General features: G+C 66.4%; 49 protein-coding genes, 1 tRNA gene and 2 riboswitches (1 of these 52 only partly in view). Of the genes, 21 read left to right on the forward strand and 29 right to left on the reverse strand.

Going from position 1 to position 57229, the window contains the following annotated elements:
* Positions 1-566 precede the first annotated feature (566 nt).
* The 7 genes from QOL57_RS10330 to dtd form a co-directional block, all read right to left on the reverse strand.
* Positions 567-854 (reverse strand): hypothetical protein, encoded by a 288-nt coding sequence (locus QOL57_RS10330; protein ID WP_141134224.1) that lies wholly within the window; start codon positions 852-854, stop codon positions 567-569.
* A gap of 1377 nt (positions 855-2231) precedes the next feature.
* Complete coding sequence (locus tag QOL57_RS10335) at positions 2232-2942, reverse strand: hypothetical protein (RefSeq protein WP_100309795.1); 711 nt, start codon at positions 2940-2942, stop codon at positions 2232-2234.
* Positions 2943-3786: 844 nt separating this feature from the next.
* Complete coding sequence (locus QOL57_RS10340) at positions 3787-5001, reverse strand: integrase arm-type DNA-binding domain-containing protein (RefSeq protein ID WP_089238134.1); 1215 nt, start codon at positions 4999-5001, stop codon at positions 3787-3789.
* A 177-nt stretch (positions 5002-5178) separates the two neighbouring features.
* Positions 5179-5254, reverse strand: a tRNA-Ile gene (locus tag QOL57_RS10345).
* A 44-nt stretch (positions 5255-5298) separates the two neighbouring features.
* On the reverse strand, positions 5299-5610 hold the full coding sequence (locus QOL57_RS10350) for a hypothetical protein (protein ID WP_089237151.1): 312 nt from the start codon (positions 5608-5610) through the stop codon (positions 5299-5301).
* A gap of 295 nt (positions 5611-5905) precedes the next feature.
* Positions 5906-7756, reverse strand: coding sequence for an RNA polymerase sigma factor RpoD (gene rpoD, locus QOL57_RS10355; RefSeq protein WP_089237153.1), 1851 nt, complete (start codon positions 7754-7756; stop codon positions 5906-5908).
* Between the two features lie 90 nt (positions 7757-7846).
* A complete protein-coding gene (dtd, locus tag QOL57_RS10360) occupies positions 7847-8287 on the reverse strand; it encodes a D-aminoacyl-tRNA deacylase (RefSeq protein WP_089237155.1) in 441 nt (146 codons plus the stop codon).
* A 60-nt stretch (positions 8288-8347) separates the two neighbouring features.
* Here dtd and QOL57_RS10365 point away from each other — a divergent pair, with 60 nt between their 5' ends.
* The 4 genes from QOL57_RS10365 (at position 8348) to QOL57_RS10380 (ending at position 12604) form a co-directional block, all read left to right on the forward strand.
* The gene (locus QOL57_RS10365; RefSeq protein WP_089237157.1) at positions 8348-9268 is read left to right on the forward strand and encodes a lauroyl acyltransferase; all 921 of its coding nucleotides are present in this window, start codon (positions 8348-8350) and stop codon (positions 9266-9268) included.
* 75 nt (positions 9269-9343) lie between these two features.
* Positions 9344-10477 (forward strand): GTP cyclohydrolase II RibA, encoded by a 1134-nt coding sequence (gene ribA / locus QOL57_RS10370; protein ID WP_089237159.1) that lies wholly within the window; start codon positions 9344-9346, stop codon positions 10475-10477.
* Positions 10478-10589: 112 nt separating this feature from the next.
* Positions 10590-11066 carry a PH domain-containing protein gene (locus QOL57_RS10375; RefSeq protein WP_089237161.1) on the forward strand — a complete coding sequence of 159 codons (477 nt, stop codon included), beginning with the start codon at positions 10590-10592 and terminating at the stop codon, positions 11064-11066.
* Positions 11063-12604 (forward strand): PH domain-containing protein, encoded by a 1542-nt coding sequence (locus QOL57_RS10380; protein ID WP_089237163.1) that lies wholly within the window; start codon positions 11063-11065, stop codon positions 12602-12604. Before QOL57_RS10375 ends, QOL57_RS10380 begins: the two co-directional genes overlap by 4 nt.
* Before the next feature lie 101 nt (positions 12605-12705).
* Here the strand turns inward: QOL57_RS10380 and QOL57_RS10385 are convergent, their stop codons facing one another.
* Positions 12706-13764, reverse strand: a complete 1059-nt coding sequence (locus tag QOL57_RS10385) for a CDP-glycerol glycerophosphotransferase family protein (RefSeq protein ID WP_089237165.1) — start codon at positions 13762-13764, stop codon at positions 12706-12708.
* On the opposite strand from QOL57_RS10385, the gene QOL57_RS10390 reads away from it, so the two are divergent.
* Complete coding sequence (locus QOL57_RS10390) at positions 13763-14569, forward strand: glycosyltransferase family 2 protein (protein ID WP_089237167.1); 807 nt, start codon at positions 13763-13765, stop codon at positions 14567-14569. The two genes, QOL57_RS10385 and QOL57_RS10390, sit on opposite strands and share 2 nt — an antisense overlap.
* 25 nt (positions 14570-14594) lie before the next feature.
* On the opposite strand, the gene QOL57_RS10395 is transcribed toward QOL57_RS10390, so the two are convergent.
* The 5 genes from QOL57_RS10395 to def all read right to left on the reverse strand — a co-directional run bounded on the left by QOL57_RS10395 (position 14595) and on the right by def (position 20632).
* Positions 14595-15770, reverse strand: coding sequence for an O-antigen ligase (locus QOL57_RS10395; RefSeq protein ID WP_176429850.1), 1176 nt, complete (start codon positions 15768-15770; stop codon positions 14595-14597).
* A 233-nt stretch (positions 15771-16003) separates the two neighbouring features.
* Positions 16004-17716: a glycosyltransferase family 39 protein gene (locus QOL57_RS10400; protein WP_089237169.1), complete on the reverse strand. Its 1713-nt coding sequence runs from the start codon at positions 17714-17716 to the stop codon at positions 16004-16006.
* A gap of 22 nt (positions 17717-17738) precedes the next feature.
* The gene (rsmB, locus tag QOL57_RS10405) at positions 17739-19070 is read right to left on the reverse strand and encodes a 16S rRNA (cytosine(967)-C(5))-methyltransferase RsmB (RefSeq protein ID WP_089237171.1); all 1332 of its coding nucleotides are present in this window, start codon (positions 19068-19070) and stop codon (positions 17739-17741) included.
* 3 nt (positions 19071-19073) lie between these two features.
* Positions 19074-19997 carry a methionyl-tRNA formyltransferase gene (fmt, locus tag QOL57_RS10410; protein ID WP_089237173.1) on the reverse strand — a complete coding sequence of 308 codons (924 nt, stop codon included), beginning with the start codon at positions 19995-19997 and terminating at the stop codon, positions 19074-19076.
* Between the two features lie 122 nt (positions 19998-20119).
* Positions 20120-20632 (reverse strand): peptide deformylase, encoded by a 513-nt coding sequence (gene def, locus QOL57_RS10415; protein ID WP_089237175.1) that lies wholly within the window; start codon positions 20630-20632, stop codon positions 20120-20122.
* A gap of 128 nt (positions 20633-20760) precedes the next feature.
* Here def and QOL57_RS10420 point away from each other — a divergent pair, with 128 nt between their 5' ends.
* The 9 genes from QOL57_RS10420 to QOL57_RS10460 all read left to right on the forward strand — a co-directional run bounded on the left by QOL57_RS10420 (position 20761) and on the right by QOL57_RS10460 (position 30487).
* A complete protein-coding gene (locus QOL57_RS10420; protein ID WP_089237177.1) occupies positions 20761-21888 on the forward strand; it encodes a LysM peptidoglycan-binding domain-containing protein in 1128 nt (375 codons plus the stop codon).
* 132 nt (positions 21889-22020) lie between these two features.
* Entirely contained in the window at positions 22021-23148 is a 1128-nt protein-coding gene (gene dprA, locus QOL57_RS10425) for a DNA-processing protein DprA (protein WP_089237178.1), read from the forward strand.
* 43 nt (positions 23149-23191) lie between these two features.
* A complete protein-coding gene (locus QOL57_RS10430) occupies positions 23192-23665 on the forward strand; it encodes a DUF494 family protein (protein WP_025879062.1) in 474 nt (157 codons plus the stop codon).
* Between the two features lie 40 nt (positions 23666-23705).
* Positions 23706-24446: a GYF domain-containing protein gene (locus QOL57_RS10435; protein ID WP_089237180.1), complete on the forward strand. Its 741-nt coding sequence runs from the start codon at positions 23706-23708 to the stop codon at positions 24444-24446.
* Between the two features lie 49 nt (positions 24447-24495).
* The gene (locus tag QOL57_RS10440) at positions 24496-25425 is read left to right on the forward strand and encodes an RDD family protein (RefSeq protein ID WP_089237182.1); all 930 of its coding nucleotides are present in this window, start codon (positions 24496-24498) and stop codon (positions 25423-25425) included.
* Between the two features lie 222 nt (positions 25426-25647).
* On the forward strand, positions 25648-28128 hold the full coding sequence (locus QOL57_RS10445; protein ID WP_089237184.1) for a DNA topoisomerase I: 2481 nt from the start codon (positions 25648-25650) through the stop codon (positions 28126-28128).
* Positions 28129-28272: 144 nt separating this feature from the next.
* Entirely contained in the window at positions 28273-28833 is a 561-nt protein-coding gene (locus QOL57_RS10450) for a Sua5/YciO/YrdC/YwlC family protein (RefSeq protein ID WP_089237186.1), read from the forward strand.
* 43 nt (positions 28834-28876) lie between these two features.
* Positions 28877-29584, forward strand: coding sequence for a hypothetical protein (locus QOL57_RS10455; RefSeq protein WP_089238138.1), 708 nt, complete (start codon positions 28877-28879; stop codon positions 29582-29584).
* Between the two features lie 180 nt (positions 29585-29764).
* Entirely contained in the window at positions 29765-30487 is a 723-nt protein-coding gene (locus QOL57_RS10460) for a hypothetical protein (protein WP_089237188.1), read from the forward strand.
* Positions 30488-30497: 10 nt separating this feature from the next.
* Here the strand turns inward: QOL57_RS10460 and QOL57_RS10465 are convergent, their stop codons facing one another.
* Positions 30498-31274, reverse strand: coding sequence for an SDR family oxidoreductase (locus QOL57_RS10465; protein ID WP_025879399.1), 777 nt, complete (start codon positions 31272-31274; stop codon positions 30498-30500).
* 112 nt (positions 31275-31386) lie between these two features.
* Between QOL57_RS10465 and QOL57_RS10470 the strand changes: the two genes are divergently transcribed.
* Positions 31387-31590: a hypothetical protein gene (locus QOL57_RS10470; RefSeq protein WP_089237190.1), complete on the forward strand. Its 204-nt coding sequence runs from the start codon at positions 31387-31389 to the stop codon at positions 31588-31590.
* A gap of 86 nt (positions 31591-31676) precedes the next feature.
* Here QOL57_RS10470 and sppA read toward each other — a convergent pair whose 3' ends face one another.
* From sppA to QOL57_RS10490, 4 genes are all read right to left on the reverse strand, one after another.
* On the reverse strand, positions 31677-33599 hold the full coding sequence (gene sppA, locus QOL57_RS10475; RefSeq protein WP_089237192.1) for a signal peptide peptidase SppA: 1923 nt from the start codon (positions 33597-33599) through the stop codon (positions 31677-31679).
* Positions 33600-33711: 112 nt separating this feature from the next.
* Complete coding sequence (locus QOL57_RS10480; RefSeq protein WP_089237194.1) at positions 33712-35076, reverse strand: MATE family efflux transporter; 1365 nt, start codon at positions 35074-35076, stop codon at positions 33712-33714.
* Positions 35077-35257: 181 nt separating this feature from the next.
* Entirely contained in the window at positions 35258-35824 is a 567-nt protein-coding gene (locus QOL57_RS10485) for a DUF3106 domain-containing protein (protein ID WP_089237196.1), read from the reverse strand.
* The gene (locus tag QOL57_RS10490) at positions 35817-36818 is read right to left on the reverse strand and encodes a hypothetical protein (protein WP_089237198.1); all 1002 of its coding nucleotides are present in this window, start codon (positions 36816-36818) and stop codon (positions 35817-35819) included. The genes QOL57_RS10485 and QOL57_RS10490 overlap by 8 nt, the downstream gene beginning before the upstream one ends.
* Positions 36819-37231: 413 nt before the next feature.
* Here QOL57_RS10490 and QOL57_RS10495 point away from each other — a divergent pair, with 413 nt between their 5' ends.
* Entirely contained in the window at positions 37232-39421 is a 2190-nt protein-coding gene (locus tag QOL57_RS10495) for a primosomal protein N' (RefSeq protein ID WP_089237200.1), read from the forward strand.
* A gap of 114 nt (positions 39422-39535) precedes the next feature.
* Here QOL57_RS10495 and QOL57_RS10500 read toward each other — a convergent pair whose 3' ends face one another.
* Both QOL57_RS10500 and QOL57_RS10505 read right to left on the reverse strand, forming a co-directional pair.
* Entirely contained in the window at positions 39536-40156 is a 621-nt protein-coding gene (locus QOL57_RS10500) for a glutathione S-transferase (RefSeq protein WP_089238140.1), read from the reverse strand.
* 123 nt (positions 40157-40279) lie between these two features.
* Positions 40280-41074, reverse strand: coding sequence for an NYN domain-containing protein (locus QOL57_RS10505; RefSeq protein ID WP_089237202.1), 795 nt, complete (start codon positions 41072-41074; stop codon positions 40280-40282).
* Between the two features lie 121 nt (positions 41075-41195).
* Between QOL57_RS10505 and QOL57_RS10510 the strand changes: the two genes are divergently transcribed.
* Positions 41196-42476: an NAD(P)/FAD-dependent oxidoreductase gene (locus QOL57_RS10510; protein WP_089237204.1), complete on the forward strand. Its 1281-nt coding sequence runs from the start codon at positions 41196-41198 to the stop codon at positions 42474-42476.
* Between the two features lie 262 nt (positions 42477-42738).
* Here the strand turns inward: QOL57_RS10510 and QOL57_RS10515 are convergent, their stop codons facing one another.
* Together QOL57_RS10515 and QOL57_RS10520 are read right to left on the reverse strand one after the other, a co-directional pair.
* Complete coding sequence (locus QOL57_RS10515) at positions 42739-43164, reverse strand: nuclear transport factor 2 family protein (protein WP_089237206.1); 426 nt, start codon at positions 43162-43164, stop codon at positions 42739-42741.
* A 152-nt stretch (positions 43165-43316) separates the two neighbouring features.
* Positions 43317-43592 carry a GIY-YIG nuclease family protein gene (locus QOL57_RS10520; protein WP_089237208.1) on the reverse strand — a complete coding sequence of 92 codons (276 nt, stop codon included), beginning with the start codon at positions 43590-43592 and terminating at the stop codon, positions 43317-43319.
* A 40-nt stretch (positions 43593-43632) separates the two neighbouring features.
* A riboswitch (glycine riboswitch) is annotated at positions 43633-43722 on the forward strand.
* A 13-nt stretch (positions 43723-43735) separates the two neighbouring features.
* A riboswitch (glycine riboswitch) is annotated at positions 43736-43839 on the forward strand.
* An 83-nt stretch (positions 43840-43922) separates the two neighbouring features.
* Here QOL57_RS10520 and QOL57_RS10525 point away from each other — a divergent pair.
* From QOL57_RS10525 to QOL57_RS10540, 4 genes are all read left to right on the forward strand, one after another.
* Complete coding sequence (locus tag QOL57_RS10525; protein ID WP_032952083.1) at positions 43923-44540, forward strand: trimeric intracellular cation channel family protein; 618 nt, start codon at positions 43923-43925, stop codon at positions 44538-44540.
* Positions 44541-44778: 238 nt separating this feature from the next.
* Positions 44779-45948 (forward strand): MdtA/MuxA family multidrug efflux RND transporter periplasmic adaptor subunit, encoded by a 1170-nt coding sequence (locus QOL57_RS10530; protein WP_089237210.1) that lies wholly within the window; start codon positions 44779-44781, stop codon positions 45946-45948.
* Positions 45945-49076: a multidrug efflux RND transporter permease subunit gene (locus QOL57_RS10535; protein WP_089237212.1), complete on the forward strand. Its 3132-nt coding sequence runs from the start codon at positions 45945-45947 to the stop codon at positions 49074-49076. Before QOL57_RS10530 ends, QOL57_RS10535 begins: the two co-directional genes overlap by 4 nt.
* Positions 49073-52132: an efflux RND transporter permease subunit gene (locus QOL57_RS10540; protein ID WP_089237214.1), complete on the forward strand. Its 3060-nt coding sequence runs from the start codon at positions 49073-49075 to the stop codon at positions 52130-52132. The genes QOL57_RS10535 and QOL57_RS10540 overlap by 4 nt, the downstream gene beginning before the upstream one ends.
* A gap of 203 nt (positions 52133-52335) precedes the next feature.
* Here the strand turns inward: QOL57_RS10540 and QOL57_RS10545 are convergent, their stop codons facing one another.
* The 7 genes from QOL57_RS10545 to QOL57_RS10575 all read right to left on the reverse strand — a co-directional run.
* A complete protein-coding gene (locus QOL57_RS10545) occupies positions 52336-53409 on the reverse strand; it encodes a 3-deoxy-7-phosphoheptulonate synthase (RefSeq protein ID WP_049467209.1) in 1074 nt (357 codons plus the stop codon).
* A 252-nt stretch (positions 53410-53661) separates the two neighbouring features.
* On the reverse strand, positions 53662-53922 hold the full coding sequence (locus QOL57_RS10550; protein ID WP_089237217.1) for a hypothetical protein: 261 nt from the start codon (positions 53920-53922) through the stop codon (positions 53662-53664).
* An 84-nt stretch (positions 53923-54006) separates the two neighbouring features.
* Positions 54007-54345, reverse strand: a complete 339-nt coding sequence (locus QOL57_RS10555; RefSeq protein ID WP_089237219.1) for a DUF6616 family protein — start codon at positions 54343-54345, stop codon at positions 54007-54009.
* A 74-nt stretch (positions 54346-54419) separates the two neighbouring features.
* Positions 54420-55157 (reverse strand): HEAT repeat domain-containing protein, encoded by a 738-nt coding sequence (locus tag QOL57_RS10560; RefSeq protein WP_089237221.1) that lies wholly within the window; start codon positions 55155-55157, stop codon positions 54420-54422.
* Positions 55154-55654 (reverse strand): MarR family transcriptional regulator, encoded by a 501-nt coding sequence (locus tag QOL57_RS10565; protein ID WP_089237223.1) that lies wholly within the window; start codon positions 55652-55654, stop codon positions 55154-55156. The genes QOL57_RS10560 and QOL57_RS10565 overlap by 4 nt, the downstream gene beginning before the upstream one ends.
* Before the next feature lie 110 nt (positions 55655-55764).
* On the reverse strand, positions 55765-56793 hold the full coding sequence (locus tag QOL57_RS10570; RefSeq protein ID WP_089237225.1) for an LLM class oxidoreductase: 1029 nt from the start codon (positions 56791-56793) through the stop codon (positions 55765-55767).
* A 13-nt stretch (positions 56794-56806) separates the two neighbouring features.
* On the reverse strand, positions 56807-57229 hold the 3' portion of the coding sequence (locus QOL57_RS10575) for a glutathione S-transferase family protein (protein ID WP_089237227.1). Its footprint extends 213 nt past the window's final position; the window shows 423 of its 636 coding nt (coding positions 214-636); its start codon lies beyond the right edge, outside the window; the stop codon is at positions 56807-56809.

The following is a 57229-nucleotide window of genomic DNA, read 5'->3' on the forward strand; positions in this document are numbered from 1 at the left end:
TTGCGATCAAAGTCCTCCGCCAACGAACGGGCGTCCGCACGGATGCCGCGCAGTGCGATAGCCCTGGAGGCTGCATGTGAGGGGAGATATCTCCTAGCGTCCTGCACCACTCTTCCTCGCGAGTGAATAGCGAGCCCATCGGGATCAAAGGCCCCATCCTCATCTGGCAAGGACTCCACCCACGACGCCTGCCACGACACCGCCATGCAGGGCCCACAACCGAATGCAGCAGCCAATGCCCTAGAAGCTCGATCCACGTTGATCGAACCCTCTGTCCAAGGCTTGGCAAGACCGGGAGCTTCCGGGGCTTGCACCTGCTTGGACCGGGCTCGGTACTGTGCCGGCTGGTTCAAGGGGCGCCCCCCTCAAGCCAAGGCTTCAAGAAGATCTGAAGCTGTGAAGAGCGCGCTCCGCTTGGTAGATATCTATAAGGGAGTACACATAGCGACCTCGGACGGGTGTGGATAACCCCCTGACTGGCCCACATAGCGAACTCACAGGTCTGTATGTGGGCCAACTGTTTCGAGAGTTGGCCTACATAGCGACCTAGTTGGCCCACATAGCGACTAGCCATTGTGATTTCGCCTCCAGTGATTGGGCGCTGTCACGGTCGATGGCTCAAGGTGCTTCTCTGATTCGTCAATCGCGTAGTAGGTGAGCGCGAACAGGCTGCACATGTTCTTGCCGCCCTTGCGAGTCTCGAGGATCCACCGAGCATCCAACAGTTCTCTTTTGGCCGCCTGGACCGTTGCCTTGCTCCTCCAACCTCGTTTGGAAAGCATGGACCAAGGAATACTGAGATCCCCGTTCCTTCCCGGACGGTACTGACGAGCAAGCTCAAGCAGCAGCTTCACCGCATTTCCCGAAAGAAGGCCAAACTCTTCGGAGTCCGATATCTGGTGCTGGATTGAAAGAAAGGGCGGCCCCTTACCCCGCCCCTTCAATCTCTGGTGGCGCTGCTTGTTTTGTTGCCGGCCGGAAAGAGCCACTCCGTGCCCAGCCGGCCTGCTGGCTGGGCCCTGGCTGAAATTGTGCATACACCCCCCCAAGGGCATAGGTGGGAAGCCAGTCAGGTCTTCTTGGGCCGCACCTTCGCGGCTCGCGCGCCAGGAAGATGCGCCCAAGTTCGGCCCGTGCGGATCTGGTTCACTGTGCGAGGGGCTACCCCGAGTCGCTTGGCCCACACCTTCGAGGGAATGGTGTCCACGCTGTCGCGTATCGCTACCGCTTGCTCTGGGGTCAGCTTGCAGTAATGGGACCTACAGCCGTAGCGAGCCATGTTTCTCTCAGCTTGCCTAGCTCGGTTCTCCTGAGGGGTTACCAAATCAAGATTGGAAAGCGCGTTGTTGCCTGCATCGCAATCAAGGTGATCGATCTGCATGCCCTCTGGAATAGGACCGTTTGCAGCTTCCCATACCAATCGATGCGCATACCAAGTGACTCGCGAACATGCCGCTGTCGCCCTCCGGATTACCCTGACATAGGTATCCGAGGTCTGGATTCCGACCTCAAAACCATCTGTGTCAAAGATGCGGCCGGTGGAAAGGCAGACCTTGAGACCTGAGGAAGGGTGGGGAACGAGTTGGGCAGGATCGTGTGGCTTCACAGCTCCACCTCCACCGACTCACCCTGCTGTTCCCGTCTCGCTTGGAGATCTCGCCAGGCGCTCTGAACTTCCTGGGGTGCGTGGTACTCGGTCACCCGGTACGAACCGTGCTCGTCTTCATGGGTAGCTGTGTACGTCTCCAGAAGTCCCCGGCTCACCAGTTCAGCCGCCGCGCGCCGAGACGGCGCAGCCCGACCGCAATCAGAGGTCCAACCGCCCACGTCCAGGAGCCCCATTTGATCTCGATTGAGATTTGAGAAATCGAAATGGTTCACGCTGCGACCTCCATAGAGGCCGCAGCAAGGCGTGCGGGAAGTGTGTAAAGACTATCGAGGTAGACGAATCGACGCGTGCCGATACTGACCGTCTCAAGCAGACCGGCCTTCGCCAGTTCATAAGCCTTAGACCGGCCAATTCCTACCTTCGCGCATTCCGGAATGAAGGGCCGGAAATCCCGATGTCCATATGTATCCATTGACTGCACCGTGTGGCCGCTATGCGCGGCGGGTGAGTCGAAATTTATGGATGCGCGACCCCGAGGGACATGCCATCAAATCCCCAAGTTATGGATCTGGCTCAGCTGAATCAGAATCAGGATTTACGATTCTGATTCAGTGTCACCGGACTACGCCCTCTTCGGGACAGGAGCAAGCTTGGAGATTGCAGCCTCGTCAAGGTCGTCAGTGCTAAAGAACACCGATGTCAGTGCGAGTACCAGCGCCCGGTGTGGCGTGCCGAACTCCCTCACGAAGTTGCTAGTCACTCGCCGGATAAAGCGCAACCTCCTTACGTTAGAGTCGTTCGGCTTCTTGACCTCACTCTCCAACTCGGCAAGGCGAAGCGCACCATTGTGGATTGCGTCAAAGACGAGCCCTAGGTCATTCTTGAACCCGTGATAGATAGAGAACCGAATTCGGTTGAACAATTCCTCTCTTTCGTCTTCGTCAAGAGCCTCGAAATCATTTGGATGTGCATCCTGATAGTTGATCGCGCTGTTGAGCGCAGCGAGATCGAGATCGGGCTGAAAGGGCCAATCTAGGCCGCTTTTCTCGTCATAGAACGGTATGAGCAGTTCCCGCAGAGCCTCGCAGTGGGCGACCATCCTCTTTGAGGCTTCTTGCCGCTGCTTGGATGTCATCTTTTCGAATGGCTCGAGTTCTGCAAGGCCATGCATCACTGCGCGGCTGATCCAGTCCTCCAGCGTCCCTGCCAACATCCCAGGCTTTCGATCTTTGCCCTTCAGGGACTCCAGGCACAGCGCATACTCTGCAGATGCCGTCAGCTTCCGCCAAGCGGCTTCCGCCTCCTGATGCATGAAATGACGAGGCGAACTCATACGTGGCTCCCTATGTGGTCTCCAGCCTGGGGATTCCCGAGCTCCATGCATCCTACCTAGCGCCCTTCAAGTGGGCGATAGTCTCGTCTACTAGCTCGCGGGCCGCCCGCCTAGCCTGGACCATTGATCGAAGGTCAGGGCCACCAGCAGGTGGATTGCACAGCAAGTCCTCCGCAAGCCTCTCGAGACTCTGCCTTGCCTTCTCCCGCGCCCGCTTGGCAGTCTCCTGCTGTGCGCGTTTGGAGCGTCCATCTGCGGCCGCATCGCGTCGGCGCTGCCGCTTTAGGCTTGCTCTCAGCGCAACTTGAGGAAAGCCAAGGGGAAGCATCTCGTCAGTAGCATCGTGAGCGCTCGCATACCAGTGAACGCCTCGCCGGAGATTGTACGAAGCCTCTTCGAAAAGGTGGCAGCCCGCGCCAGACTCCATAGGGTCTTCCACAGGCTGCCAACCGATTTCTAGTGCCCGGGAGAGGAGTTGATCGGCGCCCATTGTTTCCGTCACAACTGCGCCTGTGCTGTCGTAGTAGCACAGACAGAACCTGTCTAGGCGGTGCGCTGCCAACCAGTCCATGCAGACGAGTTGATGGGAGACAAGCAAGCGAGGAGCTATCCCCATCGCCAAGAGTTCGTCAATCGGGTCGGGGGCCTGAATGGTCAATACACCACCGCTGGGATCTTTACGCTCGCTCTCGAAGGCAGCACTTATACTCAGGTTATCCATGGTCGACTCTCCAGTAGTCGGTTGTGGTAGGCCGAGCTAGGGGTTGCCGCCCCTTCCTCGGCCGCTTTGTTTATGCGGCTGTGCTTCTTTGTCCGGCCCTCCTTAGAGGCCTATCTCCAGTGTTTAGGCGCGCTTGGCTTTGAAGGCCAGCACGTTCGGTTCTGCAACGCGCAGCTGGTCGAGATAGTCAGACCAGGCCTGCATCATCTTCCGGCGTTCCGGCAGATGAGTTGCCCTGTTGTAGGCCCGTCCGAGCGGATCCTTCACGGCGTGAGCCAGCTGATGCTCGATGTAGTCCGGGCGATAGCCAAGCACTTCGTCCAGCACCGTTCTTGCCATCGCTCGGAAGCCATGGCCGACCATCGTGTCCGAGTCGAAACCAAGGTTACGCAACGCTGCATTGAGCGTGTTCTCGCTCATTGGCTTCAGGGCACTACGGACACCGGGGAAGACGAACTCGCTACGCTTGGTGTAGGGGTACAGGTCCTGAAGCACTTCCACAGCTTGGCTAGAGAGCGGAACGATGTGCGGCGTCCTCGTCTTGCTGGTCACGTAGCGCCACTCTGCAGCATCCAGATCGATGTCGGCCCACTTTGCCTGCCTCAGTTCCCCAGGGCGAACAAACAGCATTGGGGCCAGCTTTAGCGCGGCCTGAGTGACCAATGCCCCCTGGTAGCCCCACAGCGCGCGAAGGAGGCCAGCAATGACAGCGGGGTCAGTCACGCTAGCGAAGTGCTTGGTCTGAGGCTGCTCAAGCGCTCCTGTGAGGTCTTGAGCGGGATTTCGGTCAGCACGGCCCGTAGCGATGGCATAGCGGAAGATGCGGCCGGCGTGGGCCCTCGCCCGATGGGCAGTCTCGACTACGCCTCGCTGTTCCAGCTTCCTAAGCGCAGCCAGCAGAACCGGAGCAGTGATGTCCCGAACAGGCAGATCCGCCAACCCAGCCAGATCCTTCTCGATCAGCCGACGCTCGCGGACAACGGACCCAGGGGAAAGGCCTTCCTTTGTCCGCTTGGCGAGCAACTCCAAGCCAATGGCACCGAAGGTGTTTGCGGCGCGCTCTCCTTGCACTGCCTTCTCGACCCTTGCCACCTGAGCGGGATTGGCTCCACCGCGCAGCAGCGAACGCAGACGGTCACGCTCGACGCGGGCGGCCTGCAGGGACATAGACGGGTACTCGTCGAGGGTGACGATGCTGGCCCTGCCGGCGTACCTATAGCGGTACCGCCAAGCCTTCGACCCCGTTGGACGCACCTCAATGCATAGCCCATTCGAGTCGGCGATCCGGTAGGCCGCCGCCTTGGGCTTCAGTGTGCGAACTTTGGTGTCGGTGAGCATGTGAGTCATCCGCCAGTGAGTCAGGGTCAGGAATTACCTACCCTCGACTCACAGCCTGACTCACTTTTTTTGCGGATGCAAGTGGATGCCAAAGGATGCCGATGGACGGTCAACTGCCGTAAAAACCGTACACCGCCTGCACTCTTGGACATCCCCGGACTTCGCTGGACGTCAATGTGGTGGGCCCACCAGGATTCGAACCTGGAACCAAGGGATTATGAGTCCCCTGCTCTAACCGTTGAGCTATAGGCCCTGCGCAGCGTCACAGTGTAGTGGAGCACGGCCGGAGTCGGCTACTCAGTCGGCAGCAGCAAGCGTCTCGCCAATCCGCTGCAACCGTCTCTCCGCCATCCCAGCCAACTGCTCCATCTCCTGCAGATGCACCTGGAACAGCGCCACTGCTTTCATGGCACCTTCCAGCGCTCTGCGGTTGCTGCCGGCAAACCCAGCGACCAGCTGCTCTCCCGACTGCGTCAGCAGCGCCAGCGTGGCCCGTCGGGCGAAGCCCAGCCGGTCTTCCAGTTCGTCCTGTATGACGTCCTCCCACGTCATCAACGGCGGGAAATCCAGGGCTGCGGCAACAGGCACATCATGTTCAACAGCGTTCATGGCCAAGCTCCAATGCTCAACAGGGTTGATACCGCAGATACACGCATTGCGCGTGTCCTTGCAGCGCGTCCGCATCGGTGCCGGTGATCCCATCCCGCCCACGAGGTGTGTTGAGCACCTGCGACGCCAGAGTGCGTTTGTCGCCCTGGAACGTCAAAGGGCGGATGCGTCACTGCCAACGGAAGCCGAACACCGGCTCGGCCCTGCAGCAGATCCCCCCAAAGAAAAACCCCGCCGAAGCGGGGTTTTTCTCGACAGAAGCCGTTGCCGAGCATGGCTCGGCACTACCTGGAAATCAATCGATATCCAGGAAGCTGCGCAGCTGCTCCGAACGGCTCGGGTGACGCAGCTTGCGCAGGGCCTTCGCTTCGATCTGGCGGATGCGCTCGCGGGTCACGTCGAACTGCTTGCCGACTTCCTCGAGGGTGTGGTCGGTGTTCATGTCGATGCCGAAGCGCATGCGCAGCACCTTGGCTTCCCTCGGGGTGAGGCCGGCCAGCACGTCGCGCACGGTTTCAGACAGGTTGATGTTGGTGGTGTTCTCGATCGGGGACTCCACATTGGTGTCCTCGATGAAGTCGCCCAGATGGGAATCCTCGTCGTCGCCGATCGGGGTTTCCATCGAGATCGGCTCCTTGGCGATCTTCATCACCTTGCGGATCTTGTCTTCCGGCATGTCCATTTCCTTGGCCAGCTCCTCCGGCGTAGCCTCGCGGCCGTACTGCTGGAGCATCTGGCGGGAAATGCGGTTCAACTTGTTGATCGTTTCGATCATGTGCACCGGAATACGGATGGTGCGCGCCTGGTCGGCGATCGAACGGGTGATGGCCTGGCGGATCCACCAGGTCGCATACGTGGAGAACTTGTAGCCGCGACGGTACTCGAACTTGTCCACGGCCTTCATCAGGCCGATGTTGCCTTCCTGGATCAGATCGAGGAACTGCAGGCCGCGGTTGGTGTACTTCTTGGCAATCGAGATCACCAGACGCAGGTTGGCCTCGACCATTTCCTTCTTGGCCTTGCGCGCCTTGGCTTCGCCGTAGGCCATGGCACGGCTGAGTTCCTTCAGCTCGTCCAGGTCCAGCAGGGTGACCTTCTCGATGTCGATGGTGGCCTGCTGCTCGGACACGATCTGGTCCTTCACTTCACGCAGCGCCGAAGACCACTTCTGCTTGCGCTTCAGTGCGTCTTCCACCCATTCCAGGTTGGTCTGGTTGCCTTCCCAGGAACGGATGAAGTCCTTGCGCGGCATGCGGGCAGTGACGGTGGCCAGGTTCAGCACGCGGCGCTCGTGGGCCTTGACGCTGCCCATGGTGTCGCGCAGCTGCTTGGTCAGCACGTCGGTAAGCGGCAGCGGCAGCTTCAGGGTGACGAACACCGCCGACATCTCCTCGCGGAGCTTCAGCAGGTTCTTCTTGTCGCCCTTGGCAGCCGCCTTCTTGAAGGCGTTGAGGGCATCAGCCAGCGCCTGCATGCGCGCGGCGACTTCCTCCGGATCCGGACCGGTCGGCGCGGCTTCTTCATCGGCGCCATCGACATCGTCCTCTTCCTCGTCGTCAGCGTCATCGCTGTCATCCGAGTCGTCGGCCACGGCAGCAGCCGGGGCCGGCACTTCGTCGGACAGGTCATTGAAGCCGACGATCACTTCGGCGAGGCGCTTGCGGCCTTCCTTGTGCGCTTCGTAATCGGTCAGCAGCGATTCGACCGACACCGGGAACTGGCCGAGTGCGGCCTGGACCTGGGACAGGCCTTCTTCGATGCGCTTTGCAATGGCGATTTCGCCTTCGCGGGTCAGCAGCTCGACGGTACCCATTTCGCGCATGTACATGCGCACCGGGTCGGTGGTACGGCCACCTTCGGTGTCGAGCGCGCTCAGCGCGGCGGCAGCTTCTTCGGCTGCGGTGTCGTCGACCTCACGGTTGCCCGTGTTGCCGTCGTTGAGAAGCAGGGTTTCCACATCCGGAGCAACTTCATGGACATCAATGCCCATGCCGTTGATCATGCCGATGATGTCTTCGATCTGTTCCGGATCGACCATGTCGTCCGGCAGATGGTCATTGACTTCGGCATAGGTCAGGTAGCCCTGTTCCAGGCCCTTGCTGATCAGTTGCTTGATTTCGGATTGGGCAGGACGTTCGTTGGCCATGTAGTGCTCGCGCCACCGGCTAGGGGGAAATAGGGAACGTAGCATTATACCAGCCCGGGGCCCGGCCTGCCGGGCGGTGGTCCCGGTGGCCTAGGGCCTGAGGAGGAAGGTCACGGGACCGTCATTGACCAGGCTGACGACCATATGGGCACCAAACCGGCCCGTTTCCACCCCTGGCGCGTGATTTTCACGACAGATCCCGACAAATCGATTGAACCCGCGTTCAGCCTCCTCCGGCGGTGCCGCGCTGGTGAAGCTGGGCCGCATGCCGGAACGGGTGTCCGCGGCCAGGGTGAACTGGCTGACCAGCAGCAGGCCGCCGCCGGTATCACGCAGCGAGCGGTTCATTTTGCCGGCCTCATCTGCAAAGACACGGTAGCCGAGCACGCGTTCGGCCATCCGCTGCAGCTGGGCCTCGGTATCACCCGGCTCCATGCCGACCAGGGCCAGCAGGCCGGGGCCGATCTGCCCTACCGCCTCACCTTCCACATGCACGGCGGCCTGGCTGACACGTTGAATCAGGACGAGCATCGGCGGGCTTCCAGGCAAGGGCCGGCCACGATAGCAGCGCCCTTGGCTAAACTGGGGGAGATGAATCCACACCGCAAAGCCCGGCTGGTCTACCGCGCCACCACCCTGTTCGCCCGCCTGCCCTGGCCACTGCTGCGCGGGTTCGCGCACGCCCTGGCCTGGACGTGGGTGCGCCTCGATGCCCGCGAAAGCCGCGTCACCCGCCGCAATCTGGAGCTGGCCTACCCCGAGCTGGATGGCGCGGCACGCGAACGCCTGCAGCGCGAGCTGCTGCGCTCCACCGCCCTGCAGGCCATCGAGACCCTGCGCCTGTGGAGCCGGAAGCCCGAAGACAACCTGCGCCTGCACCTGAAGGAGCGCCACGGCCAGGCGCTGTACGACGCGGCGCTGGCCAGCGGCAAGGGCGTGATCGTGGCGGCCCCGCACTACGGCAACTGGGAGCTGCTGAACCAGTGGCTGGCTTCGCGCGGGCAGATCGCCATCGTCTACAAGCCGCCGGAGGACGAGGCCAGCGATGCCTTCCTGCAGATCGTGCGCGGGGGCCACAACGTGCAGCAGGTGCGCGCCGAGGGCCCGGCCGTGCGCCAGCTGTTCAAGGTGCTCAAGGACGGCGGTGCCACCGGCATCCTGCCCGACCAGCAGCCCAAGGCCGGCGACGGGGTGTTCGTGCCGTTCTTCGGCGTGCAGGCGTTGACCATGACGCTGGTCAACCGCTTGGCCGAGCGCACCGGCGCGACGGTGCTGTATGGCTGGTGCGAGCGCATCGGCCCGGACATGGAATTCGCCCTGCACATCGAGCCGACCGACCCGGCCGTGGCCGACCCGGACCCAGAGGTCGCCGCCACCGCGCTCAACGCAGGCATCGAACGTATCGCCCGCCGCGACCCGGCGCAGTACCAGTGGACCTACAAGCGCTATACGCTGCGGCCACCGGGCAGCGGCGAGGAAGACCCGTACGCGACCGACGAGCATCCGCACTGAAAGCCGCTCCACCCGGCCTGCGACACACCGCCGCAGCACGTTGAATACGACGCTGGCGCCCCCATAGAGACACCGATGTCCGCCTCCCCCGGTCCTGCCATGTCTGCTTCCTCCCTGTTCGGTGATCCGGCAGCGATCCGCTGCGAGCGCGCGGTCGCCGAACTGCGCGCCGGTCGTCCGGTCCTGCTCCACGATGGCCAGGGCCAGCGCCTGGCGGTGATCGCGCTGGACAGCGCCACTGCCAGCAGCTTTGCCGCCTTCGCCAGCGCCGCGCGCGAGCGCCATTACCTTTATCTGACCGCCACGCGTGCCCGCGTGCTCGGCGTCGAGGCACCCGAGGGTGCGCGCCTGCCGCTGGCCGGCGTCGCCTTCGATGCCCTGCCCTCGCTGGGCTACCTGCGTGAACCAGGGCCGATGCCCGCGGCCTGGAGCGCAGGCGATGCGTTCGATGCCGGCGCGGTGGAACTGGCCCGGCTGGGCCTGCTGCTGCCGGCGATGGTGGCCGTGCGCCTTGAGACGACTGACAGCACCTTCGATGGCGCCGCCGACGTTGGCCTGTGCGATCTGGCCGAAGGCGCTGCGCATGCCGCACATGATTACGAACTGGTGGCGCGTTCTCCGGTGCCGCTGCGCGATGTCGGCATGACCACGTTCGCGGTGTTCCGCGGCGGCGTCGCCCAGCGCGACCAGGTGGCGATCATCATCGGCGAACCGGACCTGTCCGCCGTGGTGCCTGTGCGCGTGCATTCGTCCTGCCTCACCGGCGACCTGTTCGGTTCGCTCAAGTGCGACTGCGGCGACCAGCTGCGCCGTGGCCTGCGCAAGTTGAAGGAGCTGGGCGGCGGCGTGCTGCTGTACCTGGACCAGGAAGGCCGCGGTACCGGCATCGCCGCGAAGATGCGCGCCTACGGCTACCAGCATGACGGGCTGGATACCATCGACGCCGATGCGCAGCTGGGCTTCGGCGCCGACGAGCGCCGCTATGGCAGCGCCGTGGCGATGCTGCGCGGGCTGGGTGTGTCCCGTGTTGCCCTGCTCAGCAACAACCCGACCAAGGCACAACGCCTGCGCAATGCCGGCATCGAAGTGCTGGACTGCATTCCGGTCACCGGCGAGATCACCGCCGAGAACGAGCACTACCTGCGCACCAAGGCCGACCGCGCCGGCCACCTGCTGGATGTCGACGCGCTGATCCAGGCCGCCCAGTAACGCGGGCGACCTGCTAACGTCTGCGCGGTGCGGCCATCGCCGCGCCTGCCTGCCCTGCTGCCCGACGGACGCCCGCGTGACTGAACTTCCCTTGCCTGTTGCTGCCGCCGAAATGCCCCTCGACCACTGGCAACCCCTGCCGCGGCGCGCTGCCCGGTTGGCGGCACTGGAGGGCGCCTTCGGCGGACTCTTCATCCCCGGCGCACCGCTGGCGGCCGTCTGGTGGTTCTTCGATCTTCCCGGTGGACTGTGGGCTGCATCGCTGGGCCTGCTGGTCGGCCTCGCCTTCGGCGCCTGGATCGGCCATCGGCGCCTGACCCGCACCCGCTGGCGGCTGGATGCACAGGGTCTGGGCCTGCGCCGCGACCTGATGTGGCAGCTGGAAACCCGCATTCCCATTTCGCGCGTGCAGCACCTGGACCTGCGTCGCGGGCCGCTGGAGCGGCGTGCAGGCCTGGCCACGCTGATCGTGCACACCGCCGGCACCCGCCTGAGTGCGGTCACCGTCAACGGCCTGGACGAAGCCGATGCCGAGCGCCTGCGTGACACCCTGGCCCATCAGCTCGACCAGGACGCCGACGCCCTGTGAGCCAGCCCCCGCCCCTGCCACCGTCGCTGCCCAGCGGTGGCGAAGAGCATCGCCTGCACCCGTGGTCGTGGCTGTTCGTGCTGCTGATGCAGCTGCGCCACTATCTCCTGCCGCTGGTCGCGTTGCTGGTGTTCGGCCAGCGCGGCGACCGCGATCCGATGTGGGCACAGTTGATCCCGCTGACCGCCATCGCCGCGCTGGTGCTGGTCTCGGTACTGCAGTACCTCAGTTACCGCTATCGCATCGGCAACGATGCGATCACCGTGCGCAGCGGCCTGCTGGCGCGCAACCGGCGCGAGATCCCCTTTGCCCGCATCCACAACGTGGAAGTGCGGCAGAACCCGTTGCATCGGTTGTTCGGGGTTGCCGAACTGCGCCTGGAATCGGCCGGTGGTGTGCGTCCGGAAGCGGAGATGCGCGTGCTGCGGCTGGATCAGGCGTTGGCCCTGGAACAGCTGGTGCGCCAGCGTGGACAGGCGCCCGAGCCTACGCCGGGCGACGCGCTGGCTGCCAGTGTCGTGCCCTCCGACGACGAACAGGTACTGCTGCGCCTGTCGAGCTGGGACGTGCTGCGCATGGGCCTGCTGTCCAACCGCGGCTGGGCGCTGGCGATCGCCGCCTTCGGTGTGCTGTTCCAGACCGTACCGCGCCCGGTGATGGACGATGCCATCCAGCGCGGCGGGCGCGAGGCCTTCGGCTACGCCAGCCATCTGCATGCCGGGGTAACCGGTGGCCTGGTGCTGCTGGCCGCGGCGTTGCTGCTGGGCTGGCTGTTGTTGCGGGTGCTGTCGGTGGTGTTGACGCTGCTGCGTTACCACGGCTTCACCCTCAGCGAGCGCGAACGGCGCCTGACCGTCTCCACCGGCCTGCTCAGCCGCACCCGCAGCAGCGTCGCTCGCCGCCGCATCCAGGCATGGACGCTGGGCGAGAGCACCCTGCAACGCTGGTTCGGATTGCGCCAGCTGCGCATCGACAGCGCCGCCGGTGGCCCCTCGCGCGACGACGACCGCGCGCTGCGCGAACTGGCCCCGCTGGCTGGTGCGGGCACCTGCGACGACCTGGTGCGCCACCTGCTGCCACAGCTGCAATGGCCACCACAGCAGTGGCAGCCGATACCGCAACGCGGATGGTGGCGGCTTTCGTTGTCCACCTTGCTGATGGTGCCGTTGCTGACCGCCGCGCTGTACTGGCGCTGTGGCCTGCCGGCCTTGGCACTGCTGGCCTGGCTGCCGGTCAGCCTGTTGATCGCGCACCGGCAGATGGCCCGGATGGGCTGGCACCTGGATGGCCAGTTCGTGGCGGTGCGGGGCGGCTGGTGGAAGCGCTGGTGGCGCTGGGCCGAGCTGGACAAGGTGCAGGGCCTGCGCCTGCAGCGCTCACCGCTGGACAAGCTGCTGGGTACGGCCAGCCTGCAGCTGGACACCGCCGGTGCGCATGGCGACGTGGCGCTGGCGCTGCGCTACCTGCCGCAGGCGCGTGCACATGCGTTGATGGAAGAACTGGCGACCGCGCTGGCGCGGCGCAAGCTGCGCTGGTGAGCGGCCGAGCGCTGAATTGACCATCCACGCATGGCGTGGATCTACTGGTGCAGGGGTCGGATCCCATTCCGCAGGAATGGGCTCTGACCCCTGCGCATCCATCACCGTTGCGACGGCCCCCAGTAGCCCAGGTCCTTGCGAATCTGCAGGTCACGCACCCAGCTGCCAAACGGCTTGCGACGCAGCGCGCCCATCTCGCCGGACAGGAAATCCTCGGTCGCGGCGATCACCCGCTCACTGGACAGGCCATCGCGGTAAGGGTGGATGGCGTCGGCGTAGCGCACGATCTCCGCCTGCAACGCCGCATCCGGATGCAGCGCGCGCGCCAGCATTGCCGGCAGCTGCTGCGGATCGTCGAAATCGATCATGTGCGGCTTCGGCACGCGGTTGCGGAAGGTCACCACCGGCTTGTGCTGGACGATGAACTCGGAAACGATCGATGAGGTGTCCGATACCAGCACGTCGGCGGCGCGCTGGGCAGCCATCACCTGTTCCGGTTCGATGAACCGCGCATTGGCGCCGGCCAGCGCGCGGTAGCGCTCGAACAGTTCCGGCGGGCACTTCGGGTGCAGGGTCAGCAGCCAGTAGTGCTGCCCGGCGGCGATGTCGGCCGCGATCTGCGCATGCAGGTGCGGGGCCGCACTCAAGCGCTCGGTGAAAGTTGAACCGAACAGGATCACTGGGCGGCCACCGGCCGCACTGCGCAACGCGGCACTGTCGCCGCCATCATCGCGGAACAGCGGGTCCAGCTTCGGCCAGCCGGTTTCCGCCACGGCGAAATGCCCCTGCAGTGCCGCGATCTCGCGGAACGGCGCGGTGGTGGCAGGGCCTTGGGTGCAGTAAAGGTCGAACATGCCGCGCACCCGGAAGTGGCCACGCGCACTGTCGCGCTTTTCCACGTTGAAGCCGTGGAACAGCTGCACCTTGGCCCCCGACAGGAAGGTCGGCACCCAGTTGGCCGCGCTGAACACCGCCCGCGGACGCATCGCCAGGGCCTGCTTCAGGCCGATGTTGGGCACGCCGGGCAGCTGGCTGCCAGCCGCACCATCTTCGAACCAGGCCGCCACTTCCTGGCCGGAAGCGTGCAAGGCCTGCACCAACGGGGCGAGAATAGGCAGCGCATAGCGCTCCGTCGCAAACAACAGGTACCCGGCCATCATGTCCTCCACGACCGCTCCCATCGAACGGCCTCGCATCTCGGCCTGCATTATCGCGTTCAACGAGGCCGGGCGCATCGGCGACTGCCTGGCCTCGCTGGCCTTCTGCGACGAGATCGTGGTGGTGGACTCGCTGTCCACCGACGCCACGGTGGCCATCGCCGAGGCGGCCGGCGCCCGCGTGCTGCAGCGCCCGTTCGATGGCTTCCGCAGCCAGAAGGCGTTCTGTGTCGAGCAGGCCCGCCACGACTGGGCACTGTGCCTGGACGCCGACGAGCGCGTCAGCCCGGAACTGCGCACGGCCATCGAGCAGGCCCGCGACGGCGGTTTTGCAGGTCATGCCGGTTACCGCTTCGCGCGCCTGTCGGAGTACTTCGGCAGATTCCTGCGCCACGGCAATGCCTATCCGGACCGGGTGCTGCGCCTGTTCGATCGCCGCCACGGCGGCTGGCGCGGCAAGCGCGAGATCCATGAGGCGGCCAGCGTCGATGGCTCCGTCGGCACCCTGCACGGGGACCTCATCCACTTCCCTTACCGCTCGCTGCAGCAGCAGCTGGCCAAGACCGAGAAGTACGCGCGGATGATGGCCGAGCACGAGTTCGCGCGCGGCAAGCGGGCCACCCTCGGCAAGCTGGTGCTGGCCCCGGCCTGGCGGTTCTGGCGCGGTTTCCTGTTCCGAGGCGGCTTCCGCGACGGCTGGCATGGCCTTGTGTATGCCTATGTGCGCGCCAACTACGTGCGGCAGAAGACCATCATGCTGTGGATGCTGGGCAACGGCCAGGCCGTGTCCGACCCGCCCACCCCCTGAACGGGGAGTCGGCCAAGGCTGGACGCTACCGGGCGCTCTTTGCCCGGTGCCGCGCACCTTCCACGATCGACAGGCCGGTCAGCAGGCCGACGATGGTGACGTAGAAGCTGGCGGTCATCTGATGCGCGAACATCGACTGGGTCAGTCCGCACAGGATGTAGGACACCACCACCATCACGCCGGCGGCAGCCGGGCCACGGAAGGTGGTGTGCCCACTGCGCCGGTGCAGGCGCACGAACACCCACAGGGGCACGCCATACACGGCCAGCAACAGCAGCAGGCCGGGCACGCCCTGGGTAGCGGCCCATTCGGCGACGTCGTTGTGGGCATGGCCAAGGTGGCAGCGTTTCTCCTGCGGATCCTCGCGGCAGATCGGTACCCGTTGCATGGCGTTGTCGAAGTGGCCGACGCCTACCCCGATCAGCGGGTGATCGAGGAAGGTATCCCACGCCACCTGCAGGCGCTCGACCCGAGCCCCCGCCGATGAGTCGCTGTCGCCCTGTTCCATGCGCTGCACATCGCTGTGCAGTTCCGTCAGGCGGACCTGATGGCGCAGTTCGGGTACCGACAGCAGCAGGGTCGCAGCGATGGCCAGCATGCCGGCAAGCACCGACAGGCGCGCCACGCCGGTGCGCCAGCGCAGGCTGAGTGCCAGCACCACCAGCAACGCCAGCAGCGCTGCAAACACGCCACGGCTGCCGGTGAGGACGATGGTTCCGCAACCGGCGGCGGTGCCGACGATCACCAGCGACCAGCGTCGCGAGGGCCGGCAGAACACCAGCAGCACCATCAGCATCACCACGATGTCGGCGAGCACGATCGCGTTGGTGGACAGTTCCGCGCGCGGCGCGCCTCCCAGTACCTGCAACAGCGCCAGCGCGAAGGTACCCAGCAGGCCGGCGAACGCACCACGCCACAACCAGCGCATGTCCGGCCGCAACGCGCAGACCCATACCGCGATCCATGGGATCACCAGGAATCTCGAGCGGTTGTCGACATTGCGCAGGCCGTGCTCGAACACCACCATCGAGAGCACACCCAGGGCCAGCACCGCCAGCGTCAGCCAGGTCAGCACCCTGATCGGCTGGGCATCCATGTGCCGCGCACGCCACAGCAGTTCCGGCGCCATCAGCGTCGTGACCAGCAACACCAGGCCATACGGCAGCAGGTTGATCGGGATGGTCAGCACCAGCGCCGGCATGCAGAACAGGCCGATCTGCGCCAACCAGTGCGCAGCGCGCGGGCGACCACCAACAGGTGGGCCCAGCAGATCGCCGGCCGTGGATTCCAGGTTGTGCTGTGAAACTGCCACGTCGAAAGGTTTCGCTGCGATCCTGCGGAATGAACGGGATCGCCGGCACGGCCGATCCCACGTTGACGTTTTACTGCCTTTGGCGCCGCTTGGGCAGTCTGGACAAGCACAGGCCAGAGTGGTTACTCCTCACGCTGCAATCGCCGTTCGCGTTCGCGCTCGTCGGCGCTGGCCACGCACCGGCCCTGCACCGCAACGGCCGGCACCAGCCACCAGCGGCGGCGGTTGGCGATTCCCGCCAGTTCGGCACGACTGCGGTCGATGCACGGCAGCAGCGCGTCTTCGTGGACCAGCAACCAGCGGCGCCGGGGTGCCAACTGCTGCCATTCCACGGCCATGGCCAGCTGTGCATCCCAAGGCTCGTTGAAACCGAAGGTTGCCGCCGGGCGGTCGGCCATCAACAGATTCTGCTCTTTCCAGGCCACCAGTCCCAACTCGGCATCGGCGCCGATACGCTGGCCGGTGTGCCGCATCAGGCCACGGGCGGAACTTGAATCATTCAGCACCGGATAGCCGATCAGGCTGTACAGCACCCAGACGCCAGTGAGGGTCGAGACCAGCACCAGCTGGCGGCGGCCGCGCCCGAACAACAGCAGGCTGGCCGCACCCCAGCCTCCCATCGCCATCGCCGCCCAAGCCAGGGCGTTCATCTCGCCATTGCCGATGCCCCGCGTCTGCATCAGCCGCGTTTCGAAGCCGGGCTTGCCCAGCAGGGCAGCCAGCCCGGCGGCCAGCGTGCCCAGCGACAGCAGCAGGGTGAACGCGCCCAGCAACCACTGCACGTCGCGCCGGCGCAGCAGCCCCGGCAGCAGCGGCGCCAGCGCCAGGCAGAACATCGGCAGCGCGGGCAGGATGTAGACGTCGCGCTTGCCATTGGGGATCGAGAAGAACAGCACGATCAGCGCCCACCAGCCCAGCAGCAACAGATAGCGCGCGTCCCGACGCTGCAGCCGGCGCCGCCAGGCAGGGATCGCCCACGGCACTGCCAGGAAGGCGGGAATCCACATCGACGGCATGGTGCCCAGGAAGTACCACCAGGGCTGGTGGTGGTCCCATGATTGCGCATAGCGCTTGGCGGTCTGCCGGAACAGGATGTCGTCCATGTACGCCAGGTACTCGCCGGAGCGGGTCGCCAGCGCGGTCATCACCATCGGCACCAGCCACAGCGCGATGGCCAGCACGAACGCCAAGGGCGCCAGCCAGAAGCGCAGGTCGCGTGCATGCAGCCGCACCCGCGGCCAGTGCAGCGCCGAACCGATCACCGCTGGCACGATCATCAGCAGCGCGATCACGCCCACACCCTTGGTGATCACCCCGATGCCGGCAAAGAACCAGCCCAGCCACCACCAGCGCCACGCGGGCCCCAGCAGCAGATGGCGCAGCAGACCGTAGTTGGCCAGGGTGATGAACAACACCACCAGCGGGTCGATCTGCGCCTTCTTCGCCTGGAAGGTGAACTGCAGGGCGAACAGCAGCGCCCAACCGGCGTACAGGCCAACCTTGCGTGTCCACAGGCGCCGGCCCAGATCGACCACGCACCACAGCGTGCCGAGTGCGGCGATCAACGAGGGCAGCAGGAACGCCACACGCCAGTTGCCGACCACGCTGTACAGCGTGGCCTGCCACCACATCAGCATCGGCGGCTTGTCCGAGTACAGCTCCAGCCCACGGTGCGGGAACAGCCAGTCGCCGCTGTCCACCATCTGCTTGGCAACCAGGGCGAAGCGCGGTTCGTCCGAGGGCCAGGGATCGCGTAGTCCCAGGCCGGCACCCAACACCAGCAGGGCCATCACAACGAACAGCCACGTCTGGCGTGACGCACGGGTTTTCAGCATGGGGGCTCGGACAGCGGTTGGGTCAGCCCTTTTTTAGCAGACGCGCGTAGAAAAATCCGTCAGCATCGTTTTCACCGGGCAGGCGCTGGCGTGCGATACCGTCACAGTCCAGACCAAATGCGTCACCCAGCGCGACCGCTTCCGCATCCGCGTGCCACTTCAGGAAGCCCTTTACCTGATCGACGTTTTCCGCGCGCAGGATCGAGCAGGTGGCATACAGCAGCACACCGCCGGGGCGCAGCATCGACCAGCAGGCTTCCAGCAACCGGGCCTGGATGCCGACCAGCGCATCGATGTCTTCCGCACGGCGATGGAACATCACGTCCGGCTGCCGGCGGATGACGCCGGTGGCCGAGCACGGTGCATCCAGCAGGATCGCGTCGAACGGAACGCCGTCCCACCATGCCCCCGGATCGCTGGCATCGGCCACCAGGACCTCGGCACCTTCGCCCACGCCGGTGCGAGCGAACGTATCCTTGGCGCGCGCCAGGCGACGGGCATCGATATCCAGCGCCAGCAGTCGCAGGCTGGGGTCGCGCTCAAGCAGGTGCGCAGCCTTACCACCCGGGGCGGCACACGCGTCGAGCACACGGCTGCCGGTCGGCGGCGCCAGCGCGTCGGCAGCACATTGCGCCGAAAGATCCTGCACCGACAACAGGCCCTCGCCGAAGCCGGGCAACTGGTTCACCGGAACCGGCGCGGCCAGTCGCAGCGCATCGGCGCTCAGCGGGCTGGCTTCGGCGGCAATGCCGGCCTCGGCCAGGGCCGCCATCACTTTGTCGCGCCCGCCCTGCTGGCGGTTGGCACGCAGCCACAACGGCGCCGGCTGCAGGCTGGCAGCGAAGATCGCCTCGGCCTGTGCCGGCCAGTCGCGTTCGACGGCCTCGGCCAGCCAGACCGGAAATGCGTCGCGTGCCGGCTGTTCGGGGAAGCCCTCGCGCTGGGCCCGGCGCAGGATCGCGTTGACCAGGCCAGCCTGGCGTTCACGGCCAAGTGCGCGCGCAGCATCGACCGTGGCCGACAGCGCCGCATGGGCCGGCAGTTCCAGCACATCCAGCTGGGCGAAGCCCACCATCAGCAACGTGCGCAGGTCGGCATCGCGTGCGGACAGCGGCTTCTGCATCCATCCCTGCAGGGCGGTGTCATAGGTGCTGCGACGGCGCAGCACCGCAAAGCACAGCGCTTCAAGCAGCGCACGGTCGCGGGTGTCGGCCAGTTTGGGCAGCGCCCAGGCCAGTTCCGCCTTGAGCGAACGACCACGGGTGAACACCTGCGCCAGCACGCGCGCTGCCAGCATGCGGGTAGCCGCGCCCGGCGCCGCCTTGGCGATGGAAAAATCGTTTGCCTTGCTCACCCGTCAAACCCCCACGCGCAGGTCACGGCGGGCATTGAGGTAGTCGGCGGCGGTGATTGCCTTGCCGCCTTCCCGCTGCAGCACGCGCAGGCGCAGTGCGCCCTGCCCGCAAGCGATGTCGATGCCCTCGCGGCCAGCGGCCAGCACCGTGCCCGGTGCCTGGCCATGCGCCACATCCAGCGCCACCGCGCCGTGGATGCGCACGCGCTCAGCGGCCAGCAGTGCCTCGGCAATCGGCCACGGATTGAACGCACGCACCGTACGCGCCAGAGCTTCTGCGTCCTGCGCCCAGTCCAGTTTTGCCTCGGCCTTGTCCAGCTTGTGCGCGTAGGTCACGCCCTGCTCCGGCTGCGGCCGTGCGATCGGCTTGATACCAGCGCGCAGCAGGCCCAGCCCATCGGACAGCACCTGCGCACCAAGCTCGGCCAGCTTGTCGTGCAGCTGGCCACCGGTATCGGTGGCGGCGATCGGCAGCTCCTGGTGCAGCAGCACCGGGCCCGTATCCAGGCCTGCTTCCATCTGCATCAGGCAGATGCCGGTCTTCTCGTCACCGGCCTGGATGGCACGCTGGATCGGTGCGGCGCCGCGCCAGCGCGGCAGCAGCGAACCATGCACGTTCCAGCAACCGTGGGTCGGAATGGTCAGCACCGCCTTGGGCAGGATCAGGCCATAGGCCACCACCACCATCAGGTCCGGCTGCAGGTCACGCAGCTGCTGCTGGGCCGCCTCGTCCTTCAGCGTTTCCGGCTGGTACACGGGGATGCCGCGGGCGACCGCTTCCAGCTTGACCGGCGAAGGCGCCAGCCCACGGCCGCGACCGGCCGGGCGATCAGGCTGCGTATAGACAGCCACCACCTCGTGATGACGCGCGGCCGCGCGCAGCGACGACACCGCGAATTCCGGCGTACCGGCAAAGACAATCCTCATGGCAACCCCACTTGCAGGATGAAATCGTGCAGGAAAAAAAACGGCGCCGTCGACCGGCGCCAGGCAGCCCGCGCGTCACGCACAGGCGCGGGCCACCCCGAAAGGGCGGCCCGCAACAACCATCACGCCACGTGCTTGCGCTGTTTGGCCAGCTTCTTGCGGACCATCTCGCGCTTCAGCGGCGACAGGTAATCGATGAACAGCTTGCCGTCCAGATGGTCCATCTCGTGCTGCACGCAGACCGCCAGCAGGCCGTCGGTGCTCAATTCCTGCGGCTGCCCCTGGCGGTCCAGGAACTTGACGGTGATGGTGTCGGCACGGGTCACGTCGGCGAAGATGCCGGGCACCGACAGACAACCTTCCTGGTACACCTGCCCCCCGTCCTTGGCGACGATTTCCGGGTTGATGAACACGCGCGGCTCGTTCTTTTCTTCGCTTACGTCGATGACCATGAAGCGCTGGTGCACGTCCACCTGGCTGGCAGCCAGGCCGATGCCGGGGGCCTCGTACATGGTCTCGAACATGTTGTCGAGCAGCTCCTGGAACGCCGGCGTGGTCACTTCGGCGGCATCGATCAACGCAGCCTTGGTACGCAGGCGCGGATCGGGGAACTCAAGGATGGGGAGTAAAGCCATGGCAGTTTCCGGGGTTGGGGCCGGGTTACGCCGGCATACGTCGCAGATTCTAGCTCCAACGCTTGCCTTGCGCCCCGGTTTCTGGACTATAGTGCGCGGACCTGTTGGGGAATCAGGGCTTCACACCTATGTTGCTTCGTTTTCGTACGGTCGTCGCCGCGGCGATGCTGACCGTGGCTGCCTATGCTACCGCCGTGGAAGTGAATGGCGGGCACCCGGACACCTATGTGGTCCGCAAAGGGGACACCCTGTGGGACATCGCAGGACGTTTCCTGCAGAAACCATGGCTGTGGCCGGAGATCTGGCAGGCCAATCCGCAGGTCGCCAATCCACACCTGATCTATCCCGGTGACGTCCTCAGCCTGGCCTACCTGGACCGTGTGACGGCCCAGCCCGGCCCGCGCCAGGAAGCTCCGGTGACCGGCGTGCCGCTGGCCCAGGTCGAGCCGTTCCTGAAGCAGCTCAGCGTGGTCGGCAGCATCGAACAGCTGCCCTATGTGGTCGGCCTGGAAGACAACCGCCTGCGCGCCACCGGTGGGCAGACCGCCTATGTACGCCTGGCCGACGCCCAGGTCGGGCAGCGCTGGGCCGTGGTCCGCCCGACCGTGCGCTACGCCCAGCCCAAGCCCACCGAGGACCTGACCGCCAACGGCGACGTCACCCCGGGCAGCGGCAACCTCTGGAAAGCCTTCAGCGCTCCCAACCACCGCCGCGGCGTACTGGGTTACGAACTGGCGCAGGTCGGTACCGGCACCATCACCCAGGTGGCCGGCGGCAAGACCGAGGCCTCGACCCTGGCGCTGGACAACGCCAGCGGCGGCCGTGAAGTGCGTGCCGGCGACCGCTTGGTACCGGTCGAGGCCACGCCGTACGACCTGCAGTTCTTCCCGCATGTGCCCGCAGCGGGTGTGGAAGGCGTCGACGTGCGAGTACTGGCGGTCACCGACATGTTCAACGCCGGCGGCCCGCGCGATGTGATCGCGATTTCCGCTGGCCGCGCCCAGGGCGTGGACAACGGCACCGTGTTCTCGCTGTGGCGCCAGGGCAGCCACGTGGCGCACCGGATGAAGTTCCCGGGGTCTTCGCGGATGGACGACTCGAACAGCACGGGCGCCGGCCGGGTCAGCCTGCCGGATGAGTACGCCGCGCATGCCATGGTCTTCCGCACCTTCGACAACGTCAGCTATGCGTTGGTGATGCAGGGCGTGAAGCCGGTGCGTGTGGGCTACAGCGCGCTGCATCCGGACGCGAAATGAGCCAGCGCCGGGCCCTGCCCGGCCTCGGCAGGTAGTGCCGGCCACACCCGTCGGCAACCGCCGGGATACCCTGACAGCAATACGCGAAGGCGCCCTAGGGCGCCTTTGTTGTGTGCGGCCGATAGTCGAGGGATGACTGAGCATGGACATGAGGCGCTGCTGCGCCTGTTGATCGCCGGTGGCTCCCTGGCACCCAGGCGCGCGCTGTTGCAGACCACCGGCAATGCGGATGCAGCGTTGGCACTGGGCGTTGCAGGCTGGCGGGCCCATGGCTGCACGCCGGAACAATGCGCTGCGCTGGAGCGTCCCGACACCCGCGCTCTCGCGCTTGCGCAGCGCTGGCTGCAGCAGCCGGATTATCATCTGCTGGCCTGCAACGATCCGGCCTTCCCGCCCCTCCTGCTCGATGCACCCAATCCGCCGCTGGCGCTGTTCGCTGCCGGGGATCCGGCCATCGCCTGGCGTCCCGCGGTAGCCCTGGTCGGCAGCCGTTCACCCACTCCCGCCGGGCGTGCCCTCGCCGCCCGGTTTGCCACCTGCTTCGTCGAGGCCGGGTTGGCCGTGACCAGTGGATTGGCGGCAGGTATCGATGCCGCCGCCCACCAGGCGGCGCTGGACGCAGGCGGCTGCACGCTCGCGGTAATAGGCACCGGCCCGGACCGCGCCTATCCCACCAGCCACACCCGCCTGCAGGCAAGAATCGCCGCCGAAGGCGTGGTGCTCAGCGAATACCTGCCAGGCACGCCCGCACGGCCGGGCCACTTCCCCGCCCGCAACCGGCTGGTGGCCGGGCTGGCCCTGGCCACGGTGGTGGTCGAGGCCGCACAACGCTCGGGCGCCCTGATCACCGCCCGGCTGGCGGCCGAAGCGGGCCGAGAGGTCTGTGCGATACCCGGTTCGGTGCTCAATCCGCGCGCCGCCGGCTGCCACCGGCTGATCCGTGAAGGGGTTGCCCTGGTCGAACGCCCCGAGGAAGTGCTGGAACTGCTGGCCCCGGCATTGCGCCACCAGCTTCCGGACTTGCAAACCCGGCTTGCCACCCCCACTGAACAGGCAGCGCCGGCGGACCTGCCGGCATGCTGGGCGAACGACGCTGACTACCAGCGCTTGTGGCAGGCGGTGGGGCACGACCCAATCAGTATGGATTCACTGATCACGCAGTGTGGATTGACGGCGTCGGAGGTGTCCTCCATGCTGCTGGCCATGGAACTTGCGGGGATCGTGGTGTGCGTACACGGCCGCTACTGTCGACGTCCCTAGTTTCTTCACCTCCACAGCGTCGCGCGACGCAGGCCGAGGGGCAATGAAAGAGAGCATCCTGGATGTACTGTTGTACCTGTTTGAACACTATTTCAGCGAAGATGCGGACCTGATCCGTGACCGCGACTCACTGCAGAATGGCCTGATCCAGGCCGGTTTCAGCCCCACTGAGATCAACAAGGCATTCGAATGGCTCGATGCCCTGGCAGCGCAGCGCCCAAGCGCGGCCCAGGCACGGGTCGATGGCCCGGTGCGCATCTATCACGGCCCGGAGCTGGACAAGCTTGATGTGGAATGCCGCGGTTTCCTGCTGTACCTGGAACAGCACGGCATCCTGGATGCCGGCCAGCGCGAGCTGGTGCTGGACCGGGCAATGGCCCTGGACCAGGACGAACTGGACCTGGACGACCTGAAATGGGTGGTGCTGATGGTGCTGTTCAACCAGCCCGGCGCCGAGGCGGCCTACGCCTGGATGGAAACGCAGATGTTCGTAGACGAGCCAGAACCCCTGCACTGACCGTACACTTGGGGGCCGTGCGCATTCAGGAGCGTCCCCCGTGAGTGAGTGGTTCCATGCCGAAGGCAACCGCCAGCAAGGCCCGTTGCCCTCGGAACAGTTGATCGAGCTGTTCCGTAGCAACCAGATCACCCTGGACACCCTGGTATGGCGCGACGGCTTGCCGCAATGGCAGCCGTTGCGCAACGTGGTCGACGAACTGGGCCTGATCGTGCCCGCTGTCGATGCAGCCGCCACTGTCGCGGTGGCGCCGCCACCGCCTGCCGCTCCTCTGCCGCCGACCCTGCCACCTGCCTCGCCCTACGCGACCACGCCGATGGACGCTGCACCGGTCGCGAAGAAGGGCCTGTCCGGCTGCGCGTTGACCGCCATCATCGGCGGCGTGGCCCTGCTGGTGGTGGTGCCGATCCTGGCCATCCTGGCGGCCATCGCCCTGCCGGCCTACAACGATTACACGATCAAGGCCAAGGTCGCCGGCGCGATCACGGCGCTGCAGCCGCTGAAGGACAAGGTCCAGCATTTCGCCGATGACCAGGGCCGTTGCCCGGGCGCCAACGACGCCGGCTTCCCGGCGGCGGACGAATTCGCAGGCCAGGGCCTGTCGGCCGTGCATATCGGCCGCTTCAACAATGGCCACTGCGGCATCGAGGCGACCCTGGCGGTTCCGGGCAAGAGCCAGGATGGCGACCTGCTGTGGCTCGAATACGACCGCGACAGCGGGCGCTGGGAATGCAGCGGCGAAAGCGACGACAAGTATCTGCCCACGCAATGCCACGGCTGAGCCGCGCATCGGGCAAACCCACCAAGGACGACCCAACAGGGGACATGCAATGACTGAGTGGTACTACGCCGAAGGACAGCAACGCCAGGGACCGCTGGAGGTCACTGAGATCCGCCAGCGTTTCCAGCGCGGCCAGTTGAATCTGGACACCCTGGTCTGGCGCGAAGGCATGGGGCAGTGGGCGCCGCTGCGGCAGATGGTGGAAGAGCTGGGCCTGCAGACTTTGGCCGATGCCAGCACGTCCACCGGCACCGGTGGCTTCGACCTGCGCAACGACTACGCCGCGATCGACAACGGCACCGCGCCCCTGCCGGGCACCGGCGCCCTCAGCAGCTCGCCGTACACCGCGCCCGGCGCAGGCGGCGGTGACTATTCGCAGCCGGTGCAGGGCGGCGAAGTGGTCTACGCCGGCTTCTGGAAGCGCTTTGCCGCCTACCTGATCGACTATTTCGTTCTGCTGATTCCCAGCGGCGTGGTCGGTGGCGTGCTGGGCTTCGTACTCGGCGCCGGCATGGGGGCCACCGGCAGCGGCGAAACAGCGGTGGAAGTGGTTACCCAGCTGATCAGTGGCCTGGCTGGCCTGTTCATCGCCGCCGCCTACTACGGCTGGTTCCATGCCTCCCGTGGCGGCGCCACCCTCGGCAAGATGGCCATCGGCATCAAGGTCGTGCGCGGCAACGGCGATCGTCTGACCCTGGGCCGCAGCATCGGCCGCTATTTCGCCACCATCCTCAGCGGCCTGACCCTGTGCATCGGCTACCTGATGGCCGCCTTCACCGAGCGCAAGCAGGGCCTGCATGACCTCATCTGCGACACCGTGGTGGTCGACCGCTGGGCCTACACCGACCAGCCGCAGCTGCAGCGCCGCGAGATGGGCACGGTGACCATCGTGATCCTGGTGCTGGGCGGCCTGCTGATGCTGGCCGGTTTCGCCGCGATCATCATCGCAGTCGGCGTCATCGCCAACATGGCGTCCTGATCGGGAATCGAGGGCCAATGCGCCGTCGCGGATGGCCATCCTCACGCCCCCCTGCTTGACAACGGCAGGGCGGGCGTGATTCCTCTAATAAGGTGAAACCTGAACGCCCGGCACAGTCCCGGGCGTTCAGTTTATTGATTTGCCCGTGGCCGCTTCACTAATGCGGCCGTTTGCTCCACCCTAGCGGCCCTTCCCCGCGGCTTACCCACAGACCCTGCTGCCATGCCCAAGCACCTGCTCATCGTTGAATCGCCGGCCAAAGCCAAGACGATCAACAAATACCTCGGCAAGGACTACACGGTCCTGGCCTCGTATGGGCACGTGCGTGACCTGATCCCGAAGGAAGGCGCGGTTGACCCGGACAACGGGTTCGCCATGCATTACGACGTGATCGAGAAGAACGAAAAGCATGTCGATGCGATCGCCAAGGCCGCAAAGGGCGCCGACGACATCCTGCTGGCGACCGATCCGGATCGCGAGGGTGAAGCGATCAGCTGGCATATCGCCGAGATCCTGAAGGAGCGCGGGTTGGTCGGGGACAAGCCGATGCAGCGCGTGGTCTTCACCGAGATCACGCCGCGCGCGATCAAGGAAGCCATCAGCCAGCCGCGCGAGATCGCCAGCGACCTGGTCGACGCCCAGCAGGCGCGCCGCGCGCTGGACTACCTGGTCGGCTTCAACCTGTCGCCGGTGCTGTGGCGCAAGGTCCAGCGCGGCCTGTCGGCAGGCCGCGTGCAGAGCCCGGCGCTGCGCATGATCGTCGAGCGCGAGGAAGAGATCGAAGCCTTCATCGCCCGCGAGTACTGGTCGATCGCCGCCGAGTGCGCGCATCCCTCGCAGCACTTCAACGCCAAGCTGATCAAGCTGGACGGGCAGAAATTCGAGCAGTTCACCGTCACCGACGGCGACACCGCCGAGGCCGCCCGCCTGCGCATCCAGCAGGCGGCACAGGGCGCCCTGCATGTCACCGACGTGGCCAGCAAGGAGCGCAAGCGTCGCCCCGCGCCGCCATTCACCACCTCCACGCTGCAGCAGGAAGCCTCGCGCAAGCTCGGCTTCACCACCCGCAAGACCATGCAGGTCGCGCAGAAGCTGTACGAAGGCATGGACATCGGCGGCGAAGAAGGCACGGTCGGCCTGATCTCGTACATGCGTACCGACTCGGTGAACCTGTCGCAGGACGCGCTGGCCGAGATCCGCGACGTGATCGCCCGTGACTACGGCATCGCCTCGCTGCCTGACCAGCCCAACACCTACCAGACCAAGTCCAAGAATGCCCAGGAAGCGCACGAAGCGGTGCGTCCGACCTCGGCACTGCGTACCCCGGCCCAGGTCGCGCGGTTCCTGACCGACGACGAGCGCAAGCTGTACGAGCTGATCTGGAAGCGTGCAGTGGCCTGCCAGATGATCCCGGCCACGCTCAACACCGTCAGCGTGGATCTGTCGGCCGGCAGCGAACACGTGTTCCGCGCCAGCGGCACCACCGTGGTCGTGCCCGGCTTCCTGGCCGTGTACGAGGAAGGCAAGGACAGCAAGAGCGCCGAGGATGACGACGAAGGCCGCAAGCTGCCGGCGATGAAGCCGGGCGACCGCGTGCCGCTGGAGCGCATCGTGGCCGACCAGCATTTCACCCAGCCGCCGCCGCGCTTCACTGAAGCGGCGCTGGTGAAGGCGCTGGAAGAATACGGCATCGGCCGTCCTTCGACTTACGCCTCGATCATCCAGACCCTGCTGTTCCGCAAGTACGTGGAAATGGAAGGCCGCAGCTTCCGCCCGTCCGATGTCGGCCGTGCGGTATCCAAGTTCCTGTCCAGCCACTTCACCCAGTACGTCGACTACGACTTCACCGCCAAGCTGGAGGACGAGCTTGATGCCGTCTCGCGCGGCGAGGAAGAGTGGATTCCGCTGATGACGCGGTTCTGGGGACCGTTCAAGGAACTGGTCGAAGACAAGAAGGAATCGGTCGACCGCGCCGAGGCCAGTGGTGCGCGCGAACTGGGTACCGACCCCAAGACCGGCAAGCCGGTCAGCGTGCGCCTGGGCCGGTTCGGGCCTTACGCGGCCATCGGCAGCACGGCCGAGGATGCAGAGGACAAGCCCAAGTTCGCTTCGCTGCGGCCGGGCCAGTCGATGCACACCATTTCCCTGGAAGACGCGCTGGAGCTGTTCCTGATGCCGCGCGCGCTGGGTGAGGACAAGGGCGAGGACGTCAGTGTCGGCATCGGCCGCTTCGGCCCGTTCGCCAAGCGCGGCAGCACCTACGCCTCGCTGAAGAAGGAAGACGACCCGTACACCATCGACCTCGCCCGCGCCGTGTTCCTGATCGAAGAGAAGGAAGAAATCGCGCGCAACCGGATCATCAAGGAGTTCGAGGGCAGCGACATCCAGGTGCTGAACGGTCGTTTCGGCCCGTACATCAGCGACGGCAAGATGAACGGCAAGATCCCCAAGGATCGTGAGCCGGCATCGCTGACCCTGGCCGAAGTGCAGCAGTTGATGGAAGAAACCGGCAAGCCGGTGCGCAAGGGCTTCGGCGCCAAGAAGGCTGCCGCGAAGAAGGCCCCGGCAAAGAAAGCGGCAGTGAAGAAGGAAGCCGCGCCGAAGAAGGCCGCTGCCAAGAAGGCGCCGGCAAAGAAGGCGGCGAAGAAGGCCGTGGCCAAGAAGGCACCGGCAAAGAAGGCCGTGAAGAAGGCTGCCAAGTAGATCCACGCCATGCGTGGATGATCTGCCACGCCATGCGTGGATGATCTGCCAAGGTGTGCGGACCAACGGTCCGCACCTACTGCTCCACCCGTTGTGCACGCAGCGGGGGGATAATGAAGGCCCACGCCGGGCCCGGTCGCCGCCATGAAAGAACTCACGCTGGACACCGCAGTCGCCACGCTCCGCAGTGGCGGGGTGATCGCCTACCCGACCGAAGCAGTCTGGGGCCTGGGGTGCGACCCTTCGCATGAGGCAGCGGTTCACCTGCTGCTGCGGCTGAAACAGCGCCCGATCGAGAAAGGCATGATCCTGGTGGCTGCGGAACTGTCGCAGCTGCAAGGCTGGGTGCGACTGCAGGCGCTGCCCGATGCACGCCAGCGGGCGGTGCTTGCCAGCTGGCCCGGCGCCAACACCTGGATTCTGCCCGCCGGCGCACGCGCGCCCGGCTGGATCACCGGCGAACACAACGGCATCGCGGTGCGTATCAGCGCCCACCCCTTGGTCGCGGCACTGTGCCAGGCCTGGGGTGGCCCTCTGGTCTCCACCAGCGCCAATCTTGCCGGCGAGCCACCCGCGCGCAGCCGCGAAGAGCTGGACCCGCGTCTGCTGCGCCTGCTCGACGGCATCCTCGATGGGCAGACCGGTGGCCTGGCCCAACCCACGCCGATCCGTGATGCGCTCAGTGGCAACGTACTGCGCTCCTGACAGGCTGATTGCGCCGGCGTTGCCGATCGCGCACGCTGCGCCCATGACCCTGCTGCGCCCTATCCTGTGCCTGGCCCTGCTGCTGCCGTTGCCGGCACTTGCCGCTGACGACGTGCGGGTCTACCGCTGCGTCGGCAGCAATGGCGCCGTCGCCCTGCAGGACAAGCCCTGCACGGCCGGCCGCCAGGAAGTGCGCGACCTGCAACGCCCACGCGATCCGCCGCCGCGAGTGGTCAGCACCGACGCCGCAGTGCCCGCACCGGCGCAAGCACCGCCAATGCGCGAGCGCGAAGTGCGCCATGTCTACATCCAGCCACCACAGCCGATGTACGAATGCGTGAGTGAAGACGGCGATCGCTACACCAGCGACAACAACGAAGGGAATCCGCGCTGGGTGCCGCTGTGGACCACGGTCTGGTATCCGCATGGTCATCTGGGCGGCGGGCGACCCGGACCGCATCCAGGGCCGCGCCCGGCCAGCAGTGGCACCACCATTGATGCCTCCATCGGTGGTGGACCACCGGCCTATCGTCCGCCGTCGGTGGGTGTCGGTGTCAACGTGCCTGCCGGCAACATCCTGGTCCGCGACACCTGCCACGCGCTACTCCCGCAGGAAGTGTGCGCACGCCTGCGTGATCGTCGCTGGGAGCTGGACCGGCGTTACAACAGCGCACTGCAGAGCGAGCGCACCGCGATCAGCAATGAGCAGCGCGGCATCGATGCACGGCTGGCGCAGGACTGCGGCGGCTGAGCCCCAGCTCTGGTAGACGCCCACCTGGGTGGGCGCTGGCAGACAGCGCTGCCAACCAAGGTTGGCAACTACCAGGCCGCGCGCTTTGGTAGAGGCCCTCCTTGGTGGGCGCTGGCAGACAGCGGTGCCAACCAAGGTTGGCGACTACCCGGGCATGGGCCACCGCTGTAGGCTGCTCACATGAGAAGACTGATCTGGCTGGCCATGGGCCTGTTGCCCGGCAACGCGTTGGCCGATGACATGGTGATCTACCGCTGCATGGGCAGCAGCGATGTGCCCACGCTGCAGCGCACCCCCTGCCCCGCCGGCACCCGCCAGCAGATCCAGCGCGTCCCTGCGACTGCGACTGCGCCGGCGGCACCGGTCGCGCCGGTGCAGAACAGCCCCACTGCGCCGCCTGCAGCGGTGCCGTCCGTAGATGCCGCCGCCGAGCCTGCAGAGACGCAGCCACGTGAGGGCCGAACGATCATGGAAGCACGCATGGTCGAGCACGAAGGCGGCGACGCCATACTCGACAGCGCGATGCTGCCACGTTCGAGCGACGCCACGGCGGTGGACGACAACGCACCGCCAAAGCCACCGCTGCCGGCGATCTATCAATGCCTCAGCAGCGAGGGAAGCTCGTACCTGCATGAGTACGAAGCCGCACCGGGTCATTGCGAACTGTTGAACGTACAGGGCCTGGGCGGGGCGACACCGGTCAACGCCGCCAGCTGCGAAGTGGTCCGCGACCGCTGCACCGAAGTGGCCGAAGCGCAGCGCTGCGGCAGCTGGCAACAGCGCTTCCGCGATGCGCGCGGTCGGGAGCGGTTCGCCGCACCGGAGAATCAGCAGGCGGCGCGCGGCGAACGCGAGCGCCTGCAGGCCGTGCTGGAAGCCAGCAATTGCCCGGTGCCGCAGTGAACAGCCGCGATCAGAAGCCGTAACGCAGGAAGCCGCCATCCACCGCGATGCATTCGCCGGTGACATAGCTCGACGCCGGCAGGCACAGGAAGCCCACCGCCGAGGCCACTTCTTCCGGCTCACCGATGCGCCGCATCGGCGTGCGTCCGATCACTTCCTCGTAGTAGTCGGTATCGGACAGCGGGCCGGAGGTGCGACGGGTGCGGATGTACCACGGCGCCACCGCATTGACCCGGATGCCATCTTCGGCCCACTCCACCGCGAGGTTGCGGGTCATCTGGTGCATCGCCGCCTTGGTCATGCCATAGACCACGCCACTGCGCACATGGGTCAGGCCGGACACGCTGCCGACGTTGACGATGGCCGATGACGCGTGGCGCGCGAGCAACGGATGCGCATAGCGCGACAGTTCGAACGCCGAGAACAGATTGGTCTCGAAAATGCCGCGCCACTCGTCTTCGGAGTACTCGGTGGCGGGCTTGGTGATGTTGCCACCGGCATTGTTGACCAGGATGTGCAGGCCATCGGCGTGGTCTTCGACCCAGTCCAGGATCTGCCGGCGGTCTTCGTCGTCGGACACATCGGCGGCCAATGCGTGAACCTGGTGCTGTGGATACACATCCAGCAGCTCATCGCGGGCACTCTCCAGCATATCCAGGTCGCGGCCGACGATCATCAGATCGGCGCCGAGACCGGCCAGTTCATGCGCGATCGCCAGGCCGATACCGGCGCTGGCACCGGTGATCAGGGCCGTCTGCCCATCCAGGCGCCACCGTTGCTGGGTCATATGTCCTCCGGGGCCGCGCCCACTGTGTTTCGATGCGGCAAGGATACGCGCTCACGACCGTCCCCCGTCCGTGATGCGACACTGGGCCCCACGTCCCTCGTGGAGAGCTGCCATGCGCATCCTGATTCCCGTCCTGCTGTCGGCCGCCGTGCTGGCCGGGTGCCAGCGCCCTGCACCGCCGAATCCGGAACGACCACCGGAACCACAGGCATTGGCCAAGGCAGTCAATCAACCACTGGACCGCGCCAAAGGCGTGCAGAAGACCATGGACGAGGCGGCCGAACGCGAGCGCAAGGCAGAGGCCGACGCGCAGTAGAACCCCGCATGCAACAACGCCCGGCCAAGGCCGGGCGTTGTGCGTTCAGTAGATCCACGCCATGCGTGGACATCCCGGATCGGGTATCAGAACCCGCAGAAGCAATACGCCAGCGACTTCACCGGTGCACCATTGCCCTTCTCGCGGGCCGCGTTCTCGACAAAGCGCAGCTGCGTATCGATTTCCGGCATCGTGCGCGCCAGCATCATCCGGCCCACGCCGGAATCGGCCAGCATCCAGGCGCCGGCGTGGCTGCCAGCGAAGCCGCTGACGAACTGCGCGAACGGCGTCGCCGCCTTCTCGATGTAACGCACACGGTACTTGTCGGTCGCGCCCAGCTTGGCCCGACCGGCAGCGTCAGCCACGGCGTCCTTCAGGCCACCGAACGCATCGACCAGACCGCGCTCCTTGGCCTGCGCACCGCTCCAGACACGCCCGCGGGCCACTTCGTCGATCGCTTCGACCGGCTTCTTGCGGGCCTCGGCGACACGACCGGTGAAATCGGCATAGCCCTTGTTGATCACCGACTGGATGACCTGGCCCACGGCCGGGTCCATCGGCCGGGTGACATCGAAGGCACCGGCGAAACGGGTAGTGCCGACGCCGTCGGTATGCACGCCGAACTTGTCCAGCGCACGGCTGAAGTTCGGGATCATGCCGAAGATGCCGATCGAACCGGTGATGGTCGACGGATCGGCATAGATGCGATCGGCGTTCATGCTGATCCAGTAACCACCGGACGCAGCGAGGTCGCCCATGGACACCACCACCGGCTTGCCAGCGGCCTGCAGGGCCACCACTTCGCGACGGATCTGCTCGGAAGCGTAGACCTCGCCACCGGGCGAATCCACACGCAGCACCACGGCCTTGACGTCGTCATCGTCGCGCGCCGCACGCAGCAGCGCCGAGGTCGATTCACCACCGATGCGGCCGGCCGGCAGATCGCCGCCGCTGATTTCACCGGAGGCCACGATGACCGCGACCTGCGGACGCGAATCAACCGGGTTGCGGCGCGCATCGAGCTGGGCCATGTAGGTGCCGAAATCGATGTTGCGGAAACCACCGTCGGCGTCTTCATCAGCCACGCCGCGCTCGATCATCAGATCCTCGAATTCCTCGCGGGTCTTCAGCGCGGTCACCAGCTTCTGCTGCAGGGCGAACTTGGCCAGGTCGCCGCCAGCGGCAGCCACACCTTCAGGCAGGGTATCGATGCCGGCCGCCAGCTGCGCCGGATCCAGGCGGCGGGCCTTGGCGATGTCGCCGAGGTAGCGCTGCCACACATCGTTCATCCAGAACAGATCGGCTTCCTTGGACGCCGGCGACGCCGCGTCGAGCACGTACGGCTCGGCGGCCGACTTGTACTCGCCCACCTTGAACAGGTGTACGTCCACGCCCAGCTTGTCCTGCAGGCCGGTGCGGAAGTACTGGCGGTAGCGGCCAAGGCCTTCCAGCACGACCGAACCCATCGGGTCCAGGTAGACCTCGTCGGCCTGTGCAGCCAGCAGGTACTGCGACTGGCCCATGCTCTCGCTGAAGGCAACCAGCTGCTTGCCCGAAGCGCGCAGGTCCTGCAGCGCAGCGGACACTTCACGCAGCGAGGCGAAACCGGACGGCTGCAGCTTGTCCAGCTCCAGCACCACCCGCTCGATCTTCTTGTCATCGCGCGCGTTCTCGATCACCCGGATCAGATCGCGCAGCTGCACTTCCTCGGCACCGTTGTCACCAACGGCCTTGGCCAGCGCGCGGCTGACCGGATCGGCGCTGTACTGCTCGACCAGGCGGCCTTCCGGCGCGATCACCAGGGTGGTGCGGTCCTGCAGCGCCTTGCTGGCGCCAGCGCCCATGCCGGCAGCGACGATGAACATCACCAGCACCAGCAGCAACAGGCCGAAGAACACCAGGTTGAGGATCAACCGGCGGGTGAAATTCATCACGTCCCACAGCCCGATGAAGAAGCTGGCGACAGGATTGCGGTTCGCCGGGGGCAGCGGCGGCACGGGTTGGTTCATGGAGCACTCCGGATGGCTTCTTGCCGTGGTAACAGCATAGCCGGTGCCGCGTGAGGCGGCATCGGACACAAGTCAGGGGATCGCCAGTCACGGTTGCCCATGACAGGGGATATCAGGCCAGCGTGGACTGGCCCAGGCGTTTGCTGCTGCGGTTCAGGCGCCAGCCCATCAGGATGGCGGCGGCGGTCAGGCCGACGATCAGGCCGATCCACATGCCCTGCGGGCCCATGCCCAGGCCGAGGCCGAGCCCGGCGCCCAGCGGCATGCCCAGACCCCAATAGGCGAACATGGCGATGAACATCGGCACGCGGGTGTCCTTCAGTCCACGCAGTGCGCCGGCCGACAGCACCTGGATACCATCGGGGAACTGGAAGGTGGCCGCGTACAGCAGCAGGGTCGAGGCCAGACCGGCCACCGCCAGGTCGTTGGTGTAGACCCCGACGATGGCGTCGTGGCCGAACAGCAGCGCCGCCGCCGACAGCGTCTGCGTACCCATGATGATCGCGTAGCCGGCCCACGCCGCACGGCGCACGCCGAAGCCATCGCCACGGCCGACCGCATGGCCGACCCGCACGGTGGTCGCCTCGGCCACGCCCATCGGGATCATGAAGCACAGCTGCGCCACGTTGATCGCGATCTGGTGCGCGGCCGCTTCATTGGCACCCAGGCGACCGATCAACAGTGCGGTGACGATGAACAGGCCACCTTCCATCAACACGGTGATGCCGATCGGCAGGCCGGTGCGCAGCAGGTCCCAGATCGCTGACCAGCGCGGTCCCTCGAAATGCGAGAACAGCTGCAGGTGGGCAAAGCGCTTGGTGAACCACAGGTAGGTACCAAAGGCGATCGCCTGCAGCCACATCATCACCGCCGAGGCGATGCCCAGGCCTTCGGCGCCCATTTCCGGGAAGCCCAGCTTGCCGTTGGCCAGCACGTAGCCCATCGGCGCCAGCACCAGCAGGCCGCCAAAACCGAGCAGCATGGTCGGCAGCGTCCAATGCATGCCTTCACTGAGATAGCGCATGCAGAAGTACAGGGTCAGCGCCGGGCCACCCCAGCGCACCGCATGCAGGAACGCCGTTGCGCCCGGCACGATGTCCGGAGCGATGCCGAAAGCCGGCAGCAGCGGCGGCACCACGGTGAGGAAGGTGAACATGATCAGGCCCAGGCCCAGCGCCAGCCACAGCGCCTGCCGGAACAACGGGCCAATCTCGCGCTCACGGCCGGCGCCATGCAGCTGCGACACCGAGGCGGTGAGTGAGATCAGCGTGCCGATCGGGATCAGCATCGGCAGCCACAGCAGCGCGGTGCCGATGGTCACTGCGGCCAGGGTGGATGTCGCATGGTGGCCGGCAATCACGTTGTCGACGAAGGAGATCAGACCGGTGGAGACGTGCCCGAGCACAAGCGGCAGGGCAAGCAGACCGGTGGCGCCGACTTCCTTGCTGAAGCGCGGCGTGGAGGTTGCAGTAGACATAAGGTGCTTGACGCGAACTACGGTTGCGCGCGAAGGGCACAGGCACCGGGTTGCGGCCGGCCATCTTACGCGCGCTGGGCGGCCATTCCCATGACTGCCCCATAAAGGGGACGGAGGGAATCAAGTCGTATCCGGCACAGTCGGGCCAGAAATGACTTGATTCCCTCCGTCCCCTTTTTGCTTACTGCCCGGCCTGTCGCTTGAGCCAGGTGTCGCGTTCGGCGGCGGGGACGGTGAGGAATGCGCTGCGTACGCTGTCGCGTTCCTGCGGCGGCGTGCGCTGCGCGACCAGAGCCAACTGTGCCAACTGCGCAGGGCTCAGCTGGCGCAGCACGGCAAGAACCGCGTCGCGCTGTTGCGGCGGCACGAAACCGAACAGGCCGTGCAGCTTGGGGAACTCGGCGCCCAGTTGCGGGCCCAGACGCCAACCTTCGCGGAAGGCCTGGTCCTGTGCCAGGAACTGCGTGCGCAGGCGCTGCTGCTGATCGGCCGGCAAGGCGGCGAAACGGCTGGCGGCCTGACGGATGCGTTCGCGCTCACCCTCTAGCAGGGCTCGCCACGCGGCGTAGTCGCTGCGACGCTGACGTTGCTGGGCGGGATCGAGTTGCGCGAATGCCGCTGCTGCGGTGGGCGCAACCGCCGACGGTGTTGCCGAGGGTGCGGGCAGCGGCACGTTCAACGATTGCGGAGCAGCCGCCAGCGACAGCGGCAAGGCCAGCAGCAGGCCGGCGAAGAGGAGCTTATTCATCGGCAGCAGAGGTTTCCAGCGCTGCGCCGACCGGTTCCGGGCGGGTCGGCTTGGGTTGTGACTCGTCCACCGGCAACGGGCCACCGGCAGCACTCCAGGCATGCATGTCGGCCTCGGCCAGCAGCGGGTAGTCGCGGTCGGCGAGCATGGCGGCATCTTCGCTGGCCTGCGCATCTCCACCTGCAGCGGGGCGGACATCGCTGGCGGGCAGTGCCTCGACGGTGACCGGCCCGGCCTCACCCACCACGCCCTCGGGCAAGGGGCCATCGGCCGTCAACGCGCGGCCCTGCCAATGGCGCCAGCCCAACGCAGCCAGCAGCAGCACCGCCACGGTGATCAACAGGATCACCGGGCCACGCCAGCGCGGCTTGGTATTGGGGCGACGACGCTTGCCGCTGGCAGGCGCGCGTTCGTCGCGCGGTGGCGCACGCCAACTGGAGGCAGGCGCCTGGTTGTTGGCCGCTGGCGCGGACGGTTGCGCCAGTTGCTGCAGACGCTTGGCCGGCAGGTCGCGGATACGCAGCTGCACCTGTTCGGCCAGCGTCCGCCATGCGGCGGCATCGGGCTGGCCATTGGCATCGCGTGGGCAGGCCGTGGCCAACAGGCGTTGATAACCCTCCTCGTCGACATCCAGAACGCGGGTGGCGATGCCCTCGTCCAGGCTGCCGCCCACCCGCAGCAACAGAGCCAGCCGCGGCAGGGGGGCCATGTCGCCCAGCGCGGCCAGCGACGGCGGCCACTGACCGGTGGTCGGCTCGCGCAGCGCCTGGCGCTGGCCCAGCAGGGTCCAGAAGCGGCCGGGCCACTGCGCCATCGGCAGGTCGCTGGCGACGGCGGCGAAGGCCCGCATCACCGCCACCAGCGTCTGTTCGGCACGGGCGGGGTCGCCGCACTGCAGTTCGGCCACGACCAGGGCACGGCGTTCGACGCCACGCAGAAATGCCGACAGCGCGCCGGCCGCGGTCGAGGAAACAGGGGCGGGCACAGCCGTCATCGGTCACTCCAAAGGTCTGCCGGCATGATAGCGGCAGCCCATCGCTGCCCGGCAGGCTTGCGATTGCAGACACTTCATGCTGCAGGTTGTGCACAGCATCACGCGGGAACCGGGCCATTCCTCGATGAATGGCTGAATTCACCCTGTTTCAGCAATGTTTCACACTTAAATTATTGATTTACATCAAATTTAAAGTGTGGCTATTTTTTGACCAACCCAAGCGTGAGGCCGTCGCCATCGGCCTCATGCGGCTCCACGAGCCGCTAACGCACAGACTTATCCACAGAAGATGTGGATAAGACTGAATCTCCAATAGACACCGATATTTAGGTGACATTTATGATTCACCGAAGGGCATGCCAGTCGCATTTGCCTCTGCCATGCGCCCTCGCAGGGGCCGTTACACTGACCCGATGCTCGCCCCCGATTCCGGCCCCGTCCCGACCCTGCAGGTCGCCCTGCCCGTCCCCCTGCCGCGTCTGTTCGACTACCTGCCGCCGCAGGGCGAGGGCCCGACGGTGGCAGTCGGCTGCCGGCTGAAGGTGCCGTTCGGCAACCGCGAACTGATCGGCGTGGTGGCCGGCCACGGGCAGGCCGACGACAGCCAGGGCCTGCGCCAGGCACTGGCCTGGTGTGACACCGCGCCGCTGCTGCAGGGCGAGCTGTGGCAGAGCCTGCAGTGGCTGGCACGCTATACCCACGCCCCCCTGGGCGAGGTGCTGAGCACCGCCCTGCCCGGCCCGCTGCGGCACGGCGAACCGCTGCCCGATACCCATCACTGGGGCTGGCAGCTGACACCGGAGGGCCACGCCCAGCGCGAAAAGCTGCGCGCCGGCAGCCGACCACGGCAATTGGCCGAGCTGCTGACCGACGCGGTGGTGGACGAGGATGTCCTGTCCGCGCGCATGCAGGACTGGCGGGTGGCCGCACGCAGCCTGGGCAAGCGCGACCTGGCCGAGCGCATCGCCCTGAGCGTGGCGCCGCAGCACGCTCAGCCCCTGCCCGGCCCCACCCTCAATGCGGAGCAGGCCGAGGCCGTGGCCGCGATCACCGCCGCCGAAAGCTTCCAGGCATTCCTGCTGGACGGGGTGACCGGCAGCGGCAAGACCGAGGTCTACCTGCAGGCGATCATCCATTGCCTGGCGCAGGGCAGGCAGGCGCTGGTGCTGGTGCCCGAAATCGGCCTGACCCCGCAGACCCTGGCACGCTTCCGCGGCCGTCTCGGCATTGCCGTGCACGCGTTGCACTCGGGGCTGACCGACAACGAACGCGCGCGGGTCTGGGCCGCGGCCTCACGCGGCGAAGCGCGGGTGATCGTCGGTACGCGTTCGGCGGTGTTCATCCCGCTGCCGCAGCCCGGCCTGTTGATCGTCGACGAAGAGCATGACGGCAGCTACAAGCAGCAGGACGGCATCCGCTACCACGCGCGCGATTTCGCCCTGGTGCGGGCCAAGGCGCAGGGCGTTCCGGTACTGCTGGGCAGCGCCACGCCCTCATTGGAAACCCTGCACAACGCCTACGCCGGCCGTTACGCGCATCTGCGCCTGAAGCAGCGTGCCGGTGATGCCCGACCGCCGCGCGTGCGCATCCTGGATGTGCGCAAGCGTCCGCTGCGCGATGGCCTTTCCGCCGACGTGCTGGCCGGCATCGGCGAACACCTGCAGCGTGGCCAGCAGGTGCTGGTGTTCAAGAACCGACGCGGCTATGCGCCGGTGCTGCTGTGCCACGACTGCGGCTGGACCGCGCCCTGCAACCGCTGCGACGCACCGATGACCGTGCATGGCGGTGGCCGTCGCCTGCAATGCCATCACTGCGGTGCGCGGCAGCCGGCACCACTGGCCTGCCCTGCCTGTGGCAGCCTGGCGCTGCAGCCGCAGGGCATTGGCACCGAGCGACTGGAAGAACACCTGGTCAGTGCTTTCGCCGATTTCCCGGTGGTGCGCATCGACCGCGGCACCACCGCACGGCGCGATGCCCTGGAGCAGCAGCTGGCCAAGCTGGGCAACGAGCCCGGCATCCTGGTCGGCACGCAGATCCTGGCCAAGGGCCACGACCTGCCCAAGCTGACGCTGGTAGTGGTGGTGGGCATCGACGAAGGCCTGTTCTCGGCCGATTTCCGCGCCAGCGAAAAACTGGCGCAGCAGCTGATCCAGGTGGCCGGCCGCGCCGGTCGCGCGCGCGATCCGGGCGAAGTGTGGTTGCAGACCCATCATCCGGGTCATCCGCTGCTGGAGACGCTGGTGAACGGTGGCTACCACCCGTTCGCGCAGGCCGAATTGAACCAGCGCGAGGCGGCAGGTTTTCCACCGTTCGCGCACCTGGCATTGATGCGCGCCGAAGCGCAGCAGCTGGAGCATGCCAATGCATTCCTGCTGGCCGCGCGGAAACTGCTGGGCGAGCAGAACGTGGTGGAGGCCTACGGGCCGATGCCCGCACCTATGCCACGCCGTGCCGGCTATCAGCGCACGCAGTTGTTGTTGTCGGCGGCGCAGCGGCCACCGCTGCACAGGGTGCTGGCACGGCTGGTGCCGCAGTTGTACGCGCTGCCGGAGGCACGCAAGGTGCGCTGGTCGCTGGATGTGGATCCCACCGACCTGTATTGAGGGAGGATGCGCTGGGGTCAGAGCCCACCCGATGGGTGGGATCCGACCCCGATGGCTTGGGGTCGGATCCCTTTTCGCAGAAAGGGGCTCCGACCCCGAACGTCGCCCCTTCGCTTACGTCATCGGTGACATCACGCCGCGCTGGTACGCCGGGCGCTCGCGCAGGCGTGCATACCAGTCGGCCAGGTGCGGCAGATCCGGGCGCTGGATCGGCAGCTCGAACCACGCGTAGATCAACGAGCCCAGGGCGATGTCACCCATGGCGAATTTTTCGCCTGACAACCACGGCTGCGTGGCCAGGGTCGCGTTGGGCAGCGCCAGGAAATCACCGGCGCGCACGATTGCCGCATTGATGCGCGCCTCATCGCGGTCGGCCGGCGCGGTGCGCATGATCCCCCAGATCAGTTCGGAGTACAGCGGCGCCATCCGCGAGGTGCTCCAGTCCATCCACTTCTCGGCCTGCGCACGCTCCATCGCGTCTTCCGCGTACAGCGTGCCCAGCGAATAGCGCGCACTGAGGTAGCGCACGATGGTGTTCGATTCCCACAGCGGCAGGCCGTGGTCTTCGATCACCGGCACCAGCCCGTTCGGGTTCATCGCCACGTACTCCGGCGACTGCGTGCCACCGTGGCTGCCACCCACCTCGATGGACTCGTACGGCAGGCCGATTTCCTCGGCACACCACAGCACCTTGCGGACGTTGCTGGAATTGCGGCGACCCCAGATCTTCAACATGCGGATTTCCTTGCTGGCAATGCGAGCGGCAACGATACGCCTGATCGGCTTGGGTGTGTGCGTGCGCAACGACTGCATTGGGCACCCGCCGGGCCATGCCCGGCGACGCTGCGTGGCCGCGCGTTACCGGTTCTTCTTCGGCAGCGCGCGCACGTACGAGGATTTGCCGTCCTTCTTCAGCTCAAACAAACCGATTGCGGCCAGCAGATCGCTGAGCTTCCCGTAACCGTAATTGCGCGGATCGAACGAGGCCTGGTTGCCGATCTGGCTGCCGACCGGGCCCAGGTGCGACCAGCCATCCTCGCCTTCTGCCGAGGACACCGCACGGCGCAGCATCTTCACCAGGCGCGTGTCGCTGCGCATTTCCGCGCCGCTCTTGCGTGGGCGTGCATCCTCGCTGCTCGCCTGTTCGCTGGGCGCTTGTTCGTTCGATGATGGTTCGCTCGATGCCTGCTCCACATCCTGCACGCTGGCGTGGGTCTGGCCCAACGCTTCGAGATAGGTGAACTTCGAGCATGCGTTGACGAAGGGCTCCGGGGTCTTCTTTTCGCCGAAGCCATAGACCTTCACGCCATCGGTCAGCAGGCGCATCACCATCGGGGTGAAGTCGGCATCGCTGGACACGATCGCGAAACCATCAAGGTTGCGCGCGTACAGCAGATCCATCGCGTCGATCACCATCGCCATGTCCGACGCGTTCTTGCCCTTGCTGTAGGCGAACTGCTGGATCGGCCGGATCGCGTATTCGTGCAGCACCGCCTCCCACCCTTTCAGCCGCGGGCTCTTCCAGTTGCCATAGGCACGGCGCACGTTGGCCACGCCATAGCGGGCGACCTCGGCCAGGACTTCGTCGATCTTCGAGGCTGGTGCATTGTCGGCGTCGATCAACAGGGCGATGCGCTTTTCCGGTTCGCTCATGGACTCCTCACGGGCAGTTGCCTGAACCCGAGTATCGCCGATCCGGATGCACGCTGACGTGACAAGGACCGGCCGTGCGAAGATGCCAGGCGCTTCCCCCATGCCCCCCTGGAGTGAGTCGATGAGTCGTGATCGCGTCCCCCACCTGGTCGTTGTCGGCGGCGGTTTCGCTGGCCTGTGGGCCACCCGTGCGCTGGCCCGCGAACGCATACGCATCACCCTGGTCGACCGTCGCAACCATCACCTGTTCCAGCCGCTGCTGTACCAGGTGGCCACCGCGGGACTGTCGGCTCCGGATATCGCCGCACCGCTGCGCCACATCCTCGGCCACCAGCGCAACGTGGAGGTGCGGCTGGGCGAAGTGGTGGCCATCGACAAGGAAGCCCGCCAGGTGCGCATGGCCGATGGCAGCACGCTGGACTACGACAGCCTGCTGCTGGCCACCGGCGCCACCCACGCCTACTTCGGCCACGACGAATGGGCCGACGATGCGCCTGGCCTGAAGACGCTGGACGATGCTATCGCTCTGCGCCGCAAACTGCTGCTGGCGTTCGAGCGCGCCGAGGCCGAGCCGGACCCGGAAAAAAAGGCCGCATGGCTGAGCTTTGCGGTGGTGGGCGGTGGCCCGACCGGTGTAGAGCTGGCCGGCACCCTCGCTGAAATCGCCCGGCATACGCTGCGCAATGAGTTCCGCCACATCGATCCAGCCAGCGCCAAGGTGCGGCTGGTCGAGGCCGGTCCGCGCGTGTTGTCCACTTTCCCCGAAGTGCTTTCGCTGAAAGCACGCCGGCAGCTGGAAAAGCTGGGCGTGGAAGTGATGACGGGCACGCCAGTCAGCCACATCGATGGACAGGGCTTCAAACTGGGCGACCAGTTCGTGCCCGCGCGCACTGTGGTCTGGGCCGCCGGCGTGGCTGCCTCGCCGCTGGCGCGCACGCTGGACGTGCCGCTGGACCGCGCTGGTCGCGTGCAGGTGCAGCCGGACCTGACCCTGCCCGGCCATCCCGAACTGTTCGTGGCCGGCGACCTGGCCGCGCTGAGCCAGGCCAACGGCAAGCCGGTACCGGGCGTGGCCCCGGCCGCCAAACAGATGGGCAAGTACGTGGCGGAAACGCTTCGCGCACGCCTGCACGACAAGCCGGCACCGGGGCCGTTCAAGTACGCCGACTTCGGCAACCTGGCCACCATCGGTCGCATGGCCGCGATCGTGCACCTGGGCAAGCTGCAGCTGTCGGGTGTGCTGGCCTGGTGGTTCTGGCTGGCCGCGCACGTGTTCTTCCTGATCGGCTTCCGCAACCGCGTCGTAGTGCTGCTGAACTGGGCGGTGGCGTACTGGAGCTACCAGCGCAGCGCGCGGATCATTTTTGGCGATGACCGCGAAGACCGGCGACCGAAGCGGTAGGTACTGCCGTGGGTGACCTCTCGACCGACACAGTAGATCCACGCCATGCGTGGATGGATTTCTGTGCAGGCTGCATGGAGCGTAGCCACGCGTGGCGTGGCTCTACTGCTTCATCGGGCCGCTGGGCACCCGCTCATGTCCGGCAGAAATCTTCGCGATAGGTAGTGCCGTGGGCGCGTCCTCGACCGGCAAAGTAGATCCACGCCATGCGTGGATGAGTTTCTGTGCAGGTTGCATGTAGCGCAGCCACGCATGGGGGGCTCTACTTCGGCTTCGGGTACCACAGCGCGTTGACGATGACCCAGCGCTGGTCGAAGCGGCCCATGTGGAAGTAGTCGACGAACCACGGGGTTTCCAGCCGCACCGAGGCCGCGTTGCCGGTCACGTCCAGCACCGTGCAGCGGCGGTCCCATTGCTCCTTCGGGGTCTTCAACGCGCCCTGCCTGGTCAACGCAACCAGTTCTTCCTTCGACATCCGGCGCAGGCCAAGGCGTTCGTCGGGTGTATCACCGAGCACCGCGCGCTTGGCCAGGTCCGGATGCAGGGAACGGGCGACGCGCTGCGGGTCGGCTTCCAGCTGGCCATCGACATAGTCGTGGCAGGTGGCTTCGATGGCGGCGATCGTGGTGGAGTCGGCGGCGGGGCTTGCTACTGCGGACAGTGCGAATAACAGGGCAACGGTGGACATCCGGGTCTCCAGCGCTGAGGGCTGGGCGATCATGGCATGGCCGGATGCGCCCCATCCACGCATGGCGTGGATCTACTGGCGATGTTGTAGAGCCGAGCCGATGCTCGGCTGATGCTCGTCGCCCAGTGCAGCAGCCGAGCATCGGCTCGGCTCTACAGAACAGCCTCGGCCGGCGCCTGCAGCCAGGCCAGTTTGCGTTCGCGCGGCTGCTGCTTGAGCTCCCATTCGGCGCGTGAGGCCGTTGCCCTGTCCGGGTATTCGCGTACCGCCAGCACCCGCAGCGGCGGCCGCGACCGGGTGTATCGGGCCCCCTTGCCGGCCTGGTGGGCGGCGAAACGGGCCTGCACGTCGGTGCTGATGCCGGCGTAATAGCTGCCGTCGCGGCATTCGAGCAGGTACAGGAACCACGGGCGGGAAGGCGAAACCATGGCCGGATTATGCCGTGCTGCACTGCAGCGGATATACTGGCGGCCGAATGCAGGAGAGAGGCGCCGCGCTGGCGCCCGCCGAAGGCGCAGGCTCCCATGATCGCTCAGGCCGGTGGGCTGGAATCCCACCAACCATGCATTCGACTCGCCGAGCTGGAGAGAGGTCACCGGGCATGCCCGGGACGATCCGCCGAAGGGGCACGCGGCTCACACCGCTGAACTCTCAGGCAAAAGGACAGCGGGAGCGGCACCGGTCATCGTCATCCCGTCATTGCGCAGGCAATGGCGGTGGTCGCGCATGGCCGGCCCCACCGCGTCCGGAGCCTGCCCATGCTGCTGTCCATCATCTACCTGATCGCCATTTCCGCCGAAGCCATGACCGGCGCCCTGTCTGCAGGCCGCCGCCGCATGGACCTGTTCGGCGTGGTCATGATCGCCTGCGTCACCGCCCTCGGTGGCGGCTCGCTGCGCGACATCCTGCTCGGCCATTACCCGCTGGGCTGGGTGAAACATCCCGAGTACCTGGGCTTCACCGTATGCGCGGCGCTGATCGCCACCTGGGTGGCGCGCTGGATGCACCACTTCCGCCGCACCTTCCTGGTGCTGGACGGGCTGGGCCTGATCGCCTTCACCCTGATCGGCTGCTCGATCGCGCGCGAGGCGGGCCATGCGCTGCCGATCGTGCTGATCGCCGGCATGCTCACCGGCGCCTTCGGCGGCGTGCTGCGCGACATCCTCTGCAACGAGGTACCGCTGATTTTCCAGAAAGAGCTGTACGCAATCATCTCGCTGCTGACCGGTGCGGTGTATCTGCTGTTGCTGCACTGGGGTGTGGCCGATGCCACGGCGATCCTGTGCTGCCTGGGTGGTGGGTTCGCCGTGCGCCTGCTGGCAATCCACTACCGCTGGGAAATGCCGAAGTTCGTGTACCACGACGAAGTGCATTGATCGTTTGGCGGTGATGCTGGCTGGCGACCGGCATCATCGGTCGGGGCGCATGACCAAGGTCACGCGGCGACGGCCCGCGTAAACCGCTACCATTGGCGCCCCGTCGCACGCGCGACGGCATCCAGCCACGCCGCGTCCGCGGCCCCGCCAGACAATCCCCCTCCCCCGCTGCCCGTGGCCCTTCGTGGTGCCGACGGGCCCGCATGACCCTGCGTGCACGCAGGGCGCAGGATGCCCCATGTCTGTCGCCGAAAACTCCCGCTTTCGCCGTGCCCGTCCGCTGTTGGTCGTTGCCGGCCTTGCCCTTGTCGCTGGCCTGGCGTGGTGGCTGTGGCCGCATGCCGAGGCCGACGGTGGCGAAAAAGCCGGTGGCAGCAAGGCAGTGCCGGTACGCATCGCCCGCGCCAGCGCCGAACCACTGGTGCTGCGGATGAAGGCGGTCGGTACGGTCACCCCGCTGCACAGCGTGGTGGTGCGCAGCCGCGTGGATGGCGAACTGATGCGCCTGCATTTCCAGGAGGGTCAGCAGGTCAAGGCCGGCGACCTGCTGGCGCAGATCGATCCCCGCCCCTACCAGGTGAAGCTCGCGCACGCACAGGGTACGCAGCAGCAGAACCTGGCCGAGCTGGAGAATGCCGAGCGCCAGCTGCAGCGCTACCGCGAACTGCAGCGCCAGAACTACGTGTCCGCGCAGGAGCTGAGCGACCAGCAGAGCAAGGTACGGCAGCTGCAGGGGCGTCGCCTCAGCGACCAGGCTTCCGTGGATGAAGCGCGACTGCAGCTGCAGTACACGCGCATCGTCGCCCCGGTCAGCGGCCGTGTCGGCCTGCGCCGATTGGACGTAGGCAACCTGGTGCATGCCAGCGATACCGAAGGCCTGGTCACGCTGGCGCAGACGGCGCCGATCAGCGTGTTGTTCACCGTGCCCGAGCCGGAGCTTCCCGCGCTGCTCGATGCCGTACAGGCGCAGCCGGCGCTGGCGGTGGAAAGCTGGGACCGCGAAGAACGCCGGCAGCTCGCCAGCGGCACCCTGTCCAGCGTCGACAACCGCATCGATACCGCCACCGGCACACTGAAGCTGCGCGCGCAGTTCGACAACGCCGATCAGGCGCTTTTCCCCAACCAGTTCGTCAATGTGCGCCTGCAGCTGGGTGAGCATCCCGCACTGCTGGTACCCGATGCCGCCGTGCAGTTCGGCAGCCAGGGCAACTACGTGCACATCATCGACAAGGACAACAAGGCACAACGACGCACGGTGGTGCTCGGCCCGGCCGATGACGGTCGCGTTGCGGTGCGGTCCGGTCTGGTGGCCGGTGACAAGGTGGTGATCGAAGGCATCGACGGGCTGGAAGATGGCACCGCGGTGGAGATCATCACCGAGGAGGCATCGACCGAGGCCGGCGCATGAACCTCTCGCGCGCCTTCATCCTGCGCCCGGTCGCCACCACGTTGCTGATGGTGGCGCTGCTGCTGTCCGGGGTGCTGGCCTATCGCCTGCTGCCGGTGGCAGCGCTGCCGCAGGTCGACTACCCGATCATCCAGATCACCACGCTCTACCCCGGTGCCAGCCCGGAGCTGACCACGCGCACCATCACTGCGCCGCTGGAGCGCCAGCTCGGGCAGATTCCCGGCCTGAAACAGCTGTCGTCCACCAGCTCCGGTGGCGCCTCGGTGATCACCCTGCAGTTCGGCCTGGAGGTGTCGCTGGGCGTGGCCGAACAGGATGTGCAGGCGGCGATCAACGCAGCCGGCAGCTTTCTGCCCGGTGATCTGCCGGTGCCGCCGGTGTACCGCAAGGTCAATCCGGCCGATACGCCGATCCTGACCCTGGCGGTGACCTCGCAAGGCCTATCGCTGCCGCAGGTGCACGATCTGGTCGACACCCGCATCGCCCAGCGGTTGGCACAGCTGCCTGGTGTTGGTCTGGTCAGCCTGGCCGGTGGCCAGCGCCCGGCCGTGCGCATCCAGGTCAATCCGGGCGCACTGGCCGCCAACAACCTGGGCATGGACCACATCCGCACCGCGATCGCCGCGGCCAACGTCAACCTGCCCAAGGGCAGCTTCGATGGCCCGATCCGCGCGGTGATGCTCGACGCCAACGACCAGATGCGCAGCGTGGCCGAGTACCGCGCGCTGGTGCTGGCCTGGCGCGAGGGCGCACCGCTGCGGCTTGGCGACGTGGCCACCATCACCGATGGTGCCGAGAACCGTCAGCTGGCGGCATGGAGCGGCACCACCCCGGCGGTGCTGGTGAACATCCAGCGCCAACCCGGCGCCAACGTCATCGCCGTGGTCGAACAGGTGCGTGCGTTGCTGCCGCAGCTGCAGGCCACGCTGCCGGCCGGCGTGCAGATGAGCGTGCTCAGCGACCGCACCGAATCCATCCGCGCGTCCGTGCGCGGCGTACAGAAGGAGCTGGTGCTGGCCATCGCACTGGTGGTGCTGGTGACCTGGGTGTTCCTGCGCAACCTGCCGGCCACGCTGATTCCCAGCGTGGCGGTGCCGCTGTCGCTGATCGGTACGTTCGCAGTGATGCTGCTGGCCGGCTATTCGCTCAACAACCTCACGCTGATGGCGCTGACCATTGCCACCGGCTTCGTGGTGGACGATGCGATCGTGATGCTGGAAAACATCGCCCGCCACCTGGAAGACGGCGAAAGCCCGCGCGAGGCGGCGCTGAAGGGGGCCAGCGAGATTGGCTTCACCCTGGTGTCGCTGACGGTCTCGTTGATCGCCGTGTTGATCCCGTTGCTGTTCATGGCCGACCTGGTGGGCGCGCTGTTCCATGAGTTCGCGGTGACGCTGGCGGTGGCCATCGGCATTTCGCTGCTGGTGTCGCTGACCTTGACGCCGATGCTGTGCGCGCGATTCCTGAAGCCACATGCGAAGGGGTCAGAGCCCCAAGGGGATCTGACCCTGGCGGGGTCGGATCCGGTCACGGCTCCGACCCCAAAGCGCGATGTCTTCGACCACATCATCGCCCTCTACGACCGCCAGCTGCGCTGGGTGCTGCAACGGCAGCCACTGATGCTGCTCGCGACCGTGGCCACGCTTGCGCTGACGGTGGCGCTGTATTTCGCCGTGCCCAAGGGCTTCTTCCCGGTGCAGGATGCCGGCCTGGTCCAGGGCATCAGCGAAGCCCCGCAGGCGATCTCGTTCCAGGCCATGCGCGAGCGCCAGCTTGCCCTGGCCACGGCCATCGAACAGGACCCGGCCGTGGCCAGCCTGTCCTCCTACATCGGCGTGGACGGCAACAATGCCGCCCTCAACACCGGCCGCCTGCTGATCGAACTGAAACCACATGGCGAGCGCGAGAGCGCCGACGTGGTGATGGCGCGGCTGCAGCAGCGCGTGGCCAGAATTCCCGGCATCACTCTGTACCTGCAACCGGTGCAGGAGCTGGGCATCGAAGACCGCATCAGCCGCAACCAATACCAGTTCACCCTGACCACGCCGGACCTGCAGACGCTGGAAACCTGGACACCGAAGCTGCTGCACGCGCTGCGCCAGTCGCCCGCGCTGCGCGATGTGGCCAGCGACCTGCAGATGCAGGGCCGGCAGGCCAAGGTGAGCATCGACCGCGATGCCGCCGCGCGCCTGGGCGTGAATGTGGAAGCGGTGGCCGACGCACTGTACGACGCCTACGGGCAACGGCAGATCTCCACCATCTTCACCCAGGCCAGCCAGTACCGGGTGGTGCTGGAGGCCGATCCGGCGCGGCAACCGGGGCCGGAGGCGATCACCGGCCTGCGCGTGCGCAGCAGCAACGGCCAGACCGTGCCGCTGGGGGCGGTGGCGCGCGTCGAACAGGGGCCGACGGCGCTGCTGCGCAACCATGTCGGTCAGTTCCCGGCGGCCACGCTGTCGTTCAACCTTGCGCCCGGCGCATCGCTGGGCGAAGCGGTGGATGCGGTGCATGCCGCGCAGGCGCAGGTGGCATTGCCGCAGAGCATCGAGCTGCGCCTGCAGGGCGCGGCGGCGGCCTTCAGCAGCTCGCTGTCGAGCACGCTGTGGCTGATCCTTGCCGCCGTGGTGGTGATGTACATCGTGCTGGGCGTGCTCTACGAGAGCTTCATCCATCCCATCACCATTCTCTCCACCCTGCCCTCGGCCACCGTGGGTGCCTTGGCCGCGTTGTGGGTGAGCGGACGCAGCCTGGACCTGATCGCCGTGATCGGCATCGTGCTGCTGATCGGACTGGTGAAGAAGAACGCGATCATGATGATCGACTTCGCGCTGGACGCGCAGCGCACGCGCGGCATGAGTCCGCGTGAAGCGATCCACCAGGCGGCGCTGCTGCGCTTCCGGCCGATCTTGATGACCACGCTGGCTGCGTTGTTCGGCGCGGTACCGCTGATGCTGGCCAGTGGCTCGGGCGCCGAGCTGCGGCAGCCGCTGGGCTGGGTGATGGTGGGTGGCCTGATGGTCAGCCAGGTGTTGACCCTGTTCACCACGCCGGTGATCTACCTGGCCTTCGACCGTCTGCAGCGTCGCCGCGTGGCGGCACCCGCAACAGCAGACGAGGCCAGCGCATGACTCCTGTGGCACGCCTGGCACAGGCCTGCGTGCAGCGTCCGGTGGCGACCATCCTGTTGGCGGTGGCGCTGGTACTGGCCGGCCTGCTGGCGCTGCGCCTGCTGCCGGTGGCACCGCTGCCCCAGGTCGACTATCCGGCCATTGAAGTCAGCGCCAGCCTGCCCGGCGCCTCGCCCGAATCGATGGCGGCCACCGTGGCCACGCCGCTGGAGCGCGCACTGGGCAGCCTGCCCGGCATTTCGCGCATCGATTCGGCCAGTACCCAGGGGCAGACCGAGATCGAATTGAAGTTCGTGCTCGGCCGCGATATCGACGAGGCCGCGCGCGAAGTACAGGCGGCGATCAACCTTGCCCGTGGCCAGCTGCCCAGCGGCATGCCCGGCATGCCGCAGTACCGCAAGGTCAATCCCTCGCAGGCGCCGATCCTGGCGCTGGCGCTGACTTCGGATACGCTCTCGCCGGGCCAGCTGTACGACCTGGGTTCGACCGTGCTGGCGCAGAAGCTGTCGCAGGTACCGGGCGTGGGCGAAGTGCAGGTAGGCGGCAGCGCACTGCCGGCGGTTCGCGTATCGCTGGACCCGAATGCCCTCAATCACGCAGGGCTGGCGCTGGAGGACGTGGCACAAGCGATCAGCCGCGCCAATGCGGTGCGCCCACTGGGTGCGGTCGCAGGCGCGCAGCAGCACTGGCAACTGGAAGCACCGCTGCAGCTGCGTCAGGCCGCGCAGTACCGGGAACTGGCGTTGAAGGCCAGCGATGATCGCCTGCTGCGGCTGGGCGATGTCGCCGCCGTCGCCGATGGCGTGGAGGACCGCTATGCCAGTGGCTTCCACAACGAACGCCCGGCCGTGCTGCTGATCGTCAGCCGCCAGCCCGGCGCCAACATCATCGCCACCGTCGATGCGATCCAGGCGCAGCTGCCGCAGCTGCACGCCCTGCTGCCGAGCACGGTGGACATGCGGCTGGTGATGGACCGCTCGCCGGTGATCCGCGCCACCCTGCACGAAGCAGAAGTGACCCTGCTGCTGGCGATCGCGCTGGTGGTGCTGGTGGTGCTCGGCTTCCTCGGCCACTGGCGTGCGGCACTGGTACCCAGCGTGGCGATTCCGGTGGTGCTGTTCGGCACGCTGGCGTTGATCGCGCTGATGGGTTTCTCGCTCAATACGCTCTCGCTGATGGCCCTGATCGTGGCGGCGGTACTGGTGGTGGACGACGCCATCGTGGTGCTGGAAAACATCGCGCGCCATCGCGAACTGGGCGCCGACCGCTGGCAGGCGGCGGTGCGCGGTGCATCGGAAGTGGGCGCTACGTTGCTGTCGATGAACCTGGCGCTGGCGGTGGTGTTTGTTTCGATCCTGTTCCTGGACGATTTCGTCGAGCGCCTGTTCCGCGAATTCTCGCTGACTCTGGTGGCGGCGATGACGGTGTCGGTACTGGTGGCACTCAGCCTGGTGCCGATGCTGTGCGCGCGCCTGTTCGTCGATGACGCACAACAGCCCTCGCGCTGGCAGCGCGGCAGCAATGCGCTGTTCGAGCGCGTGCGTGGCGCCTATCTGCGCACCCTGCAGGCCAGCCTGCGGCAACTGCGCTGGCCATTGCTGGCCTTCGTGGCGGTGATCGCACTCAATGCCTGGCTGTTCCAGCAGGTACCCAAGGGCATCGTTCCGCAGCAGGACACCGCACAGCTGCGTGGCTTCGCGCGTGGCGATGACGGCCTGTCCTTCCAGGCGATGCAGCCGAAGATCGATGCCTACCGCAAACTGCTGCTGTCCGACCCGGCCATCGAGGACATCATCGGGTACATCGGTGGCAGCAACGGGGTCAACAACGCCTTCATCATGATCAAGATGAAGCCACTGGCCGAGCGCGGCGTCTCCAGCCAGCAGGTGATCGACCGCCTGCGTGCGCGCCTGCCCAAACTGCCCGGTGGCAATCTCTATCTGTGGGTGGACCAGGACATCCGCCTGGAAGGCGCCGGCAGCAGCGGCAAGTACGAGTTCCAGTTGCTGTCGGCCGATAGCGCGCCATTGCGCCAATGGGCACCGAAGGTCGCTGCTGCGCTGCGTGGCCTGCCGGAACTGGTGGACGTGGAAGCGCAGGGCGAGGCCGGCATGCGCCAGGTGATGCTGGACATCGACCGCGAGGCCGCCGCGCGCCACGGCGTGGACCTGCGCACCGTGGCCAACATGCTCAACAACTCTTTCAGCCAGCGGCAGGTCGCCACGTTGTACGACAGCCTCAACCAGTACCGGGTGGTGATGGAGCTGGACCCGAAGCACACCCAGGACCCGGGCACGCTGGCACGGTTGCAGGTGATCGATGGCGGCGGCCAGCGCATTCCGCTGTCGAGCATCGCCAGCTGGCGCTATGGCATGGCGCCGGACCGCGTGTACCACAGCGAGCAGTTCGCCTCGATCTGGATCGAGTTCGCGCTGGCGCCGGGCGTGGGCCTGGAGCAGGCCACGCAGGCCATTGATGCGGCGATGGCCAAACTGATGCTGCCGCGCTCGGTGCAGGCCAAGCTGTCCGGCGAGGCCGGTGGCCTGGAGCAGCTGCGGTCACGCCAGTTGTGGCTGGTGCTGGGTGCCACGCTGGCGGTGTACCTGGTGCTGGGCATCCTCTACGAGAGCTTCCTGCAGCCCTTGGTGATCCTGTCCACGCTGCCGTCGGCCGGAATCGGTGCGTTGCTGGCGCTGTGGCTGTTCGGCAACGAACTGAACCTGATCGCCCTGCTCGGTCTGTTCCTGCTGGTGGGTGTTGTGATGAAGAACACCATCCTGCTGGTCGACTTCGCATTGGCCGGCGAACGCCGCGGGCTGAGTGCGCGCGATGCGGTGATGGAAGCGGCACGATTGCGCCTGCGGCCGATCCTGATGACCTCGCTGGCGGCACTGCTGGGCACGTTGCCGCTGATGCTGGCCAACGGCGAAGGCTGGGAGCTGCGGCAGCCGCTGGGCATCGCGATTGTGGGCGGGCTGCTGGTCAGCCAGTGGCTGACGTTGTACACGACACCGGCGATGTATCTGGCGTTGGCGAGGGTGCGGGCGGGGCGTTGAGCGGGGCGGCTTCATCCACGCATGGCGTGGATCTACATAACCGGGTCGGGGTTCACACCACCCCGGCGATGTACCTGGCGCTGTCGTACATACGCAGCGCCAGGCGCATCGCCGGTGCAGACGGGCCGGTCTCCAACTCCGACCGGCCCTGATCGCGGCCGCACCCCCGCAGGCGCTGGCCGCCATCCACACACGTGCCGCCGTCAGGCGGCTTCGGACACCTTCACTTCGCGGCGGGCGCGCACGGCAGCCGCCAGCCGCTCCAGCACTGTCACGGTGGTGTCCCAGTCGATGCAGCCATCGGTGATGCTCTGGCCGTAGACCAGCGGCTGGCCTTCGACCAGCTCCTGACGGCCACCGACCAGATGGCTTTCAACCATCACGCCAACAATGCGCTGCTCGCCGTCTTCCAGCTGGGTGGCGATGTCTTCAATCACCTTCGGCTGGTTCTCATGGTTCTTCAGGCTGTTGGCGTGGCTGGCATCGATCATCAGCCGCGTCGGCAGCTTGGCCTTGGCCAGTGCCTGGCAGGCATCGGCCACGCTGGCCGCATCGTAGTTCGGCTGCTTGCCACCACGCAGGATCACATGGCAGTCCGGGTTGCCGGTGGTGGAGACGATGGCCGTGCCGCCCTGCTTGGTGACCGACAGGAAGTGATGCGGGTTCGAGGCCGCGCCCACGGCATCGGCGGCGATCTTGACGTTACCGTCCGTGCCGTTCTTGAAGCCGACCGGGCACGACAACCCCGACGCAAGCTCGCGATGCACCTGGCTTTCGGTAGTGCGTGCACCGATCGCGCCCCATGCCACCAGGTCGGCGATGTACTGCGGCGAGATCACATCGAGGAACTCGACACCGGCAGGCAGGCCGAGCTTGTTGATGTCGCGCAGCAGGCCACGCGCGATGCGCAGGCCCTTGTCGATCTTGAAGCTGCCATCCAGGTCCGGATCGTTTATCAGGCCCTTCCAGCCCACCGTGGTACGCGGCTTTTCGAAGTACACGCGCATGACGATTTCCAGCTCGCCCGCCAGCGCATCGCGCAGCGGCTTCAGGCGCTGTGCGTACTCGATGGCGGCTTTCGGGTCGTGGATCGAGCATGGCCCGACCACCACGGCCAGACGGTCGTCGCGGCCGTGCAGGATCTGGTGCAGGGCCGCGCGCGAGGCGCTGACGGTGTCGGAAGCTTCGTCATCGCAGGGCAGCATCGCCAGCAGCTGGGCAGGCGGTGTCAGCGGTTCGATGGTGCGGATACGCAGGTCGTCGGTGTGCGGGGGCATGATGGGGGTCTCTACGGAACGTTGGGGGTCCGCAGCGTGGCGACATGAAAAAAGCCGCCAGGTTCGCTGGCGGCTTTCGGGAATGCGTCTGAAGCTTTCTTCAGGGTGAGCGCAATCCTTCCTCCGCCGGGGGCTTCGGAAAGTAATACCAATAAAAGCTGGCGTGGGTTGCGTTCATGGGATCTATTGATAACACAGGGTTTTGGCAGGTGCCAACTGTTTCATCCGCAACTGCGGGCGCGGTTCAGCCGACTATCGGCTGCCATGCACTTCCACGTCCAGCAACAGCGTCTCGTGAATGTCCACCCAGCGCTCCACCACGCGGTCCAGTTCCTGCCTGGCCTCATCCAGCTGTTCGGGGTTGAGCATGGATCGGGCCGTATACAGATCGGACACCAGCTGCCGCAGGGTGGCTTCCTGGATGGCCACCACCGGCCCTTCCAGGCCGGGTACCTGCAGCGCAGGACTGCTGCCCAGCGCTCCGTACAACGTCACCTGGATCTTGCTCTGCATGCTCGACTTCCCTGCGGATGGATACGGCCGAGCGCCATCTTTACCCGGAATGGATGACACGCGCATGTGCCACCGCAGGCCGCATTACAGCGCTGCGAGGTCCGCCAGGTGCTGGGCCATCGCATCCACTGCGCCCACGGCATTGGTGGTGGCGAAGTAGTCATGCCAGCCGGTGGCACTGATGGCGTCCATCAAGGCATCGGCATCGGCACGGCTGGCGCACTGCCAGACCGCGTAGTACTGCTCGGCGCTGGCATGTGGCACCTCGCTGGCCACGCGGCCCATCGCCAACGGTGCGACGCATGCAGGGTCGAGTTGCTGCATGCCGGCGCCGATACGGGTGAAGAAGGTGTTGCGCTGTTCGGCGGACAACGCTTTCCAAGTCGGCGTTGCGGTGTACAGCTCGATGAGGAGGTGGGACATGCGGTCTTCCTTGAGGGTCATGGGGTTGCCGGCCAGCGGCCGGCATCAGCGGGAAACGGGTGGACGGTGCGGCATTACAGCGAGCGCAGCGCACGCTTGCGGATGTAGGCGTTGGCGACGCTGTCGTGTGTTGACTGCCACCGTGTGCACAGATCGCGCACCCAACCGGGTTGGCTCTTGCCGGCGTCGTTCAGCCAGTTGCCTACCGAGTCCTGCACATAGCGTTCTGGATCATCGGCAAGTGCCTCCAGCACGGGCAACACGTGTTCGGGTTGCTGCTTGAACAGCGCAATGTGCATGGCCCAGACGCCGCGGGGGCGCAACGCCTCACAAGCGAAGCGGCGCAGATGCGGCGAAGGCTGCTGCGCCCAGGGTTGCAGCAGGGCGAGCGCCTCAAGTGGTGCGTCGACAATAGCGCTGCGCAGCGCCAACCATGCCCATTCGCGCACACCGAAGTGTGGATCATCTGCAAGCGGACGCATCGCCTGCAGCTTGTCAGCCAATGTCGCCTGCGCGCCATCGCCGATCAGATAGCACGCCCACCCCCGCACGGTGTCGGATGGATGTGCCTGCCAGTGCTGCACCTCGTCCTGCCCTGCCTCGCGCAGAAGCGCTGCAGCCAAGGCCATGCGCTCGGTGATTCCCTTGCCCGCGGCGGCGTGCATGTGCTGTATCGAGGCCGGTGGCAATGTCGGTGCCACCGCCTGCAGCAACGCAGCAAAGTCCACCGCCAGGCACTCGGCCAGATGCGTGCTGGCTGCGCTGCCCGCGTTGAGTGCCTGCAGGCGTGCGGTGGCAATGGTAGTGCTCATGTACCTGCTTCCTGGCCTGCGTCGGTGTGCCGCCAGACTTTTTCGAGCAGCAGCGACAACTGCGCCTGTTCGCCGACATCCAGTCCATTGAACAGGCCACCGATCCATTGCGTGTGCTGGTCGAACAGATCGCCGGCCAGGCGCTTGCCGCGCGCCGTCAGCACGATCTGCAGACGGCGACCATCTTCGGCATCGCTGCGCCGCTGCAGCAGGCCGTCACGCTGCAGGCCATCGAGCAATCCGCTGATGGTGGCGCGGGTGACACCGGCCTGCTCGGCCAGCACGTGCGGCGGCAGCGTGCCGCCTGCGCCGTGCAGCAGGAACAGCACGACGAAGCGGCCTTCGCTGAGGCCGTGCGACGCGAGGCGTGTGGCGCAGTCACGATCGATCGCGCTGGACAAGGCGAGCAGCTGGAAGCACAGGCGCAGCTGCGCGACATTGGCGTGACCACGCCGCTGCGCCTCCTCGACGAGGGCCTGGTGCTTCAATTCAAGCATCGTGCACCCAGATATGATTAGGCGGCTAATCATAATTCATAAGGCAAGAACTGCAAGCCTGCCGCCGCCGCCGGCAGGGTCCGCAGCTCAGCGATCGCGGAGATGCACCGCTACCATTCCATCACCCGCGACGGTGGGCCGGGATGCGACGGAAACAACGGCAGCACCTCTTCGGCCAGTTCCTGCAGCACATCGGCAGCGGGGCGCTGCGAGAACTGGATGCCGAGCGCGGCATGGTTGACCCCGGCGCGCTGCCACGCTTCCAGCAGCGCGATCAGCCCCTTGCGCCCGGTACGCAGGCAGTAGCCACCCTGCAGCGGCACGCGCGGATGGTCCGGGTCATCCACCAGATCCAACCATTCATTGGTCATGTGCGGTCGGAAGCCGCCGTCGGGAATCTGCGCGCGCCATGCGCGGATCTTCGCCGCCAGCCGCTGTGGTCCTGCCGCGTCATGGGTCGCGTCGGGATAGGTCAGCCAGCCGTCGGCGTGCTGGCCGATCCATTCCAACGGCTGCCGGGCACCACCGGTGACGATCAGCGGGATGCGACCGCTGACCGGCGGCGGCAGCAGCTGCACGCCCTGCGCGGCCCAGGGATGGCCGGCCAGCGCCCCGTCTGCGGGCTGCAACCATTGCCGGAAGGCCACCACGGCATCTGCGAACCGCTCACCACGTTGGGCGTGGTCGAGGCCATAGGCGGGAAACTCAAGCGGTCGATCACCCGAGGCAATGCCCATCACCAGCCGCCCTGCGGACAACTGATCGATCGACGCGCCCGCCTTGGCAAGGTCGATGGGATGCCGCAGTGGCATCACCACGCTGCCTGTCGCCAGCGCGACGCGATGGGTGCGCGCCGCCAGCCATGCGAGATACGTGAACGGATCGAACACCTGTCCGGCGTCACCGAACTGCGGATCGAACAGCGGAACATCGCGCACCCAGACGGCAGCGAAGCCATGGCGGTCGATGGCTTCCACCAGCGCGGTCTGTCCCTGCAGTACCGCCATGTCGCCCTGGTAGAAACGCAGCGGCAGGAAGATGCCCAGAGTCAGTGCATCGGCGCGGAACATGCGCTGGTAGCCGGCATGGCCCGCGAAGGCGGCTGCCGAAGCGCCGTGGATCGAAAGGGAAGCGGTCATCGCAGGGATCTCCTCAGGGCCCGGTCGCAGGCTCAGGCAGCAGCACGCCACGCTGGACGGCGGGCCGTCCGGCTACGCGCTGGTACCACGCCGAAAGATGGCGATGGCGCGAGAAGTCGATGTCGATCACGCGGAGCACATGCAGCCAACCGAAGTGGGCGATGTCGGCGATCGAGTAGTCATCGCCGGCCAACCAGGGACGCTCGACCAAACGTGCATCGAGGATCGCGAAGATGTCTTCGGAAAGGTGCCGGTAGCGCTCGATCGCCGGCAGATAGCGCTCCTGCGCGAAGTGTTCGAAATGCACGCGCTGGCCGAAGATGGGACCGACGCTGGAGGCATGGAACAGCAGCCAGGTGATGGCGTCCCAGCGGGCGGCCGGTGCCTGTGGCAACAATGCGCCGCCCTGCTCGGCCAGGTACAGCAGGATCGCCGC

This window comes from Stenotrophomonas sp. yr243 (assembly GCF_900184195.1).
In the GTDB taxonomy this organism is placed as follows: domain Bacteria; phylum Pseudomonadota; class Gammaproteobacteria; order Xanthomonadales; family Xanthomonadaceae; genus Stenotrophomonas; species Stenotrophomonas lactitubi.

Bases quoted from the DNA above. Each gene is read 5' to 3' on its own strand.
- QOL57_RS10335 (WP_100309795.1), bottom strand. From the start codon at position 2,942: ATGAGTTCGCCTCGTCATTTCATGCATCAGGAGGCGGAAGCCGCTTGG.
- QOL57_RS10340 (WP_089238134.1), bottom strand. From the start codon at position 5,001: ATGCTCACCGACACCAAAGTTCGCACACTGAAGCCCAAGGCGGCGGCC.
- QOL57_RS10350 (WP_089237151.1), bottom strand. From the start codon at position 5,610: ATGAACGCTGTTGAACATGATGTGCCTGTTGCCGCAGCCCTGGATTTC.
- rpoD (WP_089237153.1), bottom strand. From the start codon at position 7,756: ATGGCCAACGAACGTCCTGCCCAATCCGAAATCAAGCAACTGATCAGC.
- dtd (WP_089237155.1), bottom strand. From the start codon at position 8,287: ATGCTCGTCCTGATTCAACGTGTCAGCCAGGCCGCCGTGCATGTGGAA.
- QOL57_RS10365 (WP_089237157.1), top strand. From the start codon at position 8,348: ATGAATCCACACCGCAAAGCCCGGCTGGTCTACCGCGCCACCACCCTG.
- ribA (WP_089237159.1), top strand. From the start codon at position 9,344: ATGTCCGCCTCCCCCGGTCCTGCCATGTCTGCTTCCTCCCTGTTCGGT.
- QOL57_RS10375 (WP_089237161.1), top strand. From the start codon at position 10,590: ATGCCCCTCGACCACTGGCAACCCCTGCCGCGGCGCGCTGCCCGGTTG.
- QOL57_RS10390 (WP_089237167.1), top strand. From the start codon at position 13,763: ATGTCCTCCACGACCGCTCCCATCGAACGGCCTCGCATCTCGGCCTGC.
- QOL57_RS10385 (WP_089237165.1), bottom strand. From the start codon at position 13,764: ATGATGGCCGGGTACCTGTTGTTTGCGACGGAGCGCTATGCGCTGCCT.
- QOL57_RS10395 (WP_176429850.1), bottom strand. From the start codon at position 15,770: ATGCCGGCGCTGGTGCTGACCATCCCGATCAACCTGCTGCCGTATGGC.
- QOL57_RS10400 (WP_089237169.1), bottom strand. From the start codon at position 17,716: ATGCTGAAAACCCGTGCGTCACGCCAGACGTGGCTGTTCGTTGTGATG.
- fmt (WP_089237173.1), bottom strand. From the start codon at position 19,997: ATGAGGATTGTCTTTGCCGGTACGCCGGAATTCGCGGTGTCGTCGCTG.
- def (WP_089237175.1), bottom strand. From the start codon at position 20,632: ATGGCTTTACTCCCCATCCTTGAGTTCCCCGATCCGCGCCTGCGTACC.
- QOL57_RS10420 (WP_089237177.1), top strand. From the start codon at position 20,761: ATGTTGCTTCGTTTTCGTACGGTCGTCGCCGCGGCGATGCTGACCGTG.
- dprA (WP_089237178.1), top strand. From the start codon at position 22,021: ATGACTGAGCATGGACATGAGGCGCTGCTGCGCCTGTTGATCGCCGGT.
- QOL57_RS10430 (WP_025879062.1), top strand. From the start codon at position 23,192: ATGAAAGAGAGCATCCTGGATGTACTGTTGTACCTGTTTGAACACTAT.
- QOL57_RS10440 (WP_089237182.1), top strand. From the start codon at position 24,496: ATGACTGAGTGGTACTACGCCGAAGGACAGCAACGCCAGGGACCGCTG.
- QOL57_RS10445 (WP_089237184.1), top strand. From the start codon at position 25,648: ATGCCCAAGCACCTGCTCATCGTTGAATCGCCGGCCAAAGCCAAGACG.
- QOL57_RS10450 (WP_089237186.1), top strand. From the start codon at position 28,273: ATGAAAGAACTCACGCTGGACACCGCAGTCGCCACGCTCCGCAGTGGC.
- QOL57_RS10455 (WP_089238138.1), top strand. From the start codon at position 28,877: ATGACCCTGCTGCGCCCTATCCTGTGCCTGGCCCTGCTGCTGCCGTTG.
- QOL57_RS10460 (WP_089237188.1), top strand. From the start codon at position 29,765: ATGAGAAGACTGATCTGGCTGGCCATGGGCCTGTTGCCCGGCAACGCG.
- QOL57_RS10465 (WP_025879399.1), bottom strand. From the start codon at position 31,274: ATGACCCAGCAACGGTGGCGCCTGGATGGGCAGACGGCCCTGATCACC.
- QOL57_RS10470 (WP_089237190.1), top strand. From the start codon at position 31,387: ATGCGCATCCTGATTCCCGTCCTGCTGTCGGCCGCCGTGCTGGCCGGG.
- sppA (WP_089237192.1), bottom strand. From the start codon at position 33,599: ATGAACCAACCCGTGCCGCCGCTGCCCCCGGCGAACCGCAATCCTGTC.
- QOL57_RS10480 (WP_089237194.1), bottom strand. From the start codon at position 35,076: ATGTCTACTGCAACCTCCACGCCGCGCTTCAGCAAGGAAGTCGGCGCC.
- QOL57_RS10485 (WP_089237196.1), bottom strand. From the start codon at position 35,824: ATGAATAAGCTCCTCTTCGCCGGCCTGCTGCTGGCCTTGCCGCTGTCG.
- QOL57_RS10490 (WP_089237198.1), bottom strand. From the start codon at position 36,818: ATGACGGCTGTGCCCGCCCCTGTTTCCTCGACCGCGGCCGGCGCGCTG.
- QOL57_RS10495 (WP_089237200.1), top strand. From the start codon at position 37,232: ATGCTCGCCCCCGATTCCGGCCCCGTCCCGACCCTGCAGGTCGCCCTG.
- QOL57_RS10500 (WP_089238140.1), bottom strand. From the start codon at position 40,156: ATGTTGAAGATCTGGGGTCGCCGCAATTCCAGCAACGTCCGCAAGGTG.
- QOL57_RS10505 (WP_089237202.1), bottom strand. From the start codon at position 41,074: ATGAGCGAACCGGAAAAGCGCATCGCCCTGTTGATCGACGCCGACAAT.
- QOL57_RS10510 (WP_089237204.1), top strand. From the start codon at position 41,196: ATGAGTCGTGATCGCGTCCCCCACCTGGTCGTTGTCGGCGGCGGTTTC.
- QOL57_RS10515 (WP_089237206.1), bottom strand. From the start codon at position 43,164: ATGTCCACCGTTGCCCTGTTATTCGCACTGTCCGCAGTAGCAAGCCCC.
- QOL57_RS10520 (WP_089237208.1), bottom strand. From the start codon at position 43,592: ATGGTTTCGCCTTCCCGCCCGTGGTTCCTGTACCTGCTCGAATGCCGC.
- QOL57_RS10525 (WP_032952083.1), top strand. From the start codon at position 43,923: ATGCTGCTGTCCATCATCTACCTGATCGCCATTTCCGCCGAAGCCATG.
- QOL57_RS10530 (WP_089237210.1), top strand. From the start codon at position 44,779: ATGTCTGTCGCCGAAAACTCCCGCTTTCGCCGTGCCCGTCCGCTGTTG.
- QOL57_RS10535 (WP_089237212.1), top strand. From the start codon at position 45,945: ATGAACCTCTCGCGCGCCTTCATCCTGCGCCCGGTCGCCACCACGTTG.
- QOL57_RS10540 (WP_089237214.1), top strand. From the start codon at position 49,073: ATGACTCCTGTGGCACGCCTGGCACAGGCCTGCGTGCAGCGTCCGGTG.
- QOL57_RS10545 (WP_049467209.1), bottom strand. From the start codon at position 53,409: ATGCCCCCGCACACCGACGACCTGCGTATCCGCACCATCGAACCGCTG.
- QOL57_RS10550 (WP_089237217.1), bottom strand. From the start codon at position 53,922: ATGCAGAGCAAGATCCAGGTGACGTTGTACGGAGCGCTGGGCAGCAGT.
- QOL57_RS10555 (WP_089237219.1), bottom strand. From the start codon at position 54,345: ATGTCCCACCTCCTCATCGAGCTGTACACCGCAACGCCGACTTGGAAA.
- QOL57_RS10560 (WP_089237221.1), bottom strand. From the start codon at position 55,157: ATGAGCACTACCATTGCCACCGCACGCCTGCAGGCACTCAACGCGGGC.
- QOL57_RS10565 (WP_089237223.1), bottom strand. From the start codon at position 55,654: ATGCTTGAATTGAAGCACCAGGCCCTCGTCGAGGAGGCGCAGCGGCGT.
- QOL57_RS10570 (WP_089237225.1), bottom strand. From the start codon at position 56,793: ATGACCGCTTCCCTTTCGATCCACGGCGCTTCGGCAGCCGCCTTCGCG.